The organism is uncultured Succinatimonas sp. (genome assembly GCF_905203285.1).
Lineage (GTDB): Bacteria > Pseudomonadota > Gammaproteobacteria > Enterobacterales > Succinivibrionaceae > Succinatimonas.
In genome coordinates, this window is sequence record NZ_CAJKVK010000004.1 from 1 (window position 1) to 56053 (window position 56053).

The 56053-nt window shown below is 43.2% G+C and carries 50 protein-coding genes; 31 read left to right on the forward strand and 19 right to left on the reverse strand.

All coding sequences use genetic code 11. From position 1 onward, the window contains the following. Positions 1 to 134: 134 nt before the first annotated feature. From QZ019_RS00965 to QZ019_RS00980, 4 genes are read right to left on the reverse strand one after another with little or no spacing between them, the layout of a single operon-like run. Positions 135 to 2360: a DEAD/DEAH box helicase gene (locus QZ019_RS00965; RefSeq protein WP_295481705.1), complete on the reverse strand. Its 2226-nt coding sequence runs from the start codon at positions 2358 to 2360 to the stop codon at positions 135 to 137. Further along, positions 2357 to 3685, reverse strand: coding sequence for an ATP-binding protein (locus QZ019_RS00970; RefSeq protein WP_294566369.1), 1329 nt, complete (start codon positions 3683 to 3685; stop codon positions 2357 to 2359). Before QZ019_RS00970 ends, QZ019_RS00965 begins: the two co-directional genes overlap by 4 nt. A 55-nt stretch (positions 3686 to 3740) precedes the next feature. Further along, positions 3741 to 4622, reverse strand: a complete 882-nt coding sequence (prmA, locus tag QZ019_RS00975) for a 50S ribosomal protein L11 methyltransferase (protein ID WP_294566367.1) — start codon at positions 4620 to 4622, stop codon at positions 3741 to 3743. A gap of 7 nt (positions 4623 to 4629) precedes the next feature. Next, positions 4630 to 5991: a hypothetical protein gene (locus tag QZ019_RS00980; RefSeq protein WP_295481707.1), complete on the reverse strand. Its 1362-nt coding sequence runs from the start codon at positions 5989 to 5991 to the stop codon at positions 4630 to 4632. 258 nt (positions 5992 to 6249) lie between these two features. On the opposite strand from QZ019_RS00980, the gene recJ reads away from it, so the two are divergent. Next, positions 6250 to 7947: a single-stranded-DNA-specific exonuclease RecJ gene (gene recJ, locus QZ019_RS00985; protein WP_295481709.1), complete on the forward strand. Its 1698-nt coding sequence runs from the start codon at positions 6250 to 6252 to the stop codon at positions 7945 to 7947. A 91-nt stretch (positions 7948 to 8038) separates the two neighbouring features. Next, positions 8039 to 8671, forward strand: coding sequence for an RpiB/LacA/LacB family sugar-phosphate isomerase (locus tag QZ019_RS00990; protein WP_294566360.1), 633 nt, complete (start codon positions 8039 to 8041; stop codon positions 8669 to 8671). Between the two features lie 59 nt (positions 8672 to 8730). On the opposite strand, the gene QZ019_RS00995 is transcribed toward QZ019_RS00990, so the two are convergent. Next, positions 8731 to 9540, reverse strand: coding sequence for a DUF2786 domain-containing protein (locus QZ019_RS00995; RefSeq protein ID WP_295481711.1), 810 nt, complete (start codon positions 9538 to 9540; stop codon positions 8731 to 8733). 74 nt (positions 9541 to 9614) lie between these two features. Then, entirely contained in the window at positions 9615 to 10364 is a 750-nt protein-coding gene (ppgK, locus tag QZ019_RS01000; RefSeq protein WP_295481712.1) for a polyphosphate--glucose phosphotransferase, read from the reverse strand. 208 nt (positions 10365 to 10572) lie between these two features. Here ppgK and QZ019_RS01005 point away from each other — a divergent pair, with 208 nt between their 5' ends. The 6 genes from QZ019_RS01005 (at position 10573) to hfq (ending at position 17993) form a co-directional block, all read left to right on the forward strand. After that, positions 10573 to 12084: an NAD(P)H-hydrate dehydratase gene (locus tag QZ019_RS01005; RefSeq protein ID WP_294566352.1), complete on the forward strand. Its 1512-nt coding sequence runs from the start codon at positions 10573 to 10575 to the stop codon at positions 12082 to 12084. Continuing rightward, a complete protein-coding gene (gene tsaE / locus QZ019_RS01010) occupies positions 12071 to 12574 on the forward strand; it encodes a tRNA (adenosine(37)-N6)-threonylcarbamoyltransferase complex ATPase subunit type 1 TsaE (RefSeq protein WP_295481715.1) in 504 nt (167 codons plus the stop codon). The genes QZ019_RS01005 and tsaE overlap by 14 nt, the downstream gene beginning before the upstream one ends. Then, positions 12562 to 14196, forward strand: a complete 1635-nt coding sequence (locus QZ019_RS01015; RefSeq protein ID WP_295481717.1) for an N-acetylmuramoyl-L-alanine amidase — start codon at positions 12562 to 12564, stop codon at positions 14194 to 14196. The genes tsaE and QZ019_RS01015 overlap by 13 nt, the downstream gene beginning before the upstream one ends. Positions 14197 to 14198: 2 nt before the next feature. Beyond that, complete coding sequence (mutL, locus tag QZ019_RS01020) at positions 14199 to 16142, forward strand: DNA mismatch repair endonuclease MutL (protein WP_295481719.1); 1944 nt, start codon at positions 14199 to 14201, stop codon at positions 16140 to 16142. Then, positions 16135 to 17076, forward strand: a complete 942-nt coding sequence (gene miaA / locus QZ019_RS01025) for a tRNA (adenosine(37)-N6)-dimethylallyltransferase MiaA (RefSeq protein WP_295481721.1) — start codon at positions 16135 to 16137, stop codon at positions 17074 to 17076. The genes mutL and miaA overlap by 8 nt, the downstream gene beginning before the upstream one ends. A 662-nt stretch (positions 17077 to 17738) precedes the next feature. Further along, complete coding sequence (gene hfq / locus QZ019_RS01030) at positions 17739 to 17993, forward strand: RNA chaperone Hfq (protein ID WP_294566332.1); 255 nt, start codon at positions 17739 to 17741, stop codon at positions 17991 to 17993. 354 nt (positions 17994 to 18347) lie between these two features. On the opposite strand, the gene QZ019_RS01035 is transcribed toward hfq, so the two are convergent. Genes QZ019_RS01035 through QZ019_RS01045 form a run of 3 tightly spaced genes read right to left on the reverse strand, consistent with a single transcriptional unit; the run spans position 18348 to position 20181 of the window. Further along, the gene (locus QZ019_RS01035) at positions 18348 to 19163 is read right to left on the reverse strand and encodes an FGGY-family carbohydrate kinase (RefSeq protein ID WP_295481771.1); all 816 of its coding nucleotides are present in this window, start codon (positions 19161 to 19163) and stop codon (positions 18348 to 18350) included. A 45-nt stretch (positions 19164 to 19208) separates the two neighbouring features. After that, positions 19209 to 19721 (reverse strand): substrate-binding domain-containing protein, encoded by a 513-nt coding sequence (locus tag QZ019_RS01040; protein ID WP_295481724.1) that lies wholly within the window; start codon positions 19719 to 19721, stop codon positions 19209 to 19211. After that, complete coding sequence (locus tag QZ019_RS01045; protein ID WP_295481726.1) at positions 19672 to 20181, reverse strand: substrate-binding domain-containing protein; 510 nt, start codon at positions 20179 to 20181, stop codon at positions 19672 to 19674. Before QZ019_RS01045 ends, QZ019_RS01040 begins: the two co-directional genes overlap by 50 nt. A gap of 388 nt (positions 20182 to 20569) precedes the next feature. On the opposite strand from QZ019_RS01045, the gene QZ019_RS01050 reads away from it, so the two are divergent. The 7 genes from QZ019_RS01050 (at position 20570) to QZ019_RS01080 (ending at position 28475) form a co-directional block, all read left to right on the forward strand. After that, positions 20570 to 21505, forward strand: coding sequence for a ribokinase (locus tag QZ019_RS01050; protein WP_295481728.1), 936 nt, complete (start codon positions 20570 to 20572; stop codon positions 21503 to 21505). 9 nt (positions 21506 to 21514) lie between these two features. Next, complete coding sequence (gene rbsD, locus QZ019_RS01055) at positions 21515 to 21916, forward strand: D-ribose pyranase (RefSeq protein WP_295481730.1); 402 nt, start codon at positions 21515 to 21517, stop codon at positions 21914 to 21916. Positions 21917 to 21922: 6 nt separating this feature from the next. Then, complete coding sequence (locus QZ019_RS01060; protein WP_295481732.1) at positions 21923 to 23164, forward strand: helix-turn-helix domain-containing protein; 1242 nt, start codon at positions 21923 to 21925, stop codon at positions 23162 to 23164. Positions 23165 to 23435: 271 nt separating this feature from the next. After that, complete coding sequence (gene hflX / locus QZ019_RS01065; RefSeq protein WP_295481734.1) at positions 23436 to 24800, forward strand: ribosome rescue GTPase HflX; 1365 nt, start codon at positions 23436 to 23438, stop codon at positions 24798 to 24800. A 2-nt stretch (positions 24801 to 24802) separates the two neighbouring features. Continuing rightward, complete coding sequence (gene hflK, locus QZ019_RS01070; RefSeq protein WP_294566321.1) at positions 24803 to 26131, forward strand: FtsH protease activity modulator HflK; 1329 nt, start codon at positions 24803 to 24805, stop codon at positions 26129 to 26131. Next, positions 26131 to 27096, forward strand: a complete 966-nt coding sequence (gene hflC, locus QZ019_RS01075; RefSeq protein WP_295481735.1) for a protease modulator HflC — start codon at positions 26131 to 26133, stop codon at positions 27094 to 27096. Before hflK ends, hflC begins: the two co-directional genes overlap by 1 nt. A gap of 80 nt (positions 27097 to 27176) precedes the next feature. Continuing rightward, positions 27177 to 28475 (forward strand): adenylosuccinate synthase, encoded by a 1299-nt coding sequence (locus tag QZ019_RS01080; RefSeq protein WP_295481737.1) that lies wholly within the window; start codon positions 27177 to 27179, stop codon positions 28473 to 28475. Positions 28476 to 28546: 71 nt separating this feature from the next. On the opposite strand, the gene QZ019_RS01085 is transcribed toward QZ019_RS01080, so the two are convergent. The 4 genes from QZ019_RS01085 to rnhA form a co-directional block, all read right to left on the reverse strand. Next, positions 28547 to 29389 (reverse strand): aldo/keto reductase, encoded by an 843-nt coding sequence (locus QZ019_RS01085; RefSeq protein ID WP_295481739.1) that lies wholly within the window; start codon positions 29387 to 29389, stop codon positions 28547 to 28549. Positions 29390 to 29497: 108 nt separating this feature from the next. Beyond that, positions 29498 to 30787, reverse strand: a complete 1290-nt coding sequence (locus tag QZ019_RS01090; RefSeq protein ID WP_295481740.1) for an ATP-binding protein — start codon at positions 30785 to 30787, stop codon at positions 29498 to 29500. Positions 30788 to 31044: 257 nt separating this feature from the next. Next, the gene (locus QZ019_RS01095) at positions 31045 to 31986 is read right to left on the reverse strand and encodes a lytic transglycosylase domain-containing protein (protein ID WP_294566309.1); all 942 of its coding nucleotides are present in this window, start codon (positions 31984 to 31986) and stop codon (positions 31045 to 31047) included. Positions 31987 to 32023: 37 nt separating this feature from the next. Beyond that, entirely contained in the window at positions 32024 to 32488 is a 465-nt protein-coding gene (gene rnhA / locus QZ019_RS01100) for a ribonuclease HI (protein ID WP_366936824.1), read from the reverse strand. Between the two features lie 381 nt (positions 32489 to 32869). Here rnhA and dnaQ point away from each other — a divergent pair, with 381 nt between their 5' ends. The 3 genes from dnaQ (at position 32870) to QZ019_RS01115 (ending at position 35057) form a co-directional block, all read left to right on the forward strand. After that, complete coding sequence (dnaQ, locus tag QZ019_RS01105; RefSeq protein WP_294566307.1) at positions 32870 to 33799, forward strand: DNA polymerase III subunit epsilon; 930 nt, start codon at positions 32870 to 32872, stop codon at positions 33797 to 33799. Positions 33800 to 33811: 12 nt separating this feature from the next. Further along, positions 33812 to 34396, forward strand: a complete 585-nt coding sequence (gmhA, locus tag QZ019_RS01110) for a D-sedoheptulose 7-phosphate isomerase (protein WP_295481741.1) — start codon at positions 33812 to 33814, stop codon at positions 34394 to 34396. Between the two features lie 136 nt (positions 34397 to 34532). Next, on the forward strand, positions 34533 to 35057 hold the full coding sequence (locus QZ019_RS01115; protein ID WP_295481743.1) for an SMI1/KNR4 family protein: 525 nt from the start codon (positions 34533 to 34535) through the stop codon (positions 35055 to 35057). Positions 35058 to 35117: 60 nt separating this feature from the next. On the opposite strand, the gene purM is transcribed toward QZ019_RS01115, so the two are convergent. Then, positions 35118 to 36155 carry a phosphoribosylformylglycinamidine cyclo-ligase gene (gene purM / locus QZ019_RS01120; RefSeq protein WP_294566299.1) on the reverse strand — a complete coding sequence of 346 codons (1038 nt, stop codon included), beginning with the start codon at positions 36153 to 36155 and terminating at the stop codon, positions 35118 to 35120. A 167-nt stretch (positions 36156 to 36322) separates the two neighbouring features. Between purM and QZ019_RS01125 the strand changes: the two genes are divergently transcribed. Both QZ019_RS01125 and hda read left to right on the forward strand, forming a co-directional pair. Next, a complete protein-coding gene (locus tag QZ019_RS01125) occupies positions 36323 to 37474 on the forward strand; it encodes a DUF2066 domain-containing protein (protein WP_295481745.1) in 1152 nt (383 codons plus the stop codon). A 10-nt stretch (positions 37475 to 37484) separates the two neighbouring features. Next, positions 37485 to 38195, forward strand: coding sequence for a DnaA regulatory inactivator Hda (gene hda, locus QZ019_RS01130; protein ID WP_294566293.1), 711 nt, complete (start codon positions 37485 to 37487; stop codon positions 38193 to 38195). 3 nt (positions 38196 to 38198) lie between these two features. Here the strand turns inward: hda and QZ019_RS01135 are convergent, their stop codons facing one another. Further along, on the reverse strand, positions 38199 to 39641 hold the full coding sequence (locus tag QZ019_RS01135) for a M48 family metalloprotease (protein WP_294566289.1): 1443 nt from the start codon (positions 39639 to 39641) through the stop codon (positions 38199 to 38201). A 184-nt stretch (positions 39642 to 39825) separates the two neighbouring features. Between QZ019_RS01135 and QZ019_RS01140 the strand changes: the two genes are divergently transcribed. Next, on the forward strand, positions 39826 to 41001 hold the full coding sequence (locus QZ019_RS01140) for an AI-2E family transporter (RefSeq protein ID WP_295481747.1): 1176 nt from the start codon (positions 39826 to 39828) through the stop codon (positions 40999 to 41001). A 67-nt stretch (positions 41002 to 41068) separates the two neighbouring features. Here the strand turns inward: QZ019_RS01140 and QZ019_RS01145 are convergent, their stop codons facing one another. From QZ019_RS01145 to QZ019_RS01155, 3 genes are all read right to left on the reverse strand, one after another. Continuing rightward, entirely contained in the window at positions 41069 to 42097 is a 1029-nt protein-coding gene (locus QZ019_RS01145) for an alpha/beta hydrolase (protein ID WP_295481749.1), read from the reverse strand. Between the two features lie 111 nt (positions 42098 to 42208). Beyond that, positions 42209 to 43045: a tetratricopeptide repeat protein gene (locus QZ019_RS01150; protein WP_295481751.1), complete on the reverse strand. Its 837-nt coding sequence runs from the start codon at positions 43043 to 43045 to the stop codon at positions 42209 to 42211. A 6-nt stretch (positions 43046 to 43051) separates the two neighbouring features. Beyond that, entirely contained in the window at positions 43052 to 44770 is a 1719-nt protein-coding gene (locus QZ019_RS01155; RefSeq protein WP_295481753.1) for a DUF3413 domain-containing protein, read from the reverse strand. A gap of 215 nt (positions 44771 to 44985) precedes the next feature. Here QZ019_RS01155 and QZ019_RS01160 point away from each other — a divergent pair, with 215 nt between their 5' ends. The 9 genes from QZ019_RS01160 to QZ019_RS01200 all read left to right on the forward strand — a co-directional run bounded on the left by QZ019_RS01160 (position 44986) and on the right by QZ019_RS01200 (position 54657). Beyond that, complete coding sequence (locus QZ019_RS01160; RefSeq protein ID WP_295481755.1) at positions 44986 to 46572, forward strand: hypothetical protein; 1587 nt, start codon at positions 44986 to 44988, stop codon at positions 46570 to 46572. Between the two features lie 99 nt (positions 46573 to 46671). Continuing rightward, positions 46672 to 47745 carry a tRNA preQ1(34) S-adenosylmethionine ribosyltransferase-isomerase QueA gene (gene queA, locus QZ019_RS01165; RefSeq protein WP_295481758.1) on the forward strand — a complete coding sequence of 358 codons (1074 nt, stop codon included), beginning with the start codon at positions 46672 to 46674 and terminating at the stop codon, positions 47743 to 47745. Between the two features lie 11 nt (positions 47746 to 47756). After that, a complete protein-coding gene (gene tgt, locus QZ019_RS01170; RefSeq protein WP_295481760.1) occupies positions 47757 to 48866 on the forward strand; it encodes a tRNA guanosine(34) transglycosylase Tgt in 1110 nt (369 codons plus the stop codon). Between the two features lie 269 nt (positions 48867 to 49135). Then, the gene (gene yajC, locus QZ019_RS01175; protein WP_294566265.1) at positions 49136 to 49486 is read left to right on the forward strand and encodes a preprotein translocase subunit YajC; all 351 of its coding nucleotides are present in this window, start codon (positions 49136 to 49138) and stop codon (positions 49484 to 49486) included. 51 nt (positions 49487 to 49537) lie between these two features. Beyond that, positions 49538 to 51415: a protein translocase subunit SecD gene (secD, locus tag QZ019_RS01180; protein ID WP_294566262.1), complete on the forward strand. Its 1878-nt coding sequence runs from the start codon at positions 49538 to 49540 to the stop codon at positions 51413 to 51415. 13 nt (positions 51416 to 51428) lie between these two features. Continuing rightward, complete coding sequence (gene secF, locus QZ019_RS01185) at positions 51429 to 52376, forward strand: protein translocase subunit SecF (protein ID WP_295481762.1); 948 nt, start codon at positions 51429 to 51431, stop codon at positions 52374 to 52376. Positions 52377 to 52386: 10 nt separating this feature from the next. Continuing rightward, positions 52387 to 53394, forward strand: a complete 1008-nt coding sequence (gene nlpI, locus QZ019_RS01190) for a lipoprotein NlpI (protein ID WP_295481764.1) — start codon at positions 52387 to 52389, stop codon at positions 53392 to 53394. A gap of 139 nt (positions 53395 to 53533) precedes the next feature. Continuing rightward, complete coding sequence (locus QZ019_RS01195; protein WP_295481766.1) at positions 53534 to 53683, forward strand: hypothetical protein; 150 nt, start codon at positions 53534 to 53536, stop codon at positions 53681 to 53683. A gap of 11 nt (positions 53684 to 53694) precedes the next feature. Further along, positions 53695 to 54657: an amidohydrolase family protein gene (locus QZ019_RS01200; RefSeq protein WP_295481775.1), complete on the forward strand. Its 963-nt coding sequence runs from the start codon at positions 53695 to 53697 to the stop codon at positions 54655 to 54657. Positions 54658 to 54760: 103 nt separating this feature from the next. On the opposite strand, the gene QZ019_RS01205 is transcribed toward QZ019_RS01200, so the two are convergent. Continuing rightward, on the reverse strand, positions 54761 to 55090 hold the full coding sequence (locus QZ019_RS01205) for an SMR family transporter (protein WP_040909248.1): 330 nt from the start codon (positions 55088 to 55090) through the stop codon (positions 54761 to 54763). A gap of 158 nt (positions 55091 to 55248) precedes the next feature. Here QZ019_RS01205 and QZ019_RS01210 point away from each other — a divergent pair. Then, positions 55249 to 56053 (forward strand): AAA family ATPase (locus QZ019_RS01210; protein ID WP_295481769.1); only part of this gene is annotated, 805 nt, incomplete at its 3' end.

A 56053-nucleotide genomic window follows, 5' to 3' on the forward strand; every position in this document is an offset into this window, starting at 1 on the left:
TGTCATCGTTAATGAAAACAAGGATGACACGCACACTCCTATGCGTGAAGTGGCGGCAATTGAGGAAGCGTGATAAAAACGTTTTAATTTTTCTATTCACAGCAAGCAACTGCGGTTTTAAAAATTAATTTGCATTAAAGTTCTTTAGCAAGACGCTTAAAAAATGTAAGAGCACCGTTTAAATCAAGCGAACGGTGCGCATAGTTAAGGCGCTTTAGCTCATTACTTAAACAATAGTCAAACTTATCTGTTTCAAGATTTTTAACTTTCATTACCAGATCGTTAAGCTTAATGTCATTTTGTCTTAATATGTTGGCGACAGCGACTTTTAAGGTATCAATGGAACAGTATTCCAGCTCAATATGGCTATTGTACTGAACATTTTTTATCTGTTCCTTTGCGAGCATGAGGCTTACGGTGCGCATGATGCGATCCCCTTTCCACGGGAAAAGAGCAAGGCCCTGCGGACCTGAGATCATGCACTTTTTATCAAGACCTAAATTAAAGAATGTATCCCGTCCTGCAGATAAGTTTTCTTTAGCTTGTGAGTTTAGGCAGGGAGGATAGTTGCCCTTCATATAAATATCGAACATGGTCATGCGCACTTCATCATGAATAAAACCGGTATTTCCGGAAACGGATAAAGGAGACGCATGAAATTTATACGGTTTAACCGAGATGATGCGCTTTTGGGTATTAACGTCGCTTACTATCCAACCGTTACCGGCAAAAAGGAAAGTATCCTGAACCGCTATCGGCTGACATAAAGGAATGGTACCGATATGTTTGCCGTTATATTCAATAACGTAATCCGGCAAGGTTTCAAAAGAGGCGTAAAACTTCCATTGACTGCACAATCTTTCGCCTTCAAGCCCTAAAGTTAACGTGCCGTCACGCAATTGCACGATAAGATCGTGTTCGGCAAGCGAACGCAGAAAGTTTGCGTATAAGGAGGCCGTGCACAGATTAAATGGTCCTGTTTTACATAGCAGTTCCCAAAGGTTTTTGGCTGAAACGCTGCCGTTTGCCGCGATTACCGATAGAGTCTGCTGCACCAAGGTGGAAAAAGAGTACTCTTTTTCAAGCGGCGGCTCATACCAGCGATTTAACAAAAGCTTAATCATTGCGGCAGATAAAACCGTATCTTCTGAAAGCTGCTCGGTTAAATAGTGTTTTGAACTGTAATATTCCGGGATGAAAAGTCTTAAAACCGCAAGGCCGTCACGGCGTCCCGAGCGTCCTAGACGCTGGCGTAATGAAGCTACGGACAAGGGCGGAGATATCTGACCTATAGAGGCGACATTACTTATATCAATACCAAGCTCCAGAGTCGCGGTGCATATGGCCGTGGTAGGCAGTCTTCCTTCCTGCAGCCGCGCCTCAAGGCTTTCGCGCATATCTTTTGACAGTGAGCCGTGATGCGGAAAGAATTCCTGAGGAACATGATTTTTGCTGCACAGCTCGTGAAGATCGCTTGCGATAACTTCGGTTGCGGCTCTTGAATTGGTAAAAACAAGATTTGTCGTACCGCGCAGCAGTCTGAAAATATCGCCGGCTATTTCCCGATAGCGGGTATCGGATGCCTTAATTGCCTCTTCATCCTTTTTTAGGCGCTTTGCTTCATTAATTCCTTTTTCTACATCATCATTATCGATGATATAGCCGCGAACCTGTACGGCAAGTCGAGATTTGCCGGAGCTGTCGTCTTTGATTAAATCGCATTTTATGGTGCGGTTATTTGGGCGCAGGTATTCGGTTACCGAGTTTAAGTTTGAAAAGGTAGCGGAAATGGCGATGCGCCTTATTACCCTGGCGACGCTGTTTTCAATACGATGCAGCTGCGATTGCAGCTGATAGCCGCGCTGGGTACCCATGAAGGCATGGAATTCGTCGATGATAACAAAATCGGTATTTTTAAACGCTTCTTTTATAAAAGCGTTGTGATTCATTAAAAGAGATTCAAGAGATTCCGGGGTGATGAGTAAAATTCCCTGCGGATTGTCAAACAACTTCTTTTTATTATTGGCGGCACTGTCGCCATGCCACGGCGTTACGGCGATTTTTAAGCTTTCGGTCAGATCTTTTAGTCTTCTTGTTTGATCGTTGATTAAAGCTTTAAGCGGACTGATGCAGAGAATTCTGATACCGGGTTTATTTTCTTTTGCAATATAAGTCAAAGCCGGCAAAAAAGCAGCCTCGGTTTTGCCGCTTGCCGTTGACGCGGAAATAATGATGTCATCGCTGCTCTTTAAAATCGGGACGATGGCATTTTTCTGCACCGGGTGCAGATCCTGCCATCCTCGCTGCCTAATCCATTTTAAAAGTCGCGGATCAAGTAGATCTATAGGGTTTTCCGTCATAGAGTAAAGGCAGTCAGCGCGTCCTCGTCATTGCTATCATCCTTATCGGAAGCAGCATCATTTTTAACCGTTACCAAAGAAGGATCGCTTTCATTTGCGACATTGATTCCTTCAATCAGGGTTTGCCATTTCAGATCCGGGTTTTGCGCTAAAATCGCCAAAAGATCGGTAAAGGCTTTAATAGTATTGCGCGGGGTTCTGAAATAAGCATCGCCGATGCGGTTGCTGCAGTGCTGCAAGAACGCGGTCAGCGCTTCGTCAGGCAACAGATATTTTTCTTTATCGCCGCCGGCAAATACGTTGCGGATATTGCATAAAAGAACGTAAAGCTCTTCAGGATGCAGATTTTCAAGCATTAAAACCGGACTGGTATAATCAACGACATTGGCAATTTGGGCAAATGAGTTTTCAGCAAGGCGTGAATGCAAAGCCTCATAGCTGTAAAGACCTTTTCTCGGATCGATTAAAAACTCGGGAGTTCCGCCTAAAAGGAAGCCCAAATATTCGGCAGAACCTTGCAGGCAGTCGTTTAAGATGCGCAGAATCTGCTCATAGTTTGCCGAGCGTGAACGCTGATTGGAAATTTTGTATAAATTGACCATTTCGTCAAGGTTGACGAGCAGACCCTTGTAACCTGCCTGAACGACGAAGCGGGCCAATAATTTTAAATGATCGTAAACGGATGAATCATCGATGATGGTTCTGACGTCCAAATCATTTCTTGCCTCGGTACGGGTTGAGTATTCTCCGCGCAGATATCTTACGGCGGCGGATTTTAACTCTTCATTATCTTCATTGTAGCCGCGCCAATATGCCGCTATCACTTTGGCAAAGTCGTAGCCACCGACAAGCTCTGAAAGCGATGACAGCTTTTCTTTGATTAGAACTTCGACGTCTTTTCCCTGTTTTTCAGCTTCGGCGCGCTGAACGGTGATGAATTTTTCGATGATGGGGATCATCGCGTTGCCTTCAGGGTGAGCGCGGGTCGCGATATTGCGGGTTAATTCCTGATAAAGATTACGCGCCTGACCGTTGCTTGCCTGCAAACGGCGATCCGGTGCTAAATCGGCATTGACAGCGACCATGCCTTTTTCCAAGGCAATGTAGCGGATTAATTGTAAAAAGAAGGATTTACCGGCACCGAAATCTCCGATGATAAGTCTGAAGGCGCTTCCGCCTTCACAGATCCTGTCAAGATCTTCGATTAAGGCTTTAACCTCGTTAACTCGTCCTACCTGAATATGTTCAAGTCCGATACGCGGAGTTACGCCGGCGCGCAGCGATTGAATGATTGCTGATCTTTCACGAGGTCTTATTGCTGCCATGCTTATTCCTTAAATTTACCAGAGAAAAATTTATTATAGCCCTATATGTTTAAATTTACTTCTTTTGCCCTGTAATTAACGCCCAGCCGTCTTTTTCACGACTTAACGTCATGTTAAAGTCTTTGCTGTAGGCCTCAATGATTTCAGGGGCTTGTTCTGTAAGAATGCCAGATAGTGCAAGCAGACCGTCAGGCGCCGTCAGTTTGGCAATATGCGGCTCAAGATCGGCAAGCGGACCGCAGAGAATATTGGCTACGGTAACCGGAGCCGGAGTTAATGAGGCACTGGATTTTTTGCCGTCGCATAATGTCAATTTATTTAAAACGCCGTTGCGTTTGGCGTTTTCTTTACTGGCTTCAAGAGCCTGCGGATCGATATCAACGCCGAAAGCTTCTTTTGCGCCGAGTTTTAATGCTGCGATGGCAAGAATTCCTGAACCGCAGCCGTAATCCAGGACGGTTTTATCGGTGAGATCAAGACTGTCAAGCCATTCAAGGCATAAAGACGTGGTAGGGTGCGTACCCGTGCCGAAGGCAAGTCCCGGATCGAGCATAACGGTAACGGCATCAGGCTCGGGAACTTTACACCAGGTCGGGCAAATCCACAGTCTTTTTCCGAATTTTAACGGCTTGAACGAATCCATCCAGGCTCTAATCCAATCTCTGTCCTCTAAATTGACCGACATGACAGGCACATGATCGCCTAAGATTTGCTTTAACGAATTTACTATAGCCTTATCGTCGGTTCCTTTATCAAAAAGACCGGTGACGTCGGTGTTGGGCCATAAGCGCCGTTCGCCCGGCAGCGGTTCTAAAATCGGGCTGTCCTCGGCATCGGAGTAGGTAACGGCAAGCGAACCTAATTGCTCGAGCAAGGCAGCGATAGTATCGGCGTTTTTTGAAGTGGTGCGTATTTTAATTTGGATCCAGTCAGACATATTTCACCTATAACGGTTTAACGTGCGGCATGGGTTTAATCGCAAATGCCGGGGTTAAGGGAACTTCCTGCTCGGTCATGAAGAACTCATTTGCGTTTAAAAGCTGCAGGCGTTTTTGAAAGAAAGCCGCATTATCCCCAAAATCGCAGGATAAAACCCGTTTAATGCGATCATAAGAAATTTTCTTATTGGTTAAAGTGTTTAAAGTCGGCATATTGATAAGTGCAATGTCGTTAATATGCAGAAAAACGGTACTGCCTTGCCGTTTTACGTCACGTAAATTACTAAGTCCGCCTAAGGAACGTAAAATCGCTATGACGCTTAAATCCGGGCTGTTTTTATTATTGGCGTTCGCTCCTGCTTTTATTAAGGATTTTCTTTGCTTTATTACCTGGGTTCGTTCTTTTTTGAACATGATGCTGATAAGAACGTAGAAAACCGGGAAGATGAAAGCGAATAGGAAAAGATAGATATGCGACTCTTTAAAACCGACAAGGTGACTTGTCATCATATTGATGTCGGGAGTATAGAGATTGGATATTTCGGTTAGAGCCGGCAGAATCATGAAGTAGGACAAAAAGCACAAGATCACGCTGTTTAACAAAAACACGATAAATGTGCCCGGCAGAAAAATCATTATCAGCAATGAAATAAGCGAGACGCAGCCGCCGATTGACGCGGTCATGGCGCAGATGGCTGCAAGAAAGGTTAAAAACAGCCTCATGCTCGGACCGTTAAAGAAGGAGCGCACTAAAATAATCGTCGGCAGGGAAATAACGTTGCTGACGAAGATTGCATTGATAAAGGCGTTGCGCATTAAAGGTTCGTAATTGGTCGAGGCAAGATAGCTTAAAAACTCATGATGTCCGAAAGTCTGCATTACAAGAAAAATCGGGGCATAAATAAAAGATAAGAAACTTGTCCCGAAAGCCGGACTGAAGCTGAATTCGACAAAGCTTTGAATCTGCCGCAATATGACGATTGAGCCGATAAGCACCAGATAGGGCAGGATAAACGCCGAGATGCGGTTGCCTTCATGAGTGTCGTTTATTGACTGATCTTCGTCAAATAAGACGGAAGAGGGCAGCATGGCAAGAATTGAGGCGGAAGCTGCAAATGAGCAGATAACCGGGTTGTGCAGCAGGTCAGGATTTATATTGGCGATAAGGACAACGAGGATAATATAAGAACTTAAGGTGATGATAAATTGGATGAAACGGTTTTTAAGCGGAATGAGCAAAACTAGGGTGATGGCGAAAATTCCCGGAAAAACGACGCGGATGATATTAAGACACAGATGACGAAGCCCCGGAGTCATTTCAGTTGAAATTCGCGGGCTCAGCGTCCATACGAGCAAAGCAAAAAGCATGAGTGGAAGCAGGAGAAACAAGCTTCTTTGCTGATAGGCCTGATTTTGCAGTCGCTTCAATTTATATCCCCGTTAACCGATCTTATTTATTTTAACAAAAACACTGCGTTTTCAATGAAAAAACTATCATTCTTGTATGAGATTAGAAAAAATTTTGGTAAACGGATAAATATCTTTAAGTCTTTTAGGCTAAAGCCAAACCCTTAAGGGGAGTTTTTTCTTGTGTTACAATTTGTGCCGGTTTTAAAGGAGAAAAAAGTGAAGATTGTAAGACGGGAAAGAGTTGATGACAGCGTACTTGCCGATCGCATTGCCGATCCGATACTGCGGCAAGTTCTTGTTAGCCGCGGTGTTACGTCAGATAAAGATCTTGACCCCGATCTTGCATTACTTTTGCATTATCGCGATTTAAAAGATATAAACGCAGCCTCAGCGAGAATTGCCGCTGCCGTAATCAATAAAGAGATCGTCATGGTGTGCGGGGATTATGACGTAGACGGTCTTACGGGTACGGCGCTGGGCGTTTTATGCTTGAAAGCTTTCGGGCTTGAGAAAGTTTTGTTTGATGTGCCGTCCCGTTATGACGGAGGATACGGCTTGTCATCAAAAATGATTGATAAGGCCAAAGATAACGGTGCAACCCTCATAATCACCGTAGATAACGGCATCGGTTGTCACGAATCGGCATTATACGCCAAAGAAAAGGGAATTGATTTAGTCATAACCGATCATCATGAAAGTTTGGGAACATTGCCTGAAGCTCTTGCCGTTGTCGATCCCAAGCGCCAAGACTGCAGCTTTGCCTCAAAAAATTTGTGCGGCGTCGGTGTCCTTTTTTATGTTTTAATCGCGGTCAGGGCCGTGCTTATCGAAAAAGGATATTACCCCTCGCGCAGCGATGCTCCCTGCATGGGACAGTTTTTGGATTTAGTGGCAATCGGAACTATAGGCGATGTCGTGAATCTTGATGCCAATAACCGCCGCTTAGTCAAAGCCGGATTGCAGCGTATGCAAAGGCAAAATGCGCAAATCGGCGTGAAGGCGCTTGCCGAGGTGTCAAGAATCGATATGGAAAAAATCGATCCTATCGCCATCGCTTTTGATTTGTGCCCACGGCTTAACGCGGCAGGACGTTTGAAGCTTGATGATAATCCTGCGCTGTTGTGCCTTTTATGTGATGATTATGACAAGGCTCTGTCGCTTGCGGTAAAACTTGATTTTTGCAATCGCCGCCGCAGTGATTTTGAAAAGGTGATGCTTGTCGAGGCAAAAGAGGATGCTCTGCTGCAGGCAAATGACAATGCTTTGGTTTTATACCGTTCTTCATGGTTAAGCGGAATTTCAGGGCTTATCGCAGGTCGGCTTAAAGAACAATATCAAAAGCCGTGCTTTGTCTTTGCCGGAGATACGGACAGCGTTACCGGATCGGCCCGATCGGTTCCGGGTTTTTCCATTGTCGGAGCTTTAAACCGTATCAATGAAGAGGCTCCTGATTTACTGCTGCGCTACGGCGGTCATTCCATGGCGGCGGGAGCTACATTAAAAGTTTCGGATCTTAAGCGTTTTAAAGATCTGTTAAATAAAGAAGCTATGACTCTTTTAGATAAAGACGAGCAGGAAGTTTTATCTGACGGCTGTCTGCCCGAGCCTTACCTTAAGGATTTGAATTTTGCTTTGGCGCTTGAGTCATGCGGTCCTTGGGGGCAAGGATTTCCCGAGCCGGTGTTTGACGGGGTGTTTTACATTGAAGAGGCAAGAGTTCTTGCCAATCGGCACGTAAGATTCAGATTGCGATCGGATAACACGGTATTTAGCGCAATCAGGTTTCGAGCCTCGGTTTATGAAAAGAATCTTCTGCCCGGCATTGAAGTTAAAGCCGCTTTTTCGGTGGGAGTCGATCGTTATTTTGCCAACGAGCGGGTGGAAATTAAGATTGAGTACATCGAGCCCGTATAGGGCAGTGAAAAAATTTGTGCTTTTTTGATACAAGATGGCTTTGATTGCTATATAGTATGTTCAGTTAATTTCTTTATTTAGGATAACGAATATGAAAATCGCTCTTATTCTGGAAAATTCCCAAGCCGGAAAAAACAAGATCATTTTTGAAGAGTTAAACCGTGCTGCAAAAGCTCACGGTCATGAAGTTTTAAATTTCGGAATGTATACCGCTGAAGACAAGCGCTGCCTTACTTATGTAATGAACGGTTTGCTCGCTTCATTGGTATTAACCTGCAAGGTTGCCGATTTTGTTGTAACAGGATGCGGAACCGGCGAGGGCGCTTGCGTTGCCTGTAACGCTTTCCCCGGTGTTCAGTGTGGACATGTAACTTCCCCGGTTGACGCTTACCTCTTTACCCAGGTAAATGCCGGCAATGCCATTTCCCTGCCTTATGCTCAGAATTTCGGCTGGGGCGGCGAGCTTAACTTACGTTATACCTTTGAAAAATTGTTCGCAGCTCCGTTCGGCGGCGGTTATCCTCCTGAGCGTGTCGAGGCCGAGCAGCGCAATAAGAAGATTTTAGACGGCGTTAAAGAAATCACTCAGCGTCCTTTAATCGAAGTTTTAAAGGGTCTTGATCGCGATTTTGTCAAGAACACGATTGACGATCCTAAGTTTGCTGAGCTCTTCTATCCGAATTGCCAGAATGAAGAAATTGCGGCTTTCTTAAAATCTTTATAATTTCTTCTCTGAAAGATGAAAATAAAGCGCTGATTTAAATTTCAGCGCTTTTTTAATGCCTAATTCTCATAATAAAGTTTAGTCGTTGTTTGTCCTTTAATTCCTTGAAATATGTTGAACACTTGCGCATCTTTACTGCCGCGAGTGTATGACTGCAGCATTTGTTTGGTAAATTTTTTGCTGCGCTGGCGCATATCGGTAAGATTAGGGTAATTTTTGGCCGTATAGTCAGCAATAAGCTTCTTTTCATTAAAGCTTAAGGCATAGTCCTGAACTTTTTCTTTTACGGCTTTTAGATAACCGTAAACGTAAGCTTCGGTATTTTTGGCAACTTCCTTATTCTCTTGTTGTTTGATTGTGTTTTTGATCCAGGTGTAAACGGCACTTGGCGGCATATTGAATTCGTGTGCGTACTCTAGGAGTCTCTCTTCTGAAAATAAGGCAATTTTCTTTAATGAAATAGGAGAAAGCCTTAAGCGTTCTTTTTTTGCAAATTCTTTTTTAATCAGGGCTAGCTGACGGGAAAGCAAGGTAAAGGTGTAGCTTGCCACTTCAACGCGATCTTTTGCGCCGATAAAAACGATGCTGTTGATTTTACCGTTTTGCGTGCGGAAAAAATGATCAAGCCCAAAAGCGCTGCTTATGATGCCGCCTAACAGTCCCATTAGATGTTTGGCTCTAAGCGCGGGCAAAGCTAAAAGTTCAATTTCCGTAACTGAGCTTAAATTAACGTCTTCAATACTGATGCTGTGCTCCTGCATGAGCTTTTGCGCACGCGACAGGGCAATGGCGGCTTCTGCTGGGTTAGAGCTTTGCGATAAGGCTAAGAACTTTTTAATTCTTTCAAGGATGTTCTGTCTATCGCTCATACTTTTTACTTTTGGATTTAATAGCTTAAAAAAAGGAGCACACTTAGGTGCCCCTTTAAAAGCGGGTTAAAAATTTAGTTTCCGGTAAGTCTTTCTTCGCCGTATAAAGCGGCACCGATAATTCCTGCAAGATTAAGTGTCTTTGCCGGAATCACTTCGGTTGTCAAATCAAAACGATCGGCGTACTTTTCAAATTTCTTTGAAGCTCCGCCGCCTAAGATGAAGACGTCAGGATGCATGACGAACTCAAGATGCTTTAGATATTCATTAAAGCGATCTCCAAACTCTTTCCATTTGATGCCGGCTTTTTCACGGGCTGCGTCCGAGCAGTATTTTTCAGCACTGTCGCCGTGGAAAATGACATGACCTAATTCCGAGTTGGGATAAAGTTTGCCGTTTAAGAAAATAGCCGAGCCGATTCCGGTACCGATAGTGAGCACGATGACAAGTTTGTCAAGGTATTCTTTGCCTGCTCCGAAATGCATTTCTGCAATACCGGCAACGTCGGCATCATTGGCGACAAATACCGGCTGACCTAAAGTCTTTGAGAAGAGTTGTTCAACCGGAGTATTAATCCAACTCTTATCGATGTTGGCGGCTGTAAGCACCGTGCCTCTGATGACGCGGGCAGGGAAGCCGCAGGATACGGGACCGTCCCACTTTATGGTTTCAACAAGCTCTTTTAGCGTATCGGCTATAGCTTCAGGAGTAGCGGGCTGTGGGGTTTTTATTCTGATCCTTTCCGTAAGCAAAGTACCGCTGTCGGTGTCGACGATAGCGCCTTTAATGCCGCTTCCGCCGATGTCTACGCCTAATATTTCCATTATGCTTCCTTCATATAATTAAGGGATTGCATTTACTTTTAAAAAGTAATCTAAGTGCAGAAAATATTAATATAAGCTTGGGCTTTTAAATTAATTTTTTCTCACAGTTTTACAATTTTTTACTCTGTTTTTGAGATTGACTTGCAAAAGATAGAAAAATCAGTCCGGTTTTCTTTACAATTTAGACAAGCATAAGGCGGAGCTAGATATGTCTAATTTATCCCATTTAGTATTTACGTCAGCGCAGATCCGCGCTATTGAAAAATCTCATGCCAAAGATCATGACGGACATTGCTTTGATTTAATGGAAGAGGCCGGAAAGAGCGTTTTTAACAATATAAAGTCGCATTGTCCTTTATTTCATGACGTATGGGTGTTTGCAGGAAGCGGCAATAACGGCGGTGACGGATATATCGTCGCGGCTTTGCTTTTGGATGCGGGCATCAGTCATCGTGTTTTTGCTTTAAATAAGCCGCACTCAGGCTCTGAGGCCGCAACGGCTTACGAGTATTTTTTATCTTTAGGCGGCAAGGTTGAGCATGATCTTCCCGATATTAATGAGGGACGACCTGATGTTATAGTCGACGCTCTTTTAGGTACCGGAATAAAAAGTGCGCCGCGTTCTCCTATTGATGAGTGGATTTTGTTTATTAACCGTACCAAGGCTTATACCGTGGCAGTTGACGTGCCATCGGGTGTAAATGCCGATACGGGAACGGTTGAAGGGGATTGCGTAAAAGCTGATTTGACCGTTTGCATGCTGGCGTTAAAACCCGGACTTTTAACCGGTGATGCCGTGGATTACACGGGAGAGGTTACCGTTGAGTCATTAGGTGTTGACGTGAGCGTATATCACGGCAAGCTTGCCGATCTTGATGAGGAAATTCATTTGCCTTTGCTGCGCCGCTCTTATGAAGACATCATAGATGATTTGCCGCATCGGGAAAAAACCGCTAATAAAGGAGACTGCGGCAAGGTTTTGATTATAGGCGGAGCCAAAGGAATGGGCGGGGCGGCTCGTATCTGCGCGCAGGGGGCGCTGCGTGCCGGGGCAGGCCTTGTCAAAGTCGCGACCGACAGCGTCAATATCAATGCGCTAAACGCAGGTCTGCCTGAGGCGATGACGGTTGATTTTAACGATGAAGAGGCAATGGCCAAGGCTTTAGCCTGGGCTGACGTAATCGCTATCGGACCGGGTCTTTCACAAGATGACAAAGCCCGCAAACTGCTTGAGTCAGCTCTTTCTTTTGACGGTACCGTGGTTTTAGATGCCGACGCTTTAAACCTTATCGCGTCAGGAGATTTCTCTCTTTCTGATAAAATTATCATGACGCCGCATCCCGGAGAAGCTGCGCGTCTTTTAGGACTTACTCCTGATGAGGTCAATTACGATCGCATTAAATCCGCCGTGATGCTGCAAAGAAAATTCGGCGGTATCGCTCTTTTAAAAGGAGCCGGCAGCGTGATTTGCGACGGCAAGAGGATTACTATCGTTCAGGAAGGATCCCCTTCTATGGCCTCAGGGGGTATGGGAGATTTATTAACCGGCATTATCGCGGCTTTTTTAGGTCAGGATCTTACCCCTAAGCAAGCAACCGTTGCCGCGGCGTGCGTTCACGGCCGCGCAGGAGAGCTTTCCGGTCGTGACGGCGGAATTATCGGCACTTTGGCCACTGATTTAACTTCATATGTAAGAGCATTGGTAAATGGCAGAAACTGAGTTTTCATTTAACATAAAAGATGAAGAGCACACTAAAAAATTAGGCGAGGTTTTGGCACGAGTGCTGCCTTCGTTCTCCCGTAGGGTCAAAAGAGCGGCCTGCGTCTTTTTAGAAGGCGATTTGGGCGCGGGAAAAACCACTTTATCCCGCGGCTTTATTCGTGCCTTAGGTTATGATGGTTTGGTAAAATCACCGACCTATACCTTGGTAGAGCCTTATCAAATCAAAGATTTGAATATTTTTCATTTTGATTTGTACCGACTTTTGGATCCGGAAGAACTTGAATTTATGGGAGTACGCGATTATTTTGCTAAAATCGGAGTATGTCTTGTAGAATGGCCTGAAAAAGCTTGCGGATTATTGCCCGATCCTGACGTCAGCGTAACCTTGTCTTACGCGGACGGAAGTCGTAATGCCGTTATAAACGTAAAGGCACTTAATGAAGAAGAATTAAACGAACTTGAAAAACTGTTGCCGTGCTTAAAATAATTAAATTTTTCTTAGTCGTCGCCTTATGCGCGTTATCTGCCGTTTTTGGCAGTGCCGCGATGGCTGACAGCATTAACAATGTCCGGGCCTTTGCCAATGCGGATAAGACTCGCGTGGTCTTTGATCTTGACTATAACGCCCGTTTTTCGACGGCGTTAAATGACGGCGGCAAAACTTTTGTTATTCGCATCAATAAAGTAAGCAATCCGGTTTCAAGCCCGCTAAGTTTTAGCGTGCAGGCAAACAGCGTGATAAGAAAAGTACTGCGCAATATTCAGAAAAATGATGTGCGCTATATTTTCACGCTTGAAAATTCAGGAACGCCCAATGTTTTCATGCTCGCGCCTCAGGACGGACATTCTTACCGTCTCGTGGCCGATTTCCCGCATTTAAAGAAAACCGCAGCGACCTCAAATGAAATCAGGGTTATATCTCAAGAAAGCGCACAGGATTTAAAAGGTAAAAATCGCGGCGCGGGCGCTTACGTGGCGCAGGTCGTAACTCCCGACAAGGCTGACAGCGCTGAAGATGCTTTTCTTAATAAAATGGGTAAAGTGGGCGATGACGGTATCAGAACCTTAACTCCTGCCGATGTGCAGGCTTATGAGAAGATGCTTGAGGAACTGCGCGAGCAGTACGCAAAAACTCCGGTTATTGAGGATAACAGCCCTGAAGAAGCGGTGCCCGAGACTAAGGCCCCGCCTCCTCCTAAGGTTATTATGTCAGATCCTGATCCGTTTATCATCGCGGTGGATGCAGGCCACGGCGGTAAGGATCCCGGTGCTATCGGCAAACGCGGCGTGCGTGAGAAAAACGTTACTTTGGCAATTGCCCGCGAACTTGCCCGCTATATCAATTCCGATAAACAGTTCCGTGCGCGGCTTATCCGCTCTAAAGACGTGTTTGTCGATTTAAATCGCCGCTCGGAAATTGCAAGACGGTATAAAGCCGATATCTTGATTTCGATTCATGCCGATTCGGTGGCATCAGGCTCATCGGCCCGCGGAGCATCGGTGTGGGTATTGTCAAATAATCGCGCCAAGCGGGAGAATCGTAAACTGTTAAAGGACAGCGGTAAGTCTTCACGTCTTTTAGGCGGCGCGGGAGAAGTGATTTCCGATCGCGACCAAAACCCGTATCTTGCGGCGACTATTTTGGATATGACCTCGGATAACGCGCGCTCTGACGGCTATATGCTTGGTGAGGAAATCTTAAAGAAATTAGGCGGCTTTACGCGTCTTCACAACCGTAAGCCGATTCACGCCTCACTTGCGGTTTTAAAATCGCCGGATATTCCGTCGCTTTTGATTGAAACGGGATTTTTATCCAATCGCTATGAAGAAATCCAGTTAAATCAGCCTAACTATCAAAAACAGATTGCTTACCGCATTTATCAGGGCATCAAAACTTATTACGCCAAATATCCGGCACAGCGCTTTAAGTCGCGCCAGGAATCGGCATTAAGAGCCAGTTTGCCCGAGCGTGACCACGTCGTGCAAAAAGGTGAGTATCTTACTAAAATCGCCCGTCATTACGGAGTGTCGGTAAGCGCTATCCGTCAGCGCAATAATTTAAAGAGCGACACTTTGAAAGTAGGGCAGCTTTTAATTATTCCGAAATAATCATGCCGATTCGCCGTTTATCCGTACAGCTTGCCAATCAAATCGCAGCAGGTGAAGTGGTCGAAAGACCCTCTTCCGTCGTGAAGGAATTGCTTGAAAACGCAGTTGACGCCAAAGCTACCAAGATTGTCTGCGATTTGAAAAACTCAGGCAAAAGTCTTATCAGGGTAAGGGATAACGGACAGGGTATTTCGCATGAGGAATTACCGCTCGCGCTTGCGCCGCACGCTACCTCAAAAATCGCGACGCTTGAGGATCTTGAAGCGATTTTAACTTTGGGCTTTCGCGGTGAGGCTTTAGCTTCGATTGCCGCGGTATCAAAGCTTACCTTAACTTCTCGTACTAAAGATGAAGATCATGCCTATAGTGTTGAGGTCGAAGGTCCGCAGCAAAACCCTGAAATTAATCCTGCCGCCCATCCCGTCGGCACGTCGGTTGAGGTTTGCGAGCTGTTTTTCAATACCCCGGCAAGAAGGCGCTTTTTACGCTCCGACCGTACCGAATTCATGCACATCCGTGAAATTTTCGTGCGCACGGCATTGGCAAATCCTGATATTGATTTTGAACTTAATCTTGACGGAAAAAATGTAATTAACGTTAAGGCGGTAATGGGGGATGAAAAAAAGCGCTTGGTCAGGCTTTCAAAGCTTGCCGGCAGTGATTTTAATCGCAGCGGCATCTTTGTTAAAGGCGAAGATCCTTGCCTGAACGTAAACGGAGTGCTCTTGCCGCCTTCTTCCGTTGAAGAAAGCGCGGTTGAAAATATCTTTTTGTTTTTAAACGGCAGACCGATTGCCGATAAAGTGCTGACTCATGCATTAAAGCAGGCGTATTCGGAAGTCGCGGGAAGACCATGTCCCGTGCGCTGCGTTTTATATTTAACCTGCGATCCGCATGAGGTGGATATCAACGTTCATCCGCGCAAAGACGAAGTGCGTTTTCATGAAGCAAGACTCGTGCATGACGTGCTGCTTGAGACGGTGGTAAATTCTCTTAGAAAAGCTCTTCGTGATACTGATGATTTATTAAAAGAAGATGCGGAAAATGAAAAAACTTTACTTGAAGATAAAACGCACAGTGATGAAGACAATTCTTTAAATCAATTTTTAAAAGATATTAAAAGCGTCCCTTCATTAAAATCCGGATCTTCTTATAAAAGCGGCGGTTCTGACCAAAGCTCTTTTGTCACGAGTAATCACGATTCTTTATCTTCTACAGCAAATCGCGGCGGCATCAATTACAGTCCGCACTATATTCAAATGCCTTCAAGCAAAGACGGTGTTAAAGAAAACCTGCGCCGTTATGATTATCAAATCGCAGCAGACAATGCCAGAAGCCGCGCCGGAATTTATGATGTCAAGCGAGTTGATTTAACCTCGCCAAAAGCGGCGAAGCTTCTTTCTTTGCCGGCACCTGATGTGCTCTTTATCATGCAGGAAAACCGCTATTTCTTAGTCAAAGCGTCAGTTTTAAACCGTGAGCTTGTCTCCCGCGACTATATGGCAAAGGTAAAACTCGGTACGGTTGAGGTGTACGCTTTGTCCATGCCTTTTGTGTTAAAGGCGCAAAAGCCGCTTATAAATGCAATTAAAGCCTGTCCCGAGGCGTTAGCGCGAGCCGGATTTACCTTAAATCTTAAAAAAGAAAGTATTGAGTTTTTAAAAATACCCGTACTTTTGCAAGGCGTTGACCTGGCGGGAATTTTGGTTAAAGCTCTGCCCCTTGCCGCTGCTTCGGCTAAAAATTTAAGCATGGGTATTTGTCCCAAGCAGCTTGCCGATATGTTTGCCGCGGCGAAAAAAAGCGTGGTTTATTATAAGGATGAGGCTCAATTGCTTGTGGATAAGATTTCCGATCCGGAAATTTTGGAAAGTTTAGGTTCTGACGCGTTTGAGCTTAATATCGCCCGCTGGGCACGGGAACTTGGAGGCGCCGGAAATGCCTGATTTTGATTCCTTGGTGATTTTAGGACCTACGGCCTCAGGGAAAAGTGCCCTGGCCCTTGAGGTTGCAAAGCATGTTAAAAGTGAAATCATAAGTCTTGATTCAGCTCTTGTTTATAAAGAGATGGATATAGGAACGGCCAAGCCCACTAAAGAAGAGCTGTCTTTAGTGCCTCATCATTTAATCAGCATTATCGATCCTAAAGAAAGCTACAGCGCGGCGCAGTTTAGAACGGATTGCATAAGCCTTGTCGGCAAGATAAAAGAACGCGGCAATCTGCCTATAATCTGCGGCGGTACCATGATGTACTATAAAGCATTGGTCGAGGGCTTATCCTCTTTGCCTGAAACCGATCCTTTAGTTCGTGAAAAAGTGGCAAAGGAAGCTGAAGTTCACGGCTGGCCTTATATGCACGCAAAGCTTGAGACTGTCGATCCTCTTTTATATGCAAAGCTTGCGCCTAATGATAAGCAGCGTATTTCCCGCGCGCTTGAGGTTTACGAGATGACGGGAAAAGCTTTAAGTTCTTTTTATGAAGCCAAAAAAGATGCCTGTCCTTTTTCTTTATGTGAGTTCGTGATTTTGCCCGATAACGATCGTAAAGCGCTGCGTGACGGCATAAGGGTAAGATTTGAAAAGATGCTTGAGTTAGGTCTTATCGATGAGGTTAAAAAACTAAAAGAAAGAGGGGATTTATCCCTTGAGATGCCGTCAATGCGCTCTGTGGGCTATCGTCAGGTCTGGGAATATCTTGACGGCGTTTATGACTATGACACGATGATTGAAAAAGCGGTGATAGCCACTGCGCGACTTGCAAAGCATCAGATGACCTGGCTGCGCGGGGGACTTAAAAGTGAAAACCGCACCGTTCTTGACTATAAAGATCCTAATAACCTGCAGAAAATCCTTAATAAGCTTTGTAATTTACAGGACTAGACCAAGGCTTTCTCTTAATAAACAACAGCAAAATAGTCAGAAAATTTAAATTACAGGCTTTGGTTTTTAAACTAAAAGTCTGTAAGTTTCTGCTTTACTATCAGGGCAAATCACATATTTATGTATAAAAGTGTGAAAATTAACACGAAATTATTAATAAAAATGTGAAAGACGGGGTATGAAACGATTTGTTTTGCAAAAATCGTTTCAATGAAAAGCTTCTTTTTATCGTAATTCTTTAATTTTCAAAGGAGTTCGGCAGTCTTTACTTGCCTGCTAGGCGGTTTCCCGCTATCGATCTTAGTGTATTTAATATTTCTTTGTTTATGGCTGATAAGACCGATAAGTTAATAGGTCTTGCGCTTGCAAAACAGTAAAACCGTGTCGGAAGCAAGCGTAAAGCTACACATTTAGTTTTTAAAACGTAAGCTTTAATTAATATGAACAAAGTTTAAAAAATTTGATATTGGTAAATTTTTTAATAAAAAAGTGCCTTTTTTTACTCACATTAGGCAAGCTTTTTATTAAAATTTAGCGGCTCATCACTACTATTTACTTAATTTAGTTGTAGTTTTGTACAAAAGGCGTAAAAGCGACTGTAAAAAGTTGTTTATCGTCTATTATTTAATAATGATTAATAAGCCAATAATAACGGGATAAATATGGCAAAAGTACAATCTCTTCAAGATCCGTTTTTAAATACTTTAAGAAAAGAGAGGATCTTGGTTTCAATATATTTGGTCAACGGCATTAAGCTTCAAGGTCAGATTGAGTCATTTGATCAATTCGTGGTTCTCTTAAAGAATCAGGTAAGCCAGATGGTTTACAAGCATGCCATTTCTACTATCGTTCCGGCTCGTGCTGTAAATATGCAGGCAGGACAGCAAGATCAGGCGGCAGAAGAGGTTCCGTCCTAATTAATTAACGATAAGTGCCTAATTTTGTGGTTAGGCACTTGCTACCTATTTTTAATACGTAAAAACAAGAAAACGCCGATTCAACATAGGATCGGCGCCGATAGGGTTATGTATTAAAGTTAGCTAAAACTCTTTTTTAATAAGCTCTCCTTAAAATAGGGCAATTAAGTTGCTCTGTATCTTTTTTCAAAGTAAAACCTTTTTGAAAATTAGAACACACAATACTTTTTATTATAAATGTATAAAAAATTGAAAAGGTTTGAGTTGGCAATTAAAGAAAAATTTAAATAAGGCAAAAAAAAAAGCTCTGCCGGGGCAGAGCTTATCAAAACAAGGAGTACTATGAAAATTAATTTAACAGCCATGCTTTAAAGCAGTTTTAACCGCTTTATGCCAGCCGTCAATTTTATTGCTGCGCGTTTTATCATCCATCTTAGGAGTAAAACCCTTTAAGGTTTTATCTCTTTTTAAGATGTCGTCAGTATAAATTCCTACGGCGATGCCGGCCATGTAGGCAGCGCCCATTCCTGAAAGCTCTGCATCCTTGGGGACTTTTAAAGGAAGATTTAAAAGATCGGCCTGAAACTGCATCAAATAGTCATTGCGCGTAGCTCCGCCGTCAACGCAAAGTTCACTTACGTCAATTGGTGCTGATTTACGAATAAGGTCAACCACGTCATTTACCTGATACGCAATGGAATCAAGCGCGGCTCTTACTATTTCATTTCTGCCCGTTACGCGGCTCATGCCGACGATAGTACCTCTGACGTTTCCGGTAAAGTAAGGAGCCCCAAGTCCTGAAAAAGCCGGAACGAAATAGGTTTTGTCGGAAACATGGGCTTTTTCGGCAAGATCTTTAGTTTCTTTAGGGTCGGAAATAAGTTTTAGGTCGTCTTTTAGCCAGTTTATAACGCCAGCAGAGTAATTAATATTACCCTCAAGCACATAAGTAACTTTAGATGCTCGTCTCCATCCTACAGAATTGACTATGACTTGTTTGCACTTTACGACTTTATCTCCTGCGTTCATCATGATGGAAGACCCGGTACCGTAAGTGGTTTTGGTATGTCCCGGTTGTAGACAGCCTTGACCGAATAAAGCCCCCTGTGAGTCGCCGATGGCGGCATGAATGGGGATCTTGTGTGCTAAAACACCGTCAAAATCAGTCATACCGAACACGGTGACTTTTTAGTCACCCTCAATAGAGTTGTTCTTCTACTTTGCTAAAGTGAAGTTATTAAGATTTTTGGCGTTATCAATAGTGATGGCTTCACAGTCGATGAGTTGTTTTTCAGGTTTGCCGGTTGAGCCTGTCTTTAAGTACTGATCTGCCTGACGAACGGCCATTTCAGCGATTAATGCGGCAGGCTGCATGGCTGTGGCGGTCATATTGCCGGCGAGGATTTCGTCGCGGGCGTCATTAGAGCCGTCAACGGCGATAATGTGAAGAGGTCCTTTACCTGCGGCTTTAATGGCGGCGGCTGCACCTACTGCCATATTGTCGTTGCCGGAAATTACGCCTTTAAGGTTAGGATAGGACTGAAGGATGGTTTCCATCTTTTGATAAGCAAGGTTCTGATCCCAGTTGGCGGTTTGCACGGCAACAAGCTTCATGTCCGGATACTGATCGATAACCTCATGGAAAGCGGTGGAGCGGGTCTTGGCGTTGGTATCGGAGTCAATACCGTAGAGTTCGGCGTACTCTCCTTGCTTCTTCCATAGCCTCAACGAAGATTTCGGCTACCTCTTTTGCGCCCTGATAGTTGTTGGCAACGATTTGTGCTATAGCGATGCCTTGCTCGTTGATTTCGCGGTCAATGAGGAAAGTAGGGATGTTATTGTCATAAGCACGTTGAACTGCTGCTAAAGTAGCATCTGCACCTGCGTTGTCACAGATGATGGCGGCAGCCTTATCAGAAATTGCGGTTTCAAAGAGCTCTGACTGTTTTACGGGACTATCGTCATGAGAAACGGTTTTAACTTCATAGCCCAGTTCCTGAGCGGTTTTAGCGGCAACCTCAGCTTCGGTCTTAAAGAACGGGTTGGAATGAGACGGTGTAATGATGTACATAATGTTGGAACCGCCTCCGGTAAGACGCTTAGGAGCATCTGCGGCGAAAGCGGATGTCGCAAAAGATGTAGCTGCGCATACCATTGCTAAAGATGCACAAAACTTCGTTAATTTCATAATAAGACTCCTCGTTTGTTTAGCGATGCCTTTAAAAAGCTTTTCAACTAAAAATCTGTTGATCTGTAAAAACACGTTTTACTTAGTACGGGTTTTACGTATAGCTAATATATCCGTCAGGAATTTTTGTGTTTGTCATTTTTATAATTTTTTTGTCATGATTATGAAAAAAGTATGTACAAAAATGCGTACGTAATAACAATTTTGTAAAAGGGGGCTTTTGTCTTTTTTTTAAAGCTATAAGAATCGGAGTGGAGGTTAAAAAACAGATCTGTTTTTTTAACTTTTGTTCAAAAACACTATATATATCAAAAAAGGCATCTTAGACTTAAAGTCTAACCGGCAACATCTAAATTTAAAAATCAATTGAAAAACAAGTGTGTATTTTATGAGCAAAATATTAAATTTCGGTTCCCTTAACATTGACTATGTTTATTCCGTTCCTCATTTCGTCATGCCAGGCGAAACTTTAGCGGCCATTGAACGCAATGTTTTTGCAGGAGGCAAGGGATTAAACCAGTCGGTTGCGGCCGCAAGAGCGGGCGGAAATATTTATCATGCAGGGGCGGTAGGCAAAGATGACAGTAAAGTGCTTACCGATACTATTGCCGCGAATAAAATTAATGACAAATTTTTAATGCGCCGTGACAGTCCCAGCGGGCATACGTTTATTCAGGTTGACGCAAAAGGACAAAATTGCATTTTGCTATACGGCGGAGCCAATCAAAGCATCACTTGTGATGAAATTGATGCAGCCTTAAGTTTTTTTGATAAAGGCGACTATTTAATTTTGCAAAATGAAATCAATAATATTGAATACCTTATTAAACATGCGGCAGCCAAAGGTATTAAGGTGTGTTTTAATGTTTCGCCTTTTACTTTGGATCTGTTGAATCTGCCGTTAGAAGAGTGTGCTTATCTTATAGTAAATGAAATTGAAGGATCTTCGATGGTAAATATGCCAGAAGATACCGATCCTTATCTCTTAATTGAAAAACTTGCCGCAAAATATCCTAAAACATCCTTTGTTTTAACTTTAGGCTCTCGCGGATCTTTACTTAAACTGCAAAATCAAGAAGTTATTTCTTGTAAGTCGTTTAAAGTCAAGGCTGTTGACACTACTGCGGCAGGAGATACTTTCCTTGGCTACCTTATTGCCAATCTTGCAGCCAATGTCGAACCTGCCCTGGCGCTTAAGACCGCGACCGCCGCTTCGGCTATTGCCGTCACAAGAAAAGGAGCCGCTCCGTCAATTCCGCTTAAAAAGGAAGTTGAACAATTTTTAGCCGAAACTGACGTTGAAGTTTTAACCAAGCATTTATAGGAAATAAATATGAAAAAAATCGGCTGTCTTAATTCTGAACTTTCTTATGTTTTAGCAAAACTAGGTCATTTTGATACTTTAACTATCGGCGATTGCGGACTCCCCGTGCCCAAGGGCGTGCAAAGAATCGATTTGGCCGTAACATACGGAATTCCGTCCTTTGATGACGTTTTTGCCGTAGTCGATAAAGAAGCTAAATTTCAAAAAGCGACCATAGCTACGGAAGCTAAAGAACAAAATCCCGATTTTTACTCCAAAATTTATGCTTGGGCAAATAAAAACGGCGTTACGGTAGTTGAAGTTCCGCACGTTGAGCTTAAAGCTCAAAGCGTGTCAAGCGTAGCCGTAGTCAGAACCGGAGAATGTCATCCCTATTACAACGTTATTTTAGAGTCAAACGTATCTTTTTAACTTTTCATGGCTAAAGATAAAAACTTGATCCTTTCAAATACGGTCAGCATGCCGCTGTCTTACGCTCTTGGCATGCTTATTCAGCTTTTGCCTTTGCCCTTTCATGTTTTTAAGTCAGATGATCATTATTTGGAGAAATTTGACAACGGAGCGTCTGACAGTTGGAATGTGCTGAAAAATGATTTTGCTTTCAGGAAACAAATTCTAAGCGAAATACGAAAAAAAAATATAGCGCTTATCTCTCAAGAGCGTCCGGTGATCTTTGGCGGAGTTAAATGCAATGACGAGTTGACATTGATTATAGGACCAATAGCAATAAGTGATGTCGATGCAAACTTTTGCAAACTTTACGCGCTAAAGCACAAATCGGAAAACGTTTCTTTTTTTCGTTGTGATCCGTCAAAACTTGCAGCCGTTTTACTGCTTATCTATTCTTCTTTGACCGGAAATTTAATCGGTCTTAATGATTTTTTGGATCATAATTATCTGCAAAAAGATTTTCAGGTCGCGGCGCAAAAGCAAACGGCCAACGTTATTTCTTATCACAGCACGAAAACCAAACCCCATAATCCTGCCTCTTTTGAAGAAGCAATTAAAGACGCTATAAAAGCAGGAGATGTAGAAGCCTTACGCAAGGCGCTTAATTCTCCATATGCGGGGATGCGCGGAACTTTAAGTTATAACTCCTTGCGGGCTGCCCAAAATCTCGCCATCGTTGACATAACTATAGTAACGCGTGCCGCAATCGAGGCCGGCATAAGTGTTGAAGAGTCTTATATTCTCGCCGACGCTTTTATTCTTGAAGTTGATAGCTGCAAATATCCGACTGATGCAGCAGCACTCTCCCGTGCTTGTGCATTGCGCTGTACACAGCTTGTTGCCAATTTTAAAAAATCCATGCTCGATAACAAAGCTTTATCTTCTGCTGTAATTAAAGCTTGCGCATATATAGACAGGCATTTATATAAAAAGATAAATGTTACAGATCTTGCCGATAAACTTAGGATAAGCGCAGGTTACTTGGTAAAGTTATTTAAAAAAGAACGAAAACAAACTATTTCTGAATATATCGCGATGCGCAAAATAGAAGCGGCAAAGATTATGTTGCAGGCTACAGATAAATCAATAGCCGATATTGCAATGCTGCTGTCTTTTAATTCTCAAAGTCATTTTGGAAGAGTGTTTTTAGCTAAAACAGGTGTGTCTCCTGCCCGCTATCGCAGAAAAATTATTTCTGATTCTATTTAGTATTTTATTATCGGTATTTAGGACAGCATATCTTGCAGAGAGGCTTTTCAGATATCAAGTTTAGCAGGTTAGTATTACTACGGTTTTTTAAAGAGAGCCAAATAGCGAAGAGCCGATTTAAACGTGACTTTTATTATTTTAAAAAGGTAAAATATTCAAGTTCTGTTTGTCTGCAAAAATTTTTAGTTTTTAGTGACGATTTAACGTTAAAAGCAAGAAGTGCAGATAGTTATCTTTACGAAAAGAAGAAGGAAAATCTTTTTTAGAAAACATGTCAGATCAGAAGATAGAAGCGTTAGGTCCGACACTTTTAGTTCATGTAGAGCTGCCGCAGGCAGAATCCCAAGAAGATTTAGATGAGTTGTACCGTCTTGCCGAGTCGGCAGGAGGAGAAGTTCGTGATGCCATCGTATGCAAGCGCGATGTTCCCGATGCCAAGACTTTTATCGGTAAAGGCAAGGTCACGGAAGTAGCCGATGCCGTAAGAGCGCATGACGTATCCTGCGTTATTTTTAATTCTTCGCTTACTCCTGCCCAAGAACGCAATCTTGAAAAAGAGTTTAACGTCCGCGTTATGGACAGAATCGCGCTTATTCTGCAGATTTTCGCGCAGCGCGCTAGAACTTATGAAGGAAAGCTGCAGGTCGAACTTGCCATGCTGCGCTATGAGCAGGCAAGACTCGTGCGCGGATGGACACACCTTGAAAGACAAAAGGGCGGTTTCGGTTTGCGCGGAGGCCCTGGTGAAACTCAGATTGAGCTTGACCGACGCGCCTTGCGCGAGCGTATCGCGGCAATTAAAGCCGATTTGGAAGTGGTGGCATCCCGTCGTGAGCAAAACCGCAGACAACGCGTTAAAAATGCCGTTCCCGTGGTTTCTTTTGTCGGTTATACCAACGCCGGTAAATCGACACTATTTAACCGCCTTACCAAATCCTCGGTTTATGAAGCCGATCAGCTCTTTGCCACGCTTGATCCTACGCTTCGCACCGTAAGCCTTGATGTGGTCGGAAAAGCAGTTTTTGCCGATACCGTAGGCTTTATAAGACATTTGCCGCATGATTTAATCGCCGCGTTTAAATCAACTCTTGAGGAAACCGTTAAGGCTGATTTGCTTTTGCATATCATTGACGCGGCGGATAAGCGCGTTGAGGAAAATATAAAAGCGGTTAACGCGGTTTTAAAACAAATAGGCGCAGATGAAGTTCCGACGCTTTTGGTGTTTAACAAAGCCGATTTGCTTGATGCTCCTTACGATAAGGTAGTAAGGGATGAAACCGGTAAACCCGTGAGGGTTAATGTCAGTGCCAAAACCGGCTCTGGACTTTCCGATCTTTTATCATGCGTAAGTGAGCTTTTATCTTCAAATTTATGCACTTTTACTGTTAAGATATACCCTCAGGACGGTAAATTGCGCAGCATGCTTTACGAAAGTAAGGCCGTAAGCAAAGAAAGCTATGCCGATGACGGTTCATTAATGCTTGAGCTTAAGATTTTGGCTGCCGATGCCGCACGCATAGATAAGAAAACAGCAGGTCGCTTGAGTGCTTCATGCGTTGACGGAAAAACTCCGTGGATAACGCCTGAGGCAAAAGAAGATCTTGATCTTGATTTAGTTTTTGATGATATAGATTAAATATGAAAGAAAATAATCGCGATTATATGGCTTGGAATGCTCCCGGCTCGTCAGGTCCCGGCAATTCAGGTCAAGGACCGCAAAACAACGGTAGTCAGAACAACGGAAGTCAGAATAACAATAACGATCCGTGGGGTCGTAATAACAACAATAACAACGATCCGTGGGGAAGACGCAAAAAGAACAATCAATTTGACGTAAACGATCTGCTAAATCGCCTAAAAAAAATGTTCGGCGGAGCCGGCGGCTCAGCCGGCAAAGCGGCTAAAAAGGGCGCAAGCTACGGTCTTTATCTTTTAGTCGCGGTAGCCTTGGGCGTTTATATTTTTTCAGGTTTTTATACCGTACGCGAAGCCGAACGCGGCGTAGTTCTGCGTTTTGGTAAAGTTTATGACGTGGTGGAGCCGGGCCTTCGCTGGAAATTCACCGGTATCGATGATGTTAACGTAGTTGACATCGAGCAGGTTCGCGCCATTCAATCTTCAGGAATGATGCTTACTGAGGACGAGAACGTGGTTATCGTCGAAATGGACGTGCAGTACCGCATCTCCGATCCGGTTAAGTATTTATATTCGGTAACTGATCCGGACAATTCCCTTACCGAGGCCACCGACAGCGCTTTGCGCTACGTGGTAGGTCATACCATGATGGACGATATTTTGACTTCTGGCCGTGAAATGGTAAGACAGAATACCCGTGACCTCTTGGTTTCAATCATCGAGCCGTATGACATGGGCCTTAGTGTCGTTGATGTAAACTTCCTGCCCGCTCACGCTCCGGATGAAGTTAAAGAAGCTTTTGACGATGCAATTGCCGCTCAGGAAGATGAGCAGCGCTTTAAGCGTGAGGCAGAAGCATACGCCAACGAAGTTCTGCCGCGCGCTGACGGTCAGGTACAACGTATTACCCAGGAAGCTGAAGCCTATCGTTCCCGCGTCGTGCTTGACGCACAAGGTCAGGTCGCTCGCTTCGAGCAGATTCTGCCTGAGTATCTTGCCGCTCCTGAAATTACCCGCAAGCGTATTTACCTTGATACCATGCAGCAGGTAATGGGCAGCTCATCTAAGATTATTCTGGATACTCCTGAAGGATCTTCCCCGGTTTTATATCTGCCTCTTCCTGAGAACAGAGCAGCTCCTGCTCCGGTACAGAACGTAGATAGCGCCGTGCAAAGTGCCGACTCCGTTCCCGTGAAGGTTACGGAAACTCCGGTGAACGAGCCTTTGCCTTTACCGAGAAATGAAAGCGCTCAGACATCAAGCTCATCAGGCAATCAAGGATATGGAAGCAGTTCGTATAACACTTCAAGATATGGAAGGAGCGTAAGATAATGAGCAAAGTAGGTTTTAATTCAATTCTTGCCGTTATCGTCGTTCTTGCGTTAGTGGCTTTTAATTCACTGTTCGTGATTAAAGAAGGCAATGTCGGTATTGTTACCCGTTTCGGCGCTGTGGTTCGTACGTCAGATGCCGAGCTTAATGTTTCAAAGCCGGGCCTTCATTTTAAGATCCCGTTTATCGACAAAATCAGAATTCTTGATTCAAGAATTCAGACTTTAAGTTCACGTGCCGATCGTTTCGTCACTTCAGAGAAAAAGGATTTGATTATCGACTCCTATGTTAAGTGGAGAATAAGCGATCCTGCAACTTTCTATCTGACAACTGCAGGCGGCAACAAGATGCAGGCAGAGGAATTATTACGTCGCCGCATCACCAACTCTTTGCGCAGCCAAATCGGCCGTTTGACCATTCATGAGATTGTCTCAGGACAGGGCAGCGAAGATATCAATACTCCAAGCGGCGCCAATGAAGAACCTGCCGTTATCGGTGCTTCAAAACGCGATGAAGTAATGCAGAACGCCTTAAAGGATATCGGTACTTCAGCTACCGAGCTTGGTATCGAGATTGTCGACGTTCGTATTAAGCAGATTAATTTGCCGCCTGAGGTTTCAAACTCCATTTATCAGCGTATGCGTGCCGAACGTAATGCCGTAGCTAAACTGCACCGTTCCGAAGGCCGCAAGGAAGCTGAGACCATTCGCGCTAAAGCCGACCGTGAGGTAGCGATTAAAGTCGCATCTGCCGAGCGTGACGCCAGAAAGCTTAAAGGTGAGGGAGACGCCGAGGCAACTAAGATTTACGCTGAAGCCTACTCAAGAAATCCCGAGCTCTTTAATTTCCTGCGTTCCATGGACGCTTACCGTGCTTCAATGCAGAGCGGACGTGACGTAATGGTATTAAAGCCCGACAGCGAATTCTTAAGATACTTTAACGATTCGCATGGCAATGCTCAGTAAAAATAGCTATAATTTAACGTTTGCGATTTTTACCTTGATTTTGGTTTAAAGCGGATATTTCCGCATGAGAGAGATGCAAAATGCCGAATAATGTTGTAGTTCTCGGAACACAATGGGGTGATGAGGGCAAAGGCAAAGTGGCCGATTTGCTCACTGCAAAGGCCGGTGTCGTTGTTCGCAGTCAGGGCGGCAATAATGCCGGACATACTTTGGTAGTAGGCGACAAGAAAGTCGTGGTACGTTTGGTACCGTCAGGTATTTTACACAGTTCCTGCCAGTGCCTTATCGGCAGCGGCGTTGTGGTTTCTCCTGAAGCTCTTTTCTCTGAAATTGAGGAGCTAAAGCAGGCCGGCTTTACCGATGCCGAATCCCGAATCAAGGTATCAGGCGCCTGCGCCATGCTGCTTCCGATTCATCCGGCAATTGATCGTGGCGCTGAGAAAAAGCGCGGCAAGAACGCAATCGGCACCACCGGTCGCGGTATCGGTCCTTGCTATGAAGACAAGGTTGCCCGCCGCGGTGTCCGTATCGGTGATTTGTTTGACATGAAACGTTTTGAAGAACGTTTGAAGTCTTTGCTTGATTATCGTAATTTCATGCTCAAGAACTACTACGACGAGCCTGAAGTTTCATTTGAATCCGTAATGGAAAACGTCATGCGTTACCGCGATCGCCTTTTGGCAATGGTCACCGATGTTTCCGACGTTATCGCTAAAGCTCGTGCTGTCGGCACTAAAGTTTTGTTTGAAGGAGCACAGGGTACTTTCCTTGATATCGATTACGGCACTTATCCGTATGTTACCTCTTCAAATACCGTAGCAGGCGGCTGCTGCACCGGATCCGGTGCCGGTCCTTTGCACATTGATTATGTTTTAGGCATCGCTAAAGCTTATACCACTCGTGTAGGTGGAGGTCCGTTCCCGACCGAGCTTACCGATGAGATCGGCAAGGGTATTTGTACTCGCGGTAAAGAGTTCGGTGCCGTAACCGGACGTCCGCGTCGTGCCGGCTGGTATGACGCTGTAGCCATGCGCCGTGCCGTTACCATCAATTCTTTGTCAGGAATTGCCTTGATGAAGCTTGATGTTTTGGACGGAATGGATGAAGTTAAGATTTGTACCGCTTATAAATTGCCAAACGGCGCAATCACCGAGCTGCCTCCGCTTGCTGCCGATGACTATGCAATGGTAACTCCGGTATATGAAACCATGCCCGGCTGGAAAGAATCAACTTTCGGCGTAACCGAGTTTGATAAACTGCCGGTTAACGCCCGCAACTACGTACGCCGCTTAGAAGAGCTTGCCGGCGTTAAGATTGCAATCCTTTCTACCGGACCTGAGCGCGATCAGACCATTTATATCGAAGATCCTTTCGCTTAGTTTTTAAAGGTCTTCAAGAAAAATGCCCGGCAATTTCAGTCGGGCATTTTCGTTATGGCAATACTCTTTTCTTAAAAATCGTAGGTATCTGGATCAGGACCTACGCGCTCGTCTTTATTTAAGTTGTCAATAAGCGCGATATCTTCAGCGCTAAGCTTAAAATCAAAAATATCGGCATTTGATATAACCCGTTCTTTTTTAGTGGAACGTACGGCAAGGCACAATCCTTTTTCAATGATCCACCTTAAAACGACTTGCGCTGCGGTTTTGTTATATTTGGCGGCAATCTTATTGATGGTTTCATCACCCAAGACAAGACCGCGCATTAAAGGAGACCAAGCCTGAACGACGATATCCTGCTTTTTGCAAAATTCCACCAGATTCTTGCGCGTATTGTAAGGATGAAATTCTATTTGATTTAAAACCGGCTTTACTTTGGCAAAAGTAAATAAATGTTCTAAATGATGGATCTGGAAGTTGCTGACGCCGATGGATTTTGCTCTGCCGCTTGCGTAAATTTCCTCAAGGGCTTTCCAGGGTTCAACGTAAGCCTCGTTTTGCCCCGGCCAATGCAGCAAGTACAAATCAATATAATCAAGATTAAGCTTTTTTAAGCTCTCGTCAAAGGCTTTTAATGACTCTTCTTTTGAAATGTGTTTATTCCACAGTTTAGTGGTAACGAAAATGTCTTCACGCTTAAGTCCGTTTTTCTCAAGACCGTTTCTGATGCCGATACCGGTTTCAACTTCATTGCCGTAAATAGCGGCGGTATCAATAAGGCGATATCCTGCACTTATAGCGTCTTCAACATTTTGCGCGGCCATAGTAGTATCGACTTTAAAAACGCCGAGACCGAAAGCGGGGATAGCGGTTTGGTTATTAAGCATGAGCCTTGAAGCAAGTGAATCAATCATAGGAGCCTCTGCGGTGAATGAAAAGGTAGTGAAGCATATTTAATGCTGATGCTTAAGAAAGTATAACTTAAAAAAGAATTGTAAGCTGTTATGCACATTATTAAGCTTTTAAAAGGCAAAATTAACTGCATATAACGGTTTGTTTTCCATCCAACCTTGATCTTCATATGAAAGCATTGATAGTCTCAAGCCTTTTAACTCCGGATTTTTTTCGATGTATGTTTTAAGCGATTTTGACTTGGTATTGATTTCTGCTTTGACTTCAATCGGGATGACTTTAGTGTCTTTTTGTACGATAAAATCAATTTCAATGCGTGAGTCGTTAGCGCTGTAGTAATAAATAGGGAGATTTTGCGGTAAGAGTTGCGTTAAAACAAAAAGCTCAGTAAAAGCTCCTTTGTATTCTTTAAAGGCATTGTCTCCTATAAGGATCATTTGTGCCGGGGTATCGGTTATTGCTCCCATCAATCCTACATCTAAGGAAAAAAGCTTAAAGGCAGAAATGTCCTCGTAAAATTTTAGAGGAAGGTGTGGAGCTGTAATTCTGTTTACTTTGTAAATTAATCCGGCGTCGATAAGCCATTGAATGGCAATTTCAAATTCTGCAGCTCTTGCTCCCTTTTTAATTGCTCCGAAAATAAATTTTTTGTTATCTTTTGCAAGCTGTGAGGGGATTGAATCCCATACCTGATAAATACGCGGAACTTGTGTGGATGGAGCATGTTTTGAGAAATCTCGCCGATAATCAAAAAGGATCTGTTTTTGCAGTTCTCTAACTGTTTGCAGATTATGACTTTTAATATATTCTTGTACTACAGCAGGCATTCCGCCGGTAAAATAATATTGGCGCAAGCAATCTTTGAATTTGTCAGCAACTGAATCAATGGTTTTGAAGTCTTTACTTTTAAGTATTTCAAGTAAAATGTCTTCACCGATAGCGGCTAAAAATTCCTCAAAAGTTAGAGGATACATTTTGAGCATATCTACTTTTCCAACCGGAAAGGAAACTCCGCTATGCAATGAAACGCCAAGTAAAGATCCGGCGACGGCGATGTGATATTCAGGTGCATTCTCACAAAAATATTTTAATGAGTTAAGAGCCAAGGGATTTTCTTGAATTTCATCTAAAATTATTAAGGTTTTGCCGGGAGTTATATGTATGCCGGTGAGCGCCGATAAAGATAAAATTATTCTTTTTATATTGAAACCTAAAGAAAAAATATCATTAACAGTTTGATTATTGTCGCAGTTAACGTAGGCTACGTTTTGGTAATAAAGTTTGCCGAACTCTTTTAAAATATAAGTTTTTCCTACCTGCCTTGCTCCGTTTAAAATTAACGGTTTTCTGTTTTTACTTTCTTTCCAGTCAATAAGCTCTTTTAAGATTTTTCTTTTCATAAGATTACTTGAAGTCCGATTACATTTATTTGCACGAATCTTTTATAGATGTTACATTTATTTGCACGAATAATCTATGTTTTTTTACATTTTTTTAAACGAATAATTGATACCTAACCACATTTATTTGCATGAATATTTTTAAACGCGATTTATCAAAAAAATGATTGGAAAAGAACCGAAAGCAGGAAAAAATAAAAGAGCCGACTTAAAAGTCGGCTAAAAGATAGGATTTTTAATGGGTATGATTAAATCTGTTACTTGCCTAAAGCTCTCTCAAGGCGCTTTACATTTTCAATCGGGACAAGCAAACCGTATTGATGCTGAGTCTTAAGCGAATCAGTTAAATAACCTGCGTTTAAGTGCTGCAAGGTAGTGATCTTAACTCCGGAAAGTTCGGCAGCCTTTTTCATGGAGTTAATCTTTCCTGCAACCTGTACGCGTTTGAAAGCAGGACGGTTTTTAAGTGTAGGGCGTTCTACTCCGTATTTTTCGGGGAAACGCAGAATGTCGGCATATGCGTGGAATCTTCTTACATATAAGCGGGCATGGTTTGAAAGCTTTAAGGTGCTCATATTGTAAGTTTTTATACCGTTTCTTTTGGCGTTACGGATGGCGCGCTTAATGGTGAATTCACCTTGATTGTAAGCGGCGATGGCAAGATCCCAGTTATGATTGAGCTCTTTATATAAATGAGTCAAATAACGCAAAGACGCATCGGTAGAACGGATGAAATCATAAAACTCGTCATAGTTTGAAGAGGTTTTAAGTCCGTATGATTTTCCGGTGGCACGAATAAACTGCCAAGGGCCTTTGGCTCCAGCGTTGGAGCGGGCGCGCTGGTTATAGCCGCTTTCAAGTAAAGGCAGAGCCACGAGTTCTACGGGAAGATTGCGTTTTTTAAGCTCGGTCAGCAAATGATGCATAAAAGGAGCACCTTTTGCCATATGTGACTCAAATGAATTAACGACTCTCTTGGCTTCCTTCTTTTCTGCCTGAGTAAGTTTTATGTTAAGCATAAAACGGGAAGGATTAAAAAGATCGCTGTTCCATAAGGAATTACCGGAACTGCGGCTTACATTAACGGAGTTCTCCGTTTTGTAGGTCTGATTTTTGCTTACCGTAGCAGAATGTGTTGAAAATACGGTAAAGACGCATAATAATATAGCTGTCGCAAGCGCAATAGTTTTACGAACCATTTTCACCAACTTGGCTAAAGCCGTTTATTTTTTCTCCCTAGGAAAAGGAAAAACCGGTATCTTCCTGTTTTCCTTCGCCGCTGGCTGCGGCACGGGCAAGCTCATCGCAACGCTCATTCTCAGCGTGTCCGGCGTGACCTTTTACCCATTCCCACTCTACAAGGTGTTTTTGGCAAGCTGCATCAAGTCTTTGCCATAAATCCTTGTTCTTGACGGGCTTTTTATTGCTCGTTATCCAGCCGTTTCTTTTCCAGACATTAATCCAGGACGTAATTCCGTTTTTGACATATTGGCTGTCACTTGTAACGGTTACGCTGCACGGCTCTTTTAGTTGTTCAAGTCCCGCAATGACTGCCATTATCTCCATGCGATTGTTGGTCGTCTGAAGATAACCGCAAGATAATTCTTTTACGTGTTCCTTATATTTGAATATTACCCCGTAACCTCCCGGTCCGGGATTGTTTAGACAGGAACCGTCTGTGTATAAATTTATTTTTTTCATTATTATTCGCAGCTAGTGTTACCTTGGCTGTGCGGTAGATTATAACATAAAGTTTATTAAAATACTTTCTTATAAATCAATAAGTTATTTGTTATGCTCGAAAATTCAGGCGCTTAGAAAAGCGTGATCTCGATCAAAGTTTAAAAATAGGCAGCGGGAATTCCTTGCGGCGCAAGGGCTGGAAAAACACTGATTTTTTTCAATGCATATGTTTCTTTTCTTTACTTAAGGTGATTTTTTTACTTTTGTATGTTTTGTCCTTTTCATTATGTATAATCACTTAAACTTAAAAAATTTCTTCTCTTTTTATAGGTTAAGCGGTTTTTCTTTTGTTTTATAAGCGCTTGCCGCGCGTTTTTATAAAAAGGCGTTTGTTAGGTTATGGCTCTTTTACGACAGGTCGCACTGGATACCGAAACTACCGGAAAATCCGATGACGGAACCACGGGAACTCACCGCATTATTGAAGTAGGATGCGTGGAGATTATAAATCGCCGCCTTACGGGACGACAGCTGCAGCTTTTTGTTAATCCGGATCGCCACATTGATGAAGAGGCTACGGAAGTTCACGGCATCACCGATGAAATGCTTGCCGATAAACCGCATTTTGCCGATGTCGCCGACGAGCTTATCGATTTTATTCGCGGCAGCGAGCTATTGATTCATAACGCCAAGTTCGACAGCGCGTTTTTGGATAAAGAATGGGATTTGCTTAAGTTAAATGAGCATACCAAGGACATGTGCAAAATCGTCGATACCGTGGAGCTTGCCCGTAAAATAAATCCTAACAATCAGGTAAACCTCGATAATTTGTGCTCGATTTACGATATCGATAATTCACGCCGTACGGTGCACGGAGCATTGCTTGACGCCCAGCTTTTGGCCGAAGTTTATCTTGCCATGACCGGCGGCCAAAGCTCATTTGATTTTGGAGAAGAAAGCGTAAATGCTTTAAGCCGTCATTGGGAAAGACCTAAGGATATAAAGCTTCCTCTGATGCACGTGGAGACGGATAGGCACGCGGTGCACGTGGCGCAAATGATTTCTTTGGCACAGGGTACGAAGATCTCCGATGACGGAAACGGCAACGTTTTGGCAGGTTCATATTGGAGTGATGATTTTTCAATGCCTTTTCTTGCAAAAGGAAAAGAAGAAGGTAAAAAAGATTACGCCAAGCGTCTTGCCGCACAGAAAGAGGAAATGTTAAATAAGCTTCTTTCGCAAAAAGAGCGTGAAGGCTACGCTTCTTACAAAGCCAAAGATCAGGCTCTTTATGATGCTTGGGTGGCACGAGTTATGAAAACACACTAATAAGGAGAAAATATGCTTTCTTTTTCTGTAATGGATGATTTGAAAGAAGCTTCAAAGGTACTTAATGATTTTATCAGTAAGGAAGATACCGAAGAAAAAATAGAGAAAGCTATTTCTCTTATGGCCGACTCCATAAAAAACGGCGGCAAAATAATTTCAGCGGGCAACGGCGGCAGCATGTGCGACGCTCAGCATTTTGCCGAGGAGTTAAGCGGACGCTATCGTGATGACCGTCCTGCGTATCCGGCGATCGCCATTTGTGATCCGAGCCATTTGACCTGCGTCGGCAATGATTATGGTTTTGATTACGTTTTTTCCCGTTTTCTTGAGGGATTGGGGTTTAAAGGCGATGTCTTTTTAGGCATTTCAACGTCAGGCAATTCCCGCAATATTATCGAGTGCTGCAGAGTATGCAAAGAAAAGGGCCTAAAATCAGTTGTGCTTTTAGGTAAAGACGGAGGCAAGTTAAAAGACGCCTGTGATTTGCCGATAATCGTTCCGCACTTTGGTTATGCCGATCGTATTCAGGAAGTTCATACCATGATAATTCACATCATGATCCGCGGAATTGAAGAACTGATGGCAAAAAATAAGTAACGGTTTAAGAAAAAAGCCGACCTTCGTTGTCGGCTTTTTTGTACGCTTTTTTGGCTTTTTCAAGGTGCTATAATTTAAAAGCACGATTTAAAATTTCATTATTTTTACTAAGTTAGCTGCAAAAGGAGAAAGACACATGGCGATGTCCGATCTTAGCAAAGCCGGAATTATTTTTAAGCAAGGACTTACGATTGCGTCAAAAACAACCGTTGCCGATTTGGAAAAAGCCTGCGGTGCGACTTTCTCTGATGATTACAAAGAGTTTTTGGAAAACGTGAACGGAGCGAGAATTGCGTTAAAAGACAGCGACGCAAAACGCGTTCCTTCGGCAAACATAAATTGGGTGAGCGCAAATTTCCTGCATCAGGCCCAAGAGTTTGTCGGCGTTGACTATATTTATGATAAGGATACCGCGCTTAAGGTCTACCGTAATATGCGCCACTATCCTATAGGACAGGTTTTCCCCGTGGCGGCGGCAAACAATAATACTTGCTTTGTAATGTCATTAAACGAAAAGGATAAAGGTACGATAAAAGCCGTTCGCGTGTATACCGAAGGGTCGCACAATATTATGGGCAGCGTTATTGTGTGTACCTCTTTACCGATAGCAAAGAACGTCACTGACTTTTTCTTAAGCTTAAAATCGGTAAAGCGCTCTTAATTTGTTTTCTGCAGATATAAAAAAACCGGCATTTTTGCCGGTTTTTTAGTAGAAAAACGATTAAGCAATAGTAACCTGAGCGCCGTCAGCACCCTGCTTAACGATTGAACCGATACGCCAGGCTTTTTCCCCTTCAGCATTTAAAACGGCGATGGCTTTTTCGACTTCGCTTTCAGGCATTGCGATGATCATGCCGGCGCCGCAGTTAAAGGTGCGGTACATTTCATGGCGATCGACACCGCCTTTTTCCTGCAGCCAATTAAATACCTCAGGCCACTGCCAGGTTGAAGAATCGCAAGCTGCGCAAGTGCCTTCAGGAAGAACGCGCGGGATGTTATCCCAGAAACCGCCGCCGGTAATGTGGGCCAAAGCATGGACCTCGACTTCTTTTAAGAGCTTAAGTACCGGTTTGACATAAATACGGGTAGGCTCAAGCAAAGCATCGGCAAGGAGTTTTCCTGACGGGAGTTTGTCCTCAAGAGGTTTTGCGCCTGATACTTCAACGATGCGGCGGATTAAAGAGTAGCCGTTGGAGTGAGGGCCCGATGAGGCAATGGCAACTAAAGCGTCTCCGACTTTAACGGCAGATCCGTCAATGATTTTTGATGCTTCGACAACACCGACGCTAAAACCTGCTAAATCGTAATCACCGATTTCATACATGCCGGGCATTTCTGCGGTTTCACCGCCTACTAATGCGCAGCCTGCCATTTCGCAGCCGCGGGCAATGCCGGTTACGACTTCGGTGGCGATATCGACATTAAGTTTGCCGGTTGCGTAGTAATCAAGGAAAAACAGAGGCTCTGCGCCCTGAACGATAAGATCGTTAACGCACATGGCAACAAGATCGATGCCGACGGTTGAATGACGGTGTAAATCAATTGCAAGACGCAGTTTGGTACCGACGCCGTCAGTTCCGGATACTAAAACCGGCTCTTTATAACCTGCAGGAATGCGGGTCAGAGCACCGAATCCGCCGAGGCCTCCGATGACTTCAGGACGATTGGTTCTTTTGATGGGAGCCTTAATACGCTCGACGAGCTCTTCACCGGCATCAATATCAACACCGGCTTCCTTGTAGGTTAAATTTGTAGCCATAGATCCTCCGAAATAAGCTGTGCATATTGTACAAAAAAAGGAAGGAAGGTTGAATGTAAAAGTGCCTAATTTTAGTGAAAGCCCTAAGAATATTTCTTGTTTTTAAAAAAAGAAGGAAGCGCATAAGCTAAAATTGAAACGTGGTTTGAAGGCTCAAAGGTTTTTGTATGAACGGTTTTAAGAAATGTTGTGTGGCAGCGGTGTTTTTTGCTTTAAATCCGCTTACGGCATACGCTGCACAAGAGAACAATACCTCCTTTTACGCAGATTCCCTTTCTTTGAGTGAAGGTCTTGATTCTGCTGTTATGTCAGCATTTTTTCAAGCAGCTGACAGCATCACGTTAGGTTCAATGAATAAGGTAAAAATAAAAGAAGACGACGCTTATTATGCGGTGACCGATTTACGTTTAAATGCCGGAAAGCTTAATGTGGTGCTTGATACTGATAAAGTCGCTGCGGTTTTGGAAAAATACGGGGCTCATGCCTGGCAGGGACTTTCAGATCCGATAATCGTATGGATGTATGAATCAGGTCCTGATTCAGGCAGCTTTGTCGGCAGTGAGCTTTCCTCATTTGCCGGAGCGTTTGTCCGTAGTGCCGACAATTATAAGTATCGTTTGATGTTTCCACTTCTTGATTTAGAAGATATCCAAAGCGTGACTTACGATACTTTGACAAAAGCCGATAACGGCACGTTGGTAACGGCATCCAAGCGTTACGGATCCTATTTTGTAATTGCCGCTGTCGTTAAGCATTTAGATGACGGCAACATTTTGATAAATTGCAGGCTTTTGGATAAAGACGGCAAAATTCTTTATGACTTTACCGGAGATGGATCCGAGACGGTGCTTGCGGACAATCAGGCCAAGGCAATAGCCGGAGCTTTAAGTAAGCTCCAGCAGGTCAATACGACAACTGCCGCGGCAATAGAAGATCCTGATAAATTAGGTGCGCACGAAGAGTTCGTAAGGCTCAAGCTTTACGGCATTAATAATTTAAATGATTTAGTTTCATTTGAGCGCGTCTTATCCGGAATCGGCGTTGAGGGAAATATAAACTGCGCGATGGTAAGCGACAGTGACGCTTTTATCGTTGATGTTTACACAAAACTTGATCCGGCTTCTTTGGACGGATCTTTAGAACCCAGCTCTGAGTTTTCAAAAATCGAGCCTTTTGCCTACCGCTATAATCACGGGACCGCTAAGTTGAATCCGCAGATAAGCAGCGTGGGCAGAGCTTCAGCGCAGCGTCCTGATACCAGGGTTGCCGATTTGGCATCATCTCCTGTAAACTTTCCTGCATCTTTAAGCGCGTATTAAAGGAAAAGACATGATTATTACTCCCAAGGCTCCGCGTCAGGAGCCTTTGGCACTTAAAATCAATGATGAAGGCTTTTTTGATTCGTTTGTTCCGGGCGGCAATCGTGCGGCGGTAGATTTGCTGCATGACGCGGTTTTACGTAATAAAAATGAATTGTTTTTCGTGTTCGGTCCAAAGCACGTCGGTAAAAGCCATTTATTAAATGCTCTTTTTAGAGAAATAAAAAATCCGTCAGTTAACGCTTTTTTTGTTGATTTGCGCTTGGTAAAAGATATTTCGCCGCTGCTTTTGTCTGTTGATCCTTATCCTGTCATTATTCTTGACAATATTGATGCAATCGCAGGCGATAGTGATTGGGAATTGGCGCTTTTCGGCCTTTATAACCGCTGGGTGGATAAAGGTACGGGAACCTTTATCGCCTCGGCTTGCACCTCGGCGGATTTAATTCCTTTTTTGCGTAAAGACTTAAATACCCGTTTTGAAAACGGCGTTTCATTGCCGCTTGATTTTTTAGATGAGAAATCCTGCTGCGATGCGCTGCAGATACGTGCTAAAAAACGCGGCTTTATTATCCCGGAAAAGGTAGCCGCATTTTTAGTCAGGCACAGCAACCGTGATATGGACAGCCTCGTTAAAATTCTTGATCGCCTTGACGAAGCCTCGCTTAGCGAACAGCATGAACTTACGGTGCCTTTTGTCAAGAAGGTATTAAATATCTAGACCTTACCAGGATTTGTTAAGCTCGGCGTCAAACGCTCTTTGCTCAATAAGCTCGCTTACGCGGGCTTTTATTATTTCTACGGTCAGATTATTGCGGCAGATATTTAATGCTTCGTTATAAGAGCCGATGGCGCGGTTGTAATTGGCTTTTAACGCAAAATCTTCTCCTTGTGCCTGCAACGCTTCGCAGCGGTTACCGCTTTTAAGGTAGGCTTCGGTAAGCAGAGTGTAAGAAAGAGGGTAGCCGCGATCGCGTTTTAAATAATCACGAATCAGTCTTATGGCTCTTTGATTTTGTCCGCTTTGAATGTAGGCGTTTGCCAAGTTAACGATAACCGCTTTATTGCGCGGCATTCTTTTATGCAAACCGTTAAGACGGTTGATGGCGCTTTGATAATTGTGTTCTTTAAGATCGATATCGGTTAAAAGATCGACGACAAAAAGATTATTTTGCATGGAAGCGCCTAAATTATTTAAATAAGTTTTAGCTTCTGCGTATTCGTTTAATTCATAACAGGTTAAAGCCAGAGCGTAATTTTTGTAATAACGATTTGCCTTAGCGTCATTTTTGAGAATTTCTTTTAAATCGGCAAAATCGTTTTTCTTATAGCGTACGTCAATACGTGCCTTGGCCATGAAAAAGTCAGGGTTGGTCGAATCTTTTTTCTTTTTAAAATGGGCGATGCGGTTTTCCGCTTCGGCAATACGCACTTCCGATAAGGGGTGATCGACAAGTAAGGCAAAAACAGGATTAATATTGCCCTGCATGTTCAAAAGCTTTCTGAACATATCGGTGGTTCCTGCGGGATTGAAGCCGGCGCGGTTTAAAAGATCGATACCGATGCGATCGGCCTCTGATTCATTCTCTCTTGTAAAGTTGATGCGGCTTTGCTGCGCAATTCCCAAAGATGTGGATAAAGCGGCCATGCCTACGGCGGGATTAATGATGGATAAAGCGATAGCTCCTACCATAGAGGCAATTGAGGTATTGCTCTTTTTTACTTCGCTTTCGATAAAACGCGCGATATGTCTTTGGGTAACGTGAGAAATTTCATGGGCAAGAACCGAGGCAAATTCATCTTCGGTATCGGAATAGACGAAAAGTCCGGTATTTATCTGAACTTTTCCGCCTAAAAAAGCCGAGGCGTTAAGGTTTAAATTGTTTACTATGAAAAATTCAAAGGGAAACTGTACTCCTTTTGCGTGCATTAAAAGTTTGTTTCCCACTGAGCTTACATATTCATCTAAAACCGGATCGACTACTATAGGCAGACGCGATCTGGCCGTACGCATAAAATAATTACCGATTTGTTCTTCTTTTTGTACGGTAAGTCCCATGATCCCGGCTGTGCCTATATCAGGTACCGAGATTTCGGCAAAAGTAGGCAGCGTTAAGAAAGAGCTCAACGCAATGCCCAAGGTAATTTTCTTTAATGCTTTAAGCATGATTTTCTCAAATTCTTGTTTTTAACGACGGCGCTTTTCTACGATTGTAAACAAAAAAATTATATATGAACAAAAATGAGCAAAAAGATAGCAGCAGCTTTTTAAGCGCTAATTTTTAGCCGGTAAAAAAGTCATTTGCAAACTGATTTTAGAGTACAATCAAGACAGAAAAATAAGGATTTTTATGATAGAGCTGTTTAAAAACTGGTACCGGAGGCATTTTTCCGTTCCCGGCGCCCCTGAATTTGCCTGCGTGCTTATCGGCATTTTCATTATTATTTATTTTTTCATGTGGTTAGTCGGCCCCTTGGTGGTTGCTTTATGTCTTGCCTATTGCCTTGACGGCGCCGTATGTTTTTTCATGCGCCGTTTTCATATCGGCAGAAGATTAAGCGCAAGCATCGTTATGTGCTTGTTTATAGGATCTGCGCTGTTGGCGTTGATTTTAGTCGTACCGCAAATTATCAATCAGGGGATCTCTTTTTATAACATTATTCTTTCCATGGGTGCCGACGTAAGTCAGGCAATAAACGGTGATGCGGCACATTCCGATGAGTTCGTGATGTCGGTAAAAGACATTGATTTGCTTATTACTCAGCAAATTATGGATTTTGTCAGCACGCTGCCAGATCCGATCCCGTCAATGGTGGCTGAAAATACGGTATTATCGGCGCTTACTTCAATTCGTCTGCAGCTGATGAAAGCAACTGCGATGCTGATGCGCACGCAGCTGATGCCTTCCGTTTTTAACGCTTTTAGCTGGCTTATTTATTTAATTATCGTGCCGATTTTTACTTTCTTGATGCTCGCTAATAAATCGGCGCTGCAAAAACGCGTTTTAACTTACATTCTGCCTAACCGCCAAAATATCATTAAAGAATTTTGGCCGAGCATTAACTCGCAAATTGCCGGCTACATCCGCGGTAAAGTTGTTCATATCATTATTATCGCAATTGCCAACACTTTAGCTTTTAAAATCATGGGCCTTAATTACGGAACGCTGCTTGGCGTCGGGGTAGGGCTTTCTGTGGTCGTTCCTTATGTGGGCGCCGTGCTTATCGGTGTCCCGGTGGTTTTGGTCGCGATGCTGCAGTTTGGCTTTAGCATGACTTTGGTTTGGGTTTTGGGCGTCTATGTAATAATTCAGCTTTTAGACAGCAACGTTCTCACTCCGATGCTGTTTTCAAAAGCTTTGAATCTGGATGCTTTTTCCATTTTGGCCGCTATTTTGATTTTCGGCGGATTGTGGGGTTTTTGGGGAGTGTTTTTTGCCATTCCTCTTGCCACGCTTATAAAGACGATTATAAGCAGATGGCCTTCGGTGGATACAGCGCCTAAAAAAGTGTCGCTTAAAGAGTAAAAAGCTTATTAAAAATCGGTATGAAGCATGCCTCATACCGATATTACAGTTAAGAGAAAAAACTCAGTTACTTGCCCAGATGCTTATCAAAAAATACGGTCAGATTTTTGTAGTGATCCTGAAGCTCTTTTGCAGTAGGCGGCAAGCCTAAATAAAATTGGCAATGTGACTGGCCTTCATAAACGATAAGATTATTTTCAATTCCGGCCTCATTGAGTTTTTGCTGCATTCTTACCGTATTGCTTAAAAATAAATCACGGGTTCCTGAAACGAGTAAAGTCGGCGGAAAGCCCGTTACGTCGCCGTAAACCGGTGAAAGATACGGATCTTTTAAATCATTTCCCTGGGCATAATCGCGTGCGGCATCGTCAATCCAACCGTCGTAGCCTACAAGACTATTGTCAACGTGTTGGTTGGTAAAATAGGTGTCGCCGGTTTTAGTTAGGTCGGTCCATGGTGTGCATGGAGCAAGGGCTCCCGGCATCGCGACGTTGTTGTCGCGGGCTTGCATGGCAAGAACTAAAGTCATGCCGCCTCCGGTAGAAGATCCGAAAACTCCGATATTTTTGCCCGGGTATTCCTTTAATAGTTTTTTATAGACGGTAAATGCGTCGTCAATCGCGGCAGGGTAGGGATATTTAGGCGCCATTCTGTAATCTACCGCGACTACTTTGTATCCGCCGATACCTGCCATCATTATGCCTTCGTCAATGCCGGCAATTCCCGGATTTAAAACGTAACCGCCGCCGTGGATGAATAAAATTACCTTGGCTTTATGCGCGTCGGGAATACTAGGCGGAGTGAGAGTGTAGGTGTGGACATTGCCTATATAGCCTTCGTCAATGCTTACTTTAAAGTAGTCGGCCATGATTTTTGCATTATGGCTGCCGTATCGGTATGAAGAGTCAATAAGCGGGAACCATTCCTCTGCGGATTTGATATTGAATTTCCAGCTATTATTTACCGCGGCAATGCTTTTTTGCATGTCAACGCTTACGGTTTGCGGAACGGGAAAATCTCTTGATGCAGGAGCTGCCTGGATCATTCCTGAAAAAATAAGACCGCTTAATAGAAAAAAGCTTATTTTGCGCTTCATGTTATTTTTATCTCCTTGCAGCATTGTCACTATTCGGTACTGTAATACAAAAACAGCGCGTAATTAATGCGCGCTGTTGTAAATACTAAAGAAAGATTGAAAAATCGTACTTTAGTACATCAAAGTATAAAGATTGCGGCGATACTTGCTTTGCAGCGGATCGCCCTGCATCGTGTTTAAAATATCGATGATAAGTTGTTTAACTTGAGTATTGCCGGTGTCTTTTTTGAAGGCTTCAAATAAGAGATCTAAAGCCTGCTGGCGTTTTCCCGCCTCGCTTAATGCGGCGGCAAGCTGCTTTAAGATTTCCATATCTTGAGGATTTTCTTTATATTTTTCCTGCAGCAGCGCAAGCTCCGGGCTTTCTTGAGCTTTTAATGCCAGATTCAAGGCAGAAAGCAGATCCTGATAATCTTTGCTGTCTTTTTCTTCGCGAGTTGCCGTATCAATAAGTTCTTTGGCTTTATCCAGATTTTTCTGTTTTAAGCACAGTCTTATGTAGATGAATTTTGCCTGGCTGTTTTTAGGATTATCGCTGTAGACTTTGGCTACTTTTTGCAGCGCCGTTCCCAGATCTCCTGCAGCTTCCGCTTCTAACGCGGCACGGAGGTTAAGCTCCTCTTCAGAGGGCATATATTTATTTAAAAGCTCATTTAATTTTTCAGTTACGTCAGCTCCCTGCAAAGCGTCAACGGGGCGGCCTTCTTTAAAAACGATCAGCGCAGGAACGTTTCTTAAGCCTATCTGCATGGCGATAGCCTGAGCGACTTCTTCCTGAACGTTTGCCATAACGAGGCTTACGTACGCGTTGTTATCTCCTATGGCACTTTGTACCGCGGTCGTTGTGGCGGCGCATTCTTCTGCGTCAACATAAAAATAAGCAAAGACCGGTTTGGTCATTGAGGCATCGATTAATACTTCTTTTACGTTTTGAGCTGTAAGTTGCATTTATTTTTATTCCTTAAAACGATTAAGAGTGCGCATGGCGCGAATTAAGTTTTCAAGATTGGGTCTTATGCGTAAAGCTTTGCCGTTGTCTTCAATTAAAGCGCTGCCTTCGTCACTGTAAACAGTCGTATCTTTACTGCCGATAAGAATGATTTCAGGTTCATCGCTGACGATAAATCTGCGATCGCTTAACTCTTTTAGATTTTCGCCTAAAGAATAGTCGGCAGGAGCGGTGGTGACCTGCAGAATTTCCGTGGCGACAGTCGCAGGCAGATCAAAAGGCGAGCTTAATTTATTAACGGCAACGGACATATTATCGCTTCCGGGCCATTTGATGATAAGCGGAACATGCTGACAGTCGCGATTAAATGTCAAATCGCTTTTTATAAAAGGGCTGCCTGCTGCCGAGGTGACGATAATCATCGTGTCGTCATAATGATCGTTTATCTTAAGCACGTTGAATAAATCAACGATACGGCTGTCTAAAATTTTTAACTGCCAATCATAATCATTCTTGTTTTTCGTCTTAAATAAGTCCGATAACACGACGGTAGTCGAATAAGGACGATCATGATCCCAATCGGCAATTTGCTGCGCTGCTTTGTTTAAGGTTTCATTATCGTCAACCGCGGTTATTATTTGGTTGGCGCGGGCTCCGGTGGCCTTTTCGATGACGGAAGGATCAAGATCCGAGCTTTGGCTTATCACGAAGCGGCTGATATATTCCTGCGCTGCCATTTCTCTGAAAATGACGGGCTGAATATTTCTATTTAAGAAAGTATCTTTATATAAAAGAGGAACGCCGTAGCTTGAGGCAAAAAGATTGTCCTTTAACAGCTTGTAGGGCAGATAGTGCTGCTCGTAGCTTTCGCTTTGCTGCTTTAAAGACAAAAGGTAAGGAGTGATCTTGGGATCCTGCGAATCATAGCTTAAGCCGTTAATAAAAATGGTGACTATGTTTTGCGGTTTGCCAGAGGAATTGGAAACAATCGGCTGCAGCGGGTAATCGATAGCGCTGATGTTATTGGGTTTGGCACTTCCTTCAATCCAACCGTGGCTTGACAGGAATGATTTTGCGGTCATCGGGTAGTGCGCGGGGAATGCAGATCTTAAAATCGTGATTTTATCGTAACGGGTAGCGTCGGCCCAAATGTGAATGCAGTGAGAGCTGACGAAAGCGGCGATGAAAACAAGACTTGTTATTTTTACCCATTTTTTACTGCCGTTGCGGTAGAGATTTTTGGTGGCAAGTTTGGCAAAAAGCAGCTCAAAAGCAATTACGATGGGAATAGCTATAAAAAGGAAGTTGTAATTAAGACCGGTATTAAAGTCAAGTTCACGGAAAATAAGATTTAGTGCGGTAAGCGATAAATGGATTTTGACGTTTAAATATAATTTGGCGTCAAAAAGCAAAATTGAATGAAATAAAATGGCGATAATTACCGAAAAAACCCGGTAGTAACGGAAATTACCGATGAAAGTTAAAGGGAACAGAATAATAAGATAGGTAACAAAAGCCAAAAAGCCCATGTGCCCCATCCAGGTCACGATTAAGTAGAAAAATGCAGCAAAAGAATCGGTTGACGGAGCTGCGTAAACATAAGTAAGACCGATTAAAAGAGATAAGAGTACATTTAAAAATAAAAAGTGATGTCCCCACAGGGAAGAGCGGGAAACCTGTTCTTTATACGAAAAATTTTTTAAGTAATTTACCGAGTCGCTCATTGTCAGATCCAAAATAGCAAAGCTTTAACCTAGCATTGTAACTTAGATGAAGGCTCTTTTCTTAAGCTTTAAAGCTTAAAAAATTTTTTACATTTTAAAAATGGCTTGTTTATGCCTTTTGTAAAGCCGTTGTGTGCAATTTGCAGTGTTTTTGAAAAAAGTCGGTTTTAGCTTAAGCGACAATATAACTCTTTGTAAAAAATGAGGAGTTATACGTGAAAAACGCAATGCCGATAATTGTCGCCAATTATGCAAAAGCTTTTAATATAAAAGTAAGGATGCAGGGAAGCTATGCTTATACCGACGGCAGGGAAATAGTTATTCCGAGGCTTAATCTTACCGATGATCGCATAGCAAGGCTTGCATACGGGTATTTGGCGCATGAAGCCGCCCATGTACGCTATACGGATTTTAAAATTGTAAAAAGCATAAGAGGTAACTTTACTTTCTTTTCGTTATTTAACGTACTTGAGGACGCACGTATTGAGCGGCTTATCGGCAGGGAATTTATCGGGGTTTGGGAAAATCTTGAGTTTTTGCGCTCAAGTTTTGATGAACATTTAAGTGAGTTTTTAAATAAGCATAAACATCCTTTTACGCTTATCTTTTCATTTATTTCCTATTATTTGTGCGTAAAAAGTCAGGGCTTTGCCTCCCAAAGAAAAAATACCTTGTTATTGTTTAAAGAAGTAAAAGCGTTGCTTAGAGTCAAGGCGTTTTGCAAGCTAATTTTTTTAATCAAAAAGGCTCCTTATCTTAAAAGCAGCTCTGCCGTGCTTAAACTTTGTGAAGAGATTGGTGAGCTTTTGTCTTTAAAAGATTCTTATAAAAATACTAAAGCGCTTTCTCAAAGCGATTTGCAGGCGATAAACGGTAAGGACTTTTTAAAGGAAAGCAGATTTTTACGGGATGATAATTTATTTGCCAAAGTATGTTTGAATAAAACGGGAAAAGCCTATGTCGGAGCGGACAAGTCCGTTCTTTTAAATTATGAAGCGGTAAAAGATAACGGCTCTTCGCGTGATGATTTGGGAGTTGTCGGCCCGTGCGTATGTAAAAACGGAAATCCCCAAGCCGTTTTGGCGGCAGCGCGCGATCTTTATCCTTTAAAAAGGGCTTTGATGCTGTCAGCCCGCGCTTTTATCGATAGGAAGCGTTCAGGCAGGCAAAGTCATACGTATCTTGATACCAAACATTTATCAAGACTTTTTATGTTTGATGACCGATTGTTTTTAAAAAAAGAAATAGAGGAAGATTTCTCTACTTATATTCATGTCCTTGTAGACGTATCCGGATCGATGATGATAAAAGAAAAATCAAAAGGTCGGATGCGCAGTGAAATCGCCTGCAGCTGCGCTTATTGTCTTGCCAAAGCGCTTGAAGGCATCGACGGAATATTTTGTGAAGTGACCTTTTTCCCGGGATTTACGTCTGAATATGAAATTGCGCTTAAGCATAATGAAAAAGTAAGTTCCGTCATTGCAAGATTTGATCAAAAGCCCCGAGGCTCGACTCCTCTTGCTCAAGCCTTGTGGTATGCCTTGGGCAGGCAAAAAGAATTTTCCTTTAAGCGCAGTATCTTTATCGTAATAACCGACGGAGTCCCCGACAGTGTTGCGCAGACCGTAAGGGCTTTGGAATTTGCCAAGGAGCTTTCATGTGAGGTTTACGGTTTTGGAATAGAAAGTACGGCAGGCTGCGATCTTTTCACAAGCTTTACCGTGGTAAATGATATTGGAGAACTGCCTAAAGCCGTTTTTAATACGCTTTATATGATCTTTAAAAAGCGGAGAAATATATAGTTATAACTTGCCGTTCTTTTCGCTTTTTTACGTGCATTTTTTACCGTCACTATCACTAAAAAATGCTAGAATGCTCCGAGTTTTTTTGAGGTTAAGACAGTGTTACGCAGTGATTTTAATTTTGATTTGCCAAAAGAGCTTATAGCCAATTACCCAAGTGCCGAGCGCACCAAATGCAGAATGCTGTGCCTTGACGGCAACACCGGAGAGCTTTGCGATCGTACTTTTATCGATCTTAAAGATTTCGTAAAACCGGGAGATCTTTTAGTGTTTAACGATACTAAAGTAATTCCCGCCCGTTTGTACGGCACCAAGAAAACCGGCGGAGCTGTCGAACTTTTAATTGAAAGAATAACGGGACTTAATACCGCTTTGTCGCATATCAGAGCCAGTAAGGCGCCCAAAGCCGGAGCGGAGCTTTTTATCGACGGCGGATATGTTTTAAACGTAACCGGGCGTGACGGCGATTTATTTATGATTGAGACCGCTGACGGTTCGTCGCTTCTTGATCTTTTGGATAAGGTAGGACATATTCCTTTGCCTCCGTATATCGAAAGAGAAGACGAAGCTTTGGATAAAGATCGCTATCAGACCGTTTACAGCAAGGTGCCGGGCGCGGTTGCGGCTCCTACTGCAGGTCTTCATTTTGATAATGAGCAGATTGAAGAATTAAAGCGCCTTGGCGTTAATACCGCTTTCGTTACTTTGCACGTCGGCGCGGGAACTTTCCAGCCCGTTCGCGAGGACGATATCGTAAAGCATCATATGCATAAGGAATTCGTGCAGCTGCCTGAGGAAGTGGCAAGCGCGGTAAAGGCGACGCATGCGGCAGGTCATCGCGTTATAGCCGTGGGAACCACCGCGGTCCGTTCCCTTGAAAGCGCTGCATCCTATGCAAGAGAAAACGGACTTGGCGAAATCGCACCTTTTCACAACGACACCTCGATTTTCATTTACCCGGGTTATAAATATCAGGTGGTTGATTGCTTAATCACCAATTTCCATTTGCCTGAGTCAACCCTTATCATGCTGGTGTGCGCGTTTGCCGGTTATAAGAACACGATGCATGCCTATCATCACGCGGTTGATGATAAGTATAAGTTCTTCAGTTACGGCGACTGCATGTTTATAACCAAGAGAACCGAGCCGATGGATTTACCTCCTTCCGCTTAAAAGGATCACAGATGGAATTTAAAATTTTAGCTAAAGACGGCAAGGCCCGTCGCGGTGAACTTCATTTTAAGCGCGGAATCGTGCGTACCCCGGCTTTCATGCCCGTAGGAACTTTGGGAACCGTTAAAGGCATCCGTCCCGAGCAGGTTGAAGAATTAGGCGCAGATATTCTTTTGGGAAATACTTTTCATTTGTGGCTGCGCCCCGGAACCGATGTTATAAAGCTTCATGGCGACCTTCATGACTTTATGCACTGGAATAAGCCGATTTTGACTGATTCGGGCGGTTTTCAGGTCTTTTCTTTGTCAGGCATCAGAAAAGTAACGGAAGAGGGCGTTAAGTTTCAGCATCCTATCAATGGTTCGAGATTGTTTTTGTCGCCTGAGATTTCCATGCAGGTACAGCATGCCTTAGGATCGGATATCGTCATGCAGTTTGATGAGTGCATCGGACTTCCTGCCGACTATCGCCGCATGGAAAATGCTATGGAACTTTCGCTGCGCTGGGCAAGACGCTGCAAAGACGAGTTTTTAAGACTTGAAAATCCCAACAGCCTTTTCGGCATTATTCAAGGCGGAACCGATGAGGGGCTGCGCGAGCGTTCTTTAGAAGGGCTTACTAACATAGGCTTTGACGGGTACGCCATCGGCGGCTTAGCCGTGGGTGAGCCTAAGGATGTCATGTATAAGGCTTTAGGCCATATCGCTCCTATCATGCCGGAGGATAAACCGCGTTACCTGATGGGAGTCGGACGTCCTGAGGATATTCTGCAAGGCGTTTTAAACGGCGTTGATATGTTTGACTGCGTGATGCCGACGCGCAATGCCAGAAACGGGCATTTGTTCACATCCCAAGGTGTGGTAAAGATCCGCAACGCAAAATACGCAACTGATACTAGTCCGCTTGATCCGAATTGCGGCTGTTATACCTGCAGACATTTCTCCCGTGCCTATCTGCATCATTTGGATAAATGCGGAGAAATGCTCGGCGCTCATTTAAATACCATTCATAATCTTTGGTATTACGAGCATCTGATGCAGGGAATTCGCGACGCAATTGAAAGCGGAACGCTTGAAGCTTTTGCCGATAATTTTTACAAAACAGCTTGTAAAACCGTTTAATTCTTTGTCTTGCCGCCTTTTGTGCTGGTAATATAAGGAATCTGCGAGATGTGTTATACTTGTCGCAATTCACTCTTATACGGTCTGTGATTTAAAGGCGTCTTTTTTAAGGCGAAAATTGCAAAAACCGTAACTTTTTGCACGATAGATAGTAATATTATTCTTTGTGCATAAAGTTTCTTTCTTAACGAAAGAAAAGATGGTAATCAGCTGATAAATCGGGATTTAGAAATTCCGTAATTTTTAACTTTATTTAAGGTACTTGTACTATGTCTTTTTCTTTAATTCCTGCAGCTTATGCCGCTGAAGCCGCTCCCGCAGGCGGTGATATGAGCATGATGATCGTTCTTGTGATGTGTATGCTCGCGGTGTATTTTTTCGTAATGCGCCCGAACTCCAAGAAGCGTAAAGAAATGCAGAAATTGCTTGACGGTCTTTCCGTAGGTGATGAAGTTTTAACTAACGGCGGTATTGCCGGCCGTATCAGCAAATTGCCGGAAAACAAAGAGTATGTTCTTATTTCCGTAGCTGACGGTATCATTATTCAGATGAAGCGTAACTATATCGTTGCCGTTTTGCCTAAGGGCACTTTAGTTGCCACCGGTGCTGAAAGCAAATAATAAAAATATGCCGCGGCAGTAAGTCGCGGCTTCTTCTTTTGGGTAATCATCGTGCTTAATAAATTCCCTTTGTGGAAGAATCTTTTAATCGCAGTCATTATTTTGCTGGGATTCTTCTACGCACTTCCTAATTTATACGGTGAAGATCCTGCGTTGCAGATTTCCGGCACGCATGGAATCGAAGTAGATTCTACGGTTTCCTCTCAGGTTCAGACCTTGCTTGACGGCAAGAATATTAAGGGTGATTACGAACTTGAGAACGGTCAGTTGTTAATCCGTTTTGCCAACACCAACGATCAGATTTTAGCCAAAGACATCGTTTCAAAAGCGTTGGGTGATCGTTTTATTACCGCATTAAACTTAGCTCCTGCAACTCCTGCATGGATGCGCTCTTTAGGCATGCATCCTTTAAAGCTCGGTCTTGATTTGCGCGGCGGCGTTCACTTCCTTATGGAAGTTGATATGGACGAAGCCATGAGAAAGATGAAGACTCAGCTGGTGTCAGATTTCAGATCAGAATTGCGCAATGCCGATTTGCGCCTTGCCGGTGCCCGTACCGAAGGCGATGACGTTGTTGTGACTTTCCGTGATGCCGCTACCCGCGACGCCGCAGAGAAGCTGCTTTCCGATCATCATCGTGATTTCGTTTTCCAAAGTTATGATCGTGACGGCAGATATTTCATCTCCGCAAAGATGACGCAGCAGAAGCTTTCTGAAATCAGAACCAATGCGGTTGATCAGAACATTAATATTATTCGTAACCGTGTTAATGAATTGGGCGTTGCCGAACCTTTGGTTCAAAGACAAGGTGCCGATCGTATCGTGGTTGAACTTCCGGGTATTCAGGATACTGCCCGCGCTAAAGAAATTTTGGGCGCAACCGCCACTTTGGAGTTCCGTTTGGTTGACAGTTCCGCCGATCTTAATGCCGCGATGCAGGGCCGCGTTCCTGCAGGAACCGAACTTCATTACGATAAGAATAACTATCCCGTTGTCCTTGAAAAACGCGTTATCTTAACCGGCGATCATATCGTTGACGCTTCATCTTCAAGCGATGAAAACGGTCGTCCTCAGGTTAATATCAGCCTTGATTCCCGCGGCGGCAGCATTATGTCCGCCTTTACTAAGGACAATGTCGGTAAATCAATGGCAACTAACTTTATTGAATATAAAGTTATTCCTAATGAAGATGAAAATGCTCCTAAAGTAGGAGAGGAAGGATATAAGCCGCGTTTTGAAAAGGTTGAGCAGATCATCAATGTCGCAACCATTCAGACCCGTCTTGGCAGTAATTTCCGTATTACCGGCATTGACTCGGTAAAAGAAGCCCATAACCTTGCGCTGCTGCTGCGTGCCGGTGCTTTGATTGCCCCGATTCAGATCGTTGAAGAACGTACTATCGGCCCGAGCCTCGGTCAGCAGAACATTGACAGCGGTATGCAGGCTATGTTCTACGGCGTATTGTTCCTTGCCGTATTTATGCTTATTTACTATAAAGCTTTCGGCTTTATCGCCAATTTAGCGTTGATTTTTAACTTGGTATTGATTGTCGGCGTTATGTCTCTTATTCCGGGAGCGACAATGACGTTGCCGGGTATCGCGGGTATCGTCTTGACCCTCGGTATGGCAGTTGACGCGAACGTGCTTATTTATGAGCGAATTCGAGAGGAATTGCGGGCGGGAAGAACGGTTCAGCAGTCTATTAATTTAGGCTATGAGCGTGCTTTTGCCACCATCGCGGACTCTAATATCACGACATTCATTACCGCCTTGATCCTCTTTATGGTCGGTACCGGCTCAGTCAAGGGCTTCGCTCTCGTCCTTATGGTCGGCTTGGCATCTTCAATGTTCACCGCTGTCACGGCTTGCCGTGCCATCGTTAATATCATTTGGGGCGGACGTCCTAATTTGAAGAAGCTGAGTATTTAAGGAGGGAATGACTATGATGCAGTTTATTAAAGAAGGTGTCGTCATCCCCTTCATGAAAATCAAGGAGATTGTCGAGATCGGTGTCACTATTTTGGTTGTTGCCTGCATTGCCGTTATGGCAGTAAAAGGCCTTAACTGGGGCCTTGATTTTACCGGCGGTATCGTGGTCGAGACCAAGTATTCCGAGCCTATGGACTTGGAAAAAGTGCGTGAAGCTTATGCCAAGCAGGGGGTAGAGGGTATAACGCAGCATTTCGGATCTACAAGCGACGTTATGATCCGTGTGGCTCCTAAAGACGGTCTTAATCAGCAGATTGTCGCCGACAAAGTAATGACGGCAGCAAAGCAGCTTGATCCTAAAGCTACTTTAAGCCGTTCCGAGTATGTCGGTCCTGCAGTAGGTGAAGAGCTCGTTCAAAGCGGTATTTTAGCCATTGTCGTATCTTTGATTGCAATTTTGGCTTATATTGCTTTCCGCTTTGAGTGGAGAATGGCAACCGGTGCGGTTATCTCTCTTGCCTATGACGTTATCGTGGTTCTTGGCGTGTTCTCTTTTTGGCAGATTGAATACGATTTGACGGTTCTTGCCGCGGTGCTTACCGTTGTCGGTTATTCACTTAACGATAAGATCGTCGTGTTTGATCGTATTCGTGAAAATGCCAGCCGCATTTCACGTGATGTGAGCATGGAACGTCTTTTCGATATTTCCTTGACGCAGACTTTGTCCCGTACGATTATTACCTCAGGCACCACCCTGATTACGGTTATTTGCCTGCTGGTCTTCGGCGGTTCGCTTATCTTCGGTTTTGCGTTGGCCGTGACTATAGGTATCGTATTCGGTACTTTCTCGTCAATATACGTAGCAAGTACCTGGCCGCTCCTGCTCAAGATTCAAAGACGCCATGTCCTGCCGATGAAGATTGAGAAGAAGGAAACAGACGGCATTGAAACCATGGATTAGTAAAAAATAAATGGTTAAATCGTTGAAAATATTAAAGGCAGGAACCGAACGCGTAGTTCTTGCCTTTTTCTTATGCGCTGGTTTATGTTCCTGTTCTGTGCTTTCTTCAAAAGAAACGCAAAAAGAGGAATCTCCTTTTTTAGGAGTATTCAGCGTTCCTAAAGAAGATATCGTGATCGTTGAGCCTTCAAAAGAAAATCGCGATCGCGACCAGCTTATCGTGATTCAATTGTCGCAGATGCTTGAGTCTTCTCAGGTAAAGTCACCTTCGGCCCGCGCTGAAGTCTTTTATGATTTAGGAATTATTTACGATCGTTTGGGACTTGAAGCTTCAGCTCGCAGCATGTTTTTAAATTCTCTCTCCGAGCGCCCTGATTTTGCCCCTGCTTACAACATAATAGGCGTATATCTTGCGCAAAACGAGAATTTTCAGGATGCTTATGAGGCGTTTGATTCGGCTTTGGAGCTTGATCCTGACATTTTGTATCCGTTAATGAATAGAGCTATAGCTTTATATTATGCCGGACGCTATTCACTTGCCGTTCCTGACATGGAACGCTTTTGCGATGATGATTTAAACGATCCTTATCGTATGTTGTGGCTTTATCTTATAGAAAGTAAGACTCTTTCCCACGGGGAAGCTCTTGCTCATTTAAAAGACCGTTATCAAAAAGCTACAGTTGAAGCTAAAAACGATAATTGGGCCTTTAATGTCGTTGATTATTATTTAGGAAAGAAAAGCAAAAAAACTCTCATTGAGGAAATGAGCAGCAACGAAGTGCCTCTTGCGGAAAAGCAAAGCCGCTTGTGTGAAGGATATTTTTATATCGGAAAGGAATTTGAACGATTGGGGCAGGATAAGCTTGCTTACGATTATTTTAAGCTTAGCATCGCTACTCAAATGTACGGTTATCTTGAATACCGCTACGCTTTTTCCGAAATTAAAAACCTGCGCAAGCAATATGACTTTTTAGAGTATTCGGAACCTTCCCAAGATAATGAAATAGACTCCGAATAATTTAAAAAGTGTCGGTGCTGATCTACAAATTAAAGTAAGTCTTACAGTATATTAATCAAAAGCACATGACTGCGATACCGCAAGTTTGCAGTCATTTTTTTTAAATTAAAAAGCAGAAAAATTAACTGCTAAGGAAAAAATGATGCAAGCTGATTTGCTGTTTAAAAATGCTGAAATTTTCGATCCGGATACTTTAGAAATAAAACGCGGAGAATTGGCCGTAACCGGTACGGTCATCAGCGGTAAAGGAGAAAAGCTTGACTGTCAGGCTAAAAAGGAAATATCTTAAGTCCCGGCTTTATTGAACATCATTGTCACGTCTTTCCCGTAAGCTCGGTTTTAGGTATAAGCCCCGATCTCTTTTTCTCTTTAGGCTGTACTGCCGTAGTTGATGCCGGCAGCGCCGGTTTTGCTAATTTCAAAGCCTTTGCCAATGCCGCAGCCTATAGCATGATGGATGTTTATGCTTATTTGAATGCAGCCTCTTACGGTCAGGTTATTTTGGATTGCCCGGAAGATTTTAGAAGCGCGAAAATTCATGCTGATGCGATTAAGGAAGTTGTAAAGCAGTACCCCAATAGAATTCGCGGCATCAAGATGCGTTTTGATAAATCTTGTGCTCTTGATGAAGATAATAAATCACTGCAATTTTGTGCAAACCTTGCTCATTCCCTTAATTTGCCTTTATGCGTACATGTCACCAATCACGGCAGTACTTTTGTCAAAATTTTAGATCCGCTTGAAAAAGGTGATGTTGTCTGCCATGTGTACCAGAATCTGGGAGAGACAATTCTTGACGATAGCGGTAAAGTTCGCAAAGAACTTATTGATGCCCGAAATCGCGGCGTGATTTTTGATGCTGCAGATGAATATGTCAATTTCTCTTTTGATGTTTTAAAGCCTGCTGTTGAACAAGGTTTTTACCCTGACATTATTGCGTCCGATTTAACTACTCTTTCGGCTTTTAATAACCATGTTTACGGCTTGCCTTTGCAGATATCAAAATACCTTGCTTTAGGAATGAGTTTGCCTAAAGTCTTAAATTGCGTAACTAAAGCTCCTGCTGAGGCTATAGGTCTATATGGGCAAATCGGATCGCTTAAGGTAGGTGCAAAAGCCGATCTCACAATCTGCAAGCTAGAAGATCATGACTTTACTTTTAAGTCATACGATCATGCTTTTGTTAAAGGTGAAAAGCTTATTAAAGTATTGGCTACTTTAAAGCACGGTGCATTGCGTTTTGCCTCGTTTGATTATTATTAGAAGAAATTACTTATAGTTACGTTTTGATTAAGTGATAATTTAGCATTACTTAATATGCGATTTAGCTATTAAGTAATGCTATTTTCATATTAGAAGTGCAATGTTAAGGTTGAGGGCATAGTTTAAGTCCCACAACACCGATAACGCATAGACATATGAAGAATACTTGATACAAATTAATTTTTTCGTTAAACAGGAAAATTCCGGCAATAATGATCCCGACCGTACCGAGGGCGGTCCAAACAGCATATGTAAGACCGGCGGGAAGATAGCGCATTATATGGGCAAGTAAGGCCATATTAATTAGACTAAAAATGATTGGAATTGCTATAAAAAAGCGATTGAATGAAAAATACGATAGAGCTTTTAAACTGCAGCCCCAAGAGATTTCTGTTAATACGGCGATGATAAGCAAGCCCCAGGCAAGTAGCATAATACAATCCTTTAGGGCTCATATTAGTGAAGATTCAAAAGTTATGGAAACCCTTAGATAACCTTCAAATCTTTTTTTGCTGATTATACTTGTTTTAACCGCTAAGTCAATCTATTTAAAGAATAATGTAAACTATTAAAAAGACTAAGGAGTATTTCATGACTGATTTGACCAAACTGCCTTTAAGCATTACTTCATTTAGTCAGTTTGCTGCAAATTCGATGATCTACGTTGATAAAACGGATTTAGTGGCAAATCTTGCTCGTTTTAGAAATCCGTTTTTTTTATCCCGTCCGCGCAGATTTGGTAAATCGACATTAGTAAGCACTTTTCATGAGCTATTCTCAAACGGTCTTGATAGGTTTCAAGGACTTAAAATTGTTACCGACAATTTATGGAATGATAAAACCTATAAAGTAATTCATCTTGATTTATCTAAAATCAAGGAACAAAGCGGTGACGTAACTTTTAATGAATCATTTTTGCAGCAGCTTGATGATGCTTTTAGTCACAGCGGCTATGAAAATATATTAAATGAAAAGATAAAGACTCCTGCCAGATATTTGGATATAAGATTCAATCAAAAAGATATTACCAATCTGGTTTTGCTTATTGACGAGTATGATGCACCTTTAACCGCGCTGATGGGAGATAAAGAGGAATTTGAATCAAGAAGAAGGGTATTGTCCAACTTCTTCTCCACGATAAAAGCCTACTCAGGCAAATTTCGCTTTATTTTTATCACGGGAGTGACTCGTTATTCCAATACTTCTATCTTCTCTGCCTTTAATAATATTGAAGATATAAGTTTTAATCCTACTTATGGTGCTCTTGTCGGGTATACTCAGGAAGAGCTTGAGCATTATTTTAAAGATTATCTTGAAAACGCGGTAACGGAGCTTAATGATGATTTAGGTGAAGATAAATATACCTATGATTCATTAATTGAAGCTCTAAAATTAA

Coding starts and splice junctions, on each gene's coding strand:
- QZ019_RS01135 (WP_294566289.1), bottom strand. CDS start 39,641: ATGCTTAAAGCATTAAAGAAAATTACCTTGGGCATTGCGTTGAGCTCT.
- QZ019_RS00980 (WP_295481707.1), bottom strand. CDS start 5,991: ATGCTTTTTGCTTTGCTCGTATGGACGCTGAGCCCGCGAATTTCAACT.
- QZ019_RS01090 (WP_295481740.1), bottom strand. CDS start 30,787: ATGAAAAGAAAAATCTTAAAAGAGCTTATTGACTGGAAAGAAAGTAAA.
- QZ019_RS01050 (WP_295481728.1), top strand. CDS start 20,570: ATGAGCAAAATATTAAATTTCGGTTCCCTTAACATTGACTATGTTTAT.
- QZ019_RS00990 (WP_294566360.1), top strand. CDS start 8,039: ATGAAAATCGCTCTTATTCTGGAAAATTCCCAAGCCGGAAAAAACAAG.
- hfq (WP_294566332.1), top strand. CDS start 17,739: ATGGCAAAAGTACAATCTCTTCAAGATCCGTTTTTAAATACTTTAAGA.
- QZ019_RS01080 (WP_295481737.1), top strand. CDS start 27,177: ATGCCGAATAATGTTGTAGTTCTCGGAACACAATGGGGTGATGAGGGC.
- QZ019_RS01115 (WP_295481743.1), top strand. CDS start 34,533: ATGGCGATGTCCGATCTTAGCAAAGCCGGAATTATTTTTAAGCAAGGA.
- hda (WP_294566293.1), top strand. CDS start 37,485: ATGATTATTACTCCCAAGGCTCCGCGTCAGGAGCCTTTGGCACTTAAA.
- QZ019_RS01155 (WP_295481753.1), bottom strand. CDS start 44,770: ATGAGCGACTCGGTAAATTACTTAAAAAATTTTTCGTATAAAGAACAG.
- tsaE (WP_295481715.1), top strand. CDS start 12,071: ATGGCAGAAACTGAGTTTTCATTTAACATAAAAGATGAAGAGCACACT.
- hflC (WP_295481735.1), top strand. CDS start 26,131: ATGAGCAAAGTAGGTTTTAATTCAATTCTTGCCGTTATCGTCGTTCTT.
- QZ019_RS01085 (WP_295481739.1), bottom strand. CDS start 29,389: ATGATTGATTCACTTGCTTCAAGGCTCATGCTTAATAACCAAACCGCT.
- QZ019_RS00970 (WP_294566369.1), bottom strand. CDS start 3,685: ATGGCAGCAATAAGACCTCGTGAAAGATCAGCAATCATTCAATCGCTG.
- yajC (WP_294566265.1), top strand. CDS start 49,136: ATGTCTTTTTCTTTAATTCCTGCAGCTTATGCCGCTGAAGCCGCTCCC.
- QZ019_RS01045 (WP_295481726.1), bottom strand. CDS start 20,181: ATGAAATTAACGAAGTTTTGTGCATCTTTAGCAATGGTATGCGCAGCT.
- ppgK (WP_295481712.1), bottom strand. CDS start 10,364: ATGGAAATATTAGGCGTAGACATCGGCGGAAGCGGCATTAAAGGCGCT.
- tgt (WP_295481760.1), top strand. CDS start 47,757: ATGGAATTTAAAATTTTAGCTAAAGACGGCAAGGCCCGTCGCGGTGAA.
- QZ019_RS01145 (WP_295481749.1), bottom strand. CDS start 42,097: ATGAAGCGCAAAATAAGCTTTTTTCTATTAAGCGGTCTTATTTTTTCA.
- QZ019_RS00965 (WP_295481705.1), bottom strand. CDS start 2,360: ATGACGGAAAACCCTATAGATCTACTTGATCCGCGACTTTTAAAATGG.
- hflK (WP_294566321.1), top strand. CDS start 24,803: ATGAAAGAAAATAATCGCGATTATATGGCTTGGAATGCTCCCGGCTCG.
- rnhA (WP_366936824.1), bottom strand. CDS start 32,488: ATGAAAAAAATAAATTTATACACAGACGGTTCCTGTCTAAACAATCCC.
- QZ019_RS00995 (WP_295481711.1), bottom strand. CDS start 9,540: ATGAGCGATAGACAGAACATCCTTGAAAGAATTAAAAAGTTCTTAGCC.
- nlpI (WP_295481764.1), top strand. CDS start 52,387: ATGGTTAAATCGTTGAAAATATTAAAGGCAGGAACCGAACGCGTAGTT.
- purM (WP_294566299.1), bottom strand. CDS start 36,155: ATGGCTACAAATTTAACCTACAAGGAAGCCGGTGTTGATATTGATGCC.
- miaA (WP_295481721.1), top strand. CDS start 16,135: ATGCCTGATTTTGATTCCTTGGTGATTTTAGGACCTACGGCCTCAGGG.
- QZ019_RS01005 (WP_294566352.1), top strand. CDS start 10,573: ATGTCTAATTTATCCCATTTAGTATTTACGTCAGCGCAGATCCGCGCT.
- dnaQ (WP_294566307.1), top strand. CDS start 32,870: ATGGCTCTTTTACGACAGGTCGCACTGGATACCGAAACTACCGGAAAA.
- QZ019_RS01095 (WP_294566309.1), bottom strand. CDS start 31,986: ATGGTTCGTAAAACTATTGCGCTTGCGACAGCTATATTATTATGCGTC.
- gmhA (WP_295481741.1), top strand. CDS start 33,812: ATGCTTTCTTTTTCTGTAATGGATGATTTGAAAGAAGCTTCAAAGGTA.
- QZ019_RS01035 (WP_295481771.1), bottom strand. CDS start 19,163: ATGACTGATTTTGACGGTGTTTTAGCACACAAGATCCCCATTCATGCC.
- hflX (WP_295481734.1), top strand. CDS start 23,436: ATGTCAGATCAGAAGATAGAAGCGTTAGGTCCGACACTTTTAGTTCAT.
- QZ019_RS01060 (WP_295481732.1), top strand. CDS start 21,923: ATGGCTAAAGATAAAAACTTGATCCTTTCAAATACGGTCAGCATGCCG.
- prmA (WP_294566367.1), bottom strand. CDS start 4,622: ATGTCTGACTGGATCCAAATTAAAATACGCACCACTTCAAAAAACGCC.
- QZ019_RS01205 (WP_040909248.1), bottom strand. CDS start 55,090: ATGCTACTTGCCTGGGGCTTGCTTATCATCGCCGTATTAACAGAAATC.
- QZ019_RS01140 (WP_295481747.1), top strand. CDS start 39,826: ATGATAGAGCTGTTTAAAAACTGGTACCGGAGGCATTTTTCCGTTCCC.
- rbsD (WP_295481730.1), top strand. CDS start 21,515: ATGAAAAAAATCGGCTGTCTTAATTCTGAACTTTCTTATGTTTTAGCA.
- QZ019_RS01150 (WP_295481751.1), bottom strand. CDS start 43,045: ATGCAACTTACAGCTCAAAACGTAAAAGAAGTATTAATCGATGCCTCA.
- QZ019_RS01195 (WP_295481766.1), top strand. CDS start 53,534: ATGATGCAAGCTGATTTGCTGTTTAAAAATGCTGAAATTTTCGATCCG.
- mutL (WP_295481719.1), top strand. CDS start 14,199: ATGCCGATTCGCCGTTTATCCGTACAGCTTGCCAATCAAATCGCAGCA.
- QZ019_RS01125 (WP_295481745.1), top strand. CDS start 36,323: ATGAACGGTTTTAAGAAATGTTGTGTGGCAGCGGTGTTTTTTGCTTTA.
- secF (WP_295481762.1), top strand. CDS start 51,429: ATGATGCAGTTTATTAAAGAAGGTGTCGTCATCCCCTTCATGAAAATC.